This is a genomic window from Acaricomes phytoseiuli DSM 14247 (assembly GCF_000376245.1).
Lineage (GTDB): Bacteria > Actinomycetota > Actinomycetes > Actinomycetales > Micrococcaceae > Renibacterium > Renibacterium phytoseiuli.
The window spans coordinates 1-56381 of the sequence record NZ_AQXM01000061.1; the positions used below are offsets into that span (position 1 = coordinate 1).

The 56381-nt window shown below is 63.8% G+C and carries 55 protein-coding genes, 1 tRNA gene, 2 pseudogenes and 1 riboswitch (1 of these 59 running past the window's edge); of the genes and pseudogenes, 27 read left to right on the forward strand and 31 right to left on the reverse strand.

The annotated features are described in order from the left end of the window. The coding region (locus C501_RS0108645; RefSeq protein ID WP_018135229.1) for an integrase core domain-containing protein at nt 1-250 on the forward strand (250 nt) is incomplete at its 5' end. 246 nt (nt 251-496) lie between these two features. On the opposite strand, the gene C501_RS0108655 is transcribed toward C501_RS0108645, so the two are convergent. Continuing rightward, on the reverse strand, nt 497-1447 hold the full coding sequence (locus C501_RS0108655) for a phosphoribosylaminoimidazolesuccinocarboxamide synthase (protein WP_018135231.1): 951 nt from the start codon (nt 1445-1447) through the stop codon (nt 497-499). After that, complete coding sequence (purD, locus tag C501_RS0108660) at nt 1444-2748, reverse strand: phosphoribosylamine--glycine ligase (RefSeq protein WP_018135232.1); 1305 nt, start codon at nt 2746-2748, stop codon at nt 1444-1446. Before purD ends, C501_RS0108655 begins: the two co-directional genes overlap by 4 nt. 91 nt (nt 2749-2839) lie before the next feature. Between purD and C501_RS0108665 the strand changes: the two genes are divergently transcribed. Genes C501_RS0108665 through purM form a run of 5 tightly spaced genes read left to right on the forward strand, consistent with a single transcriptional unit; the run spans nt 2840 to nt 7286 of the window. After that, nucleotides 2840-3859, forward strand: a complete 1020-nt coding sequence (locus C501_RS0108665; protein WP_051064515.1) for an asparaginase — start codon at nt 2840-2842, stop codon at nt 3857-3859. Nucleotides 3860-3881: 22 nt separating this feature from the next. Further along, entirely contained in the window at nt 3882-4280 is a 399-nt protein-coding gene (locus C501_RS0108670; RefSeq protein WP_018135234.1) for a sterol carrier family protein, read from the forward strand. A 9-nt stretch (nt 4281-4289) separates the two neighbouring features. Further along, nucleotides 4290-4589 (forward strand): hypothetical protein, encoded by a 300-nt coding sequence (locus C501_RS0108675; protein WP_018135235.1) that lies wholly within the window; start codon nt 4290-4292, stop codon nt 4587-4589. A gap of 34 nt (nt 4590-4623) precedes the next feature. Beyond that, nucleotides 4624-6171 carry an amidophosphoribosyltransferase gene (gene purF, locus C501_RS0108680; protein ID WP_018135236.1) on the forward strand — a complete coding sequence of 516 codons (1548 nt, stop codon included), beginning with the start codon at nt 4624-4626 and terminating at the stop codon, nt 6169-6171. Continuing rightward, entirely contained in the window at nt 6168-7286 is a 1119-nt protein-coding gene (gene purM, locus C501_RS0108685; RefSeq protein WP_018135237.1) for a phosphoribosylformylglycinamidine cyclo-ligase, read from the forward strand. Before purF ends, purM begins: the two co-directional genes overlap by 4 nt. A 77-nt stretch (nt 7287-7363) precedes the next feature. Here the strand turns inward: purM and C501_RS0108690 are convergent, their stop codons facing one another. Then, nucleotides 7364-7591, reverse strand: coding sequence for a DUF3073 domain-containing protein (locus C501_RS0108690; RefSeq protein WP_026174766.1), 228 nt, complete (start codon nt 7589-7591; stop codon nt 7364-7366). 242 nt (nt 7592-7833) lie between these two features. Then, the gene (gene clpB / locus C501_RS0108695; RefSeq protein ID WP_018135239.1) at nt 7834-10473 is read right to left on the reverse strand and encodes an ATP-dependent chaperone ClpB; all 2640 of its coding nucleotides are present in this window, start codon (nt 10471-10473) and stop codon (nt 7834-7836) included. A gap of 303 nt (nt 10474-10776) precedes the next feature. On the opposite strand from clpB, the pseudogene C501_RS14875 reads away from it, so the two are divergent. The 7 genes and pseudogenes from C501_RS14875 to C501_RS0108735 all read left to right on the forward strand — a co-directional run. Further along, nucleotides 10777-10857 (forward strand): annotated as a pseudogene (locus C501_RS14875) (DUF4031 domain-containing protein); the annotation flags it as partial. Nucleotides 10858-11598: 741 nt separating this feature from the next. Further along, nucleotides 11599-12006: pseudogene (locus tag C501_RS12945) on the forward strand (YccF domain-containing protein). A gap of 105 nt (nt 12007-12111) precedes the next feature. Beyond that, complete coding sequence (locus tag C501_RS0108715) at nt 12112-13542, forward strand: APC family permease (RefSeq protein WP_018135241.1); 1431 nt, start codon at nt 12112-12114, stop codon at nt 13540-13542. A 30-nt stretch (nt 13543-13572) separates the two neighbouring features. Beyond that, complete coding sequence (locus tag C501_RS0108720) at nt 13573-13869, forward strand: hypothetical protein (RefSeq protein ID WP_156807706.1); 297 nt, start codon at nt 13573-13575, stop codon at nt 13867-13869. 50 nt (nt 13870-13919) lie between these two features. Further along, complete coding sequence (locus C501_RS0108725; protein ID WP_026174768.1) at nt 13920-15119, forward strand: MFS transporter; 1200 nt, start codon at nt 13920-13922, stop codon at nt 15117-15119. 7 nt (nt 15120-15126) lie between these two features. Further along, complete coding sequence (trmB, locus tag C501_RS0108730) at nt 15127-15855, forward strand: tRNA (guanosine(46)-N7)-methyltransferase TrmB (RefSeq protein ID WP_018135244.1); 729 nt, start codon at nt 15127-15129, stop codon at nt 15853-15855. Nucleotides 15856-15991: 136 nt separating this feature from the next. After that, nucleotides 15992-16777: a S1 family serine peptidase gene (locus C501_RS0108735; protein ID WP_018135245.1), complete on the forward strand. Its 786-nt coding sequence runs from the start codon at nt 15992-15994 to the stop codon at nt 16775-16777. Nucleotides 16778-16860: 83 nt separating this feature from the next. Here C501_RS0108735 and C501_RS0108740 read toward each other — a convergent pair whose 3' ends face one another. The 11 genes from C501_RS0108740 to C501_RS0108780 all read right to left on the reverse strand — a co-directional run bounded on the left by C501_RS0108740 (nt 16861) and on the right by C501_RS0108780 (nt 26894). Further along, complete coding sequence (locus C501_RS0108740; RefSeq protein ID WP_018135246.1) at nt 16861-17292, reverse strand: heat shock protein transcriptional repressor HspR; 432 nt, start codon at nt 17290-17292, stop codon at nt 16861-16863. An 18-nt stretch (nt 17293-17310) separates the two neighbouring features. Further along, a complete protein-coding gene (locus C501_RS0108745; protein WP_018135247.1) occupies nt 17311-18306 on the reverse strand; it encodes a DnaJ C-terminal domain-containing protein in 996 nt (331 codons plus the stop codon). A gap of 189 nt (nt 18307-18495) precedes the next feature. After that, nucleotides 18496-19107: a nucleotide exchange factor GrpE gene (locus C501_RS0108750; protein WP_018135248.1), complete on the reverse strand. Its 612-nt coding sequence runs from the start codon at nt 19105-19107 to the stop codon at nt 18496-18498. Nucleotides 19108-19109: 2 nt separating this feature from the next. Continuing rightward, complete coding sequence (gene dnaK, locus C501_RS0108755) at nt 19110-20972, reverse strand: molecular chaperone DnaK (protein WP_018135249.1); 1863 nt, start codon at nt 20970-20972, stop codon at nt 19110-19112. Nucleotides 20973-21106: 134 nt separating this feature from the next. Beyond that, entirely contained in the window at nt 21107-21925 is an 819-nt protein-coding gene (locus C501_RS0108760) for an SDR family NAD(P)-dependent oxidoreductase (protein ID WP_018135250.1), read from the reverse strand. Next, nucleotides 21922-22314: an alpha/beta fold hydrolase gene (locus tag C501_RS13585; protein WP_342662535.1), complete on the reverse strand. Its 393-nt coding sequence runs from the start codon at nt 22312-22314 to the stop codon at nt 21922-21924. The genes C501_RS0108760 and C501_RS13585 overlap by 4 nt, the downstream gene beginning before the upstream one ends. Next, nucleotides 22311-22844, reverse strand: coding sequence for an alpha/beta fold hydrolase (locus C501_RS13590; RefSeq protein WP_051064514.1), 534 nt, complete (start codon nt 22842-22844; stop codon nt 22311-22313). Before C501_RS13590 ends, C501_RS13585 begins: the two co-directional genes overlap by 4 nt. Beyond that, nucleotides 22841-23692 (reverse strand): SDR family NAD(P)-dependent oxidoreductase, encoded by an 852-nt coding sequence (locus C501_RS12955; RefSeq protein WP_018135251.1) that lies wholly within the window; start codon nt 23690-23692, stop codon nt 22841-22843. The genes C501_RS13590 and C501_RS12955 overlap by 4 nt, the downstream gene beginning before the upstream one ends. Continuing rightward, on the reverse strand, nt 23689-24531 hold the full coding sequence (locus C501_RS14620; protein ID WP_211206367.1) for a flavin-containing monooxygenase: 843 nt from the start codon (nt 24529-24531) through the stop codon (nt 23689-23691). The genes C501_RS12955 and C501_RS14620 overlap by 4 nt, the downstream gene beginning before the upstream one ends. After that, the gene (locus tag C501_RS14625) at nt 24528-25241 is read right to left on the reverse strand and encodes a flavin-containing monooxygenase (RefSeq protein ID WP_211206368.1); all 714 of its coding nucleotides are present in this window, start codon (nt 25239-25241) and stop codon (nt 24528-24530) included. The genes C501_RS14620 and C501_RS14625 overlap by 4 nt, the downstream gene beginning before the upstream one ends. Before the next feature lie 54 nt (nt 25242-25295). Continuing rightward, nucleotides 25296-26894 carry a DUF7927 domain-containing protein gene (locus C501_RS0108780; protein ID WP_169332130.1) on the reverse strand — a complete coding sequence of 533 codons (1599 nt, stop codon included), beginning with the start codon at nt 26892-26894 and terminating at the stop codon, nt 25296-25298. Between the two features lie 472 nt (nt 26895-27366). Between C501_RS0108780 and pabB the strand changes: the two genes are divergently transcribed. Together pabB and C501_RS0108790 are read left to right on the forward strand one after the other, a co-directional pair. Next, nucleotides 27367-29400, forward strand: a complete 2034-nt coding sequence (pabB, locus tag C501_RS0108785; protein WP_018135253.1) for an aminodeoxychorismate synthase component I — start codon at nt 27367-27369, stop codon at nt 29398-29400. A 68-nt stretch (nt 29401-29468) separates the two neighbouring features. Then, the gene (locus tag C501_RS0108790; RefSeq protein ID WP_043568705.1) at nt 29469-30515 is read left to right on the forward strand and encodes an LLM class flavin-dependent oxidoreductase; all 1047 of its coding nucleotides are present in this window, start codon (nt 29469-29471) and stop codon (nt 30513-30515) included. A 37-nt stretch (nt 30516-30552) separates the two neighbouring features. On the opposite strand, the gene C501_RS0108795 is transcribed toward C501_RS0108790, so the two are convergent. Then, the gene (locus C501_RS0108795) at nt 30553-31026 is read right to left on the reverse strand and encodes an ASCH domain-containing protein (RefSeq protein ID WP_026174770.1); all 474 of its coding nucleotides are present in this window, start codon (nt 31024-31026) and stop codon (nt 30553-30555) included. 185 nt (nt 31027-31211) lie between these two features. Between C501_RS0108795 and hchA the strand changes: the two genes are divergently transcribed. The 6 genes from hchA (at nt 31212) to C501_RS0108825 (ending at nt 36082) form a co-directional block, all read left to right on the forward strand. Further along, the gene (gene hchA / locus C501_RS0108800) at nt 31212-32084 is read left to right on the forward strand and encodes a glyoxalase III HchA (protein WP_018135256.1); all 873 of its coding nucleotides are present in this window, start codon (nt 31212-31214) and stop codon (nt 32082-32084) included. A 73-nt stretch (nt 32085-32157) separates the two neighbouring features. After that, a complete protein-coding gene (locus tag C501_RS0108805; protein WP_018135257.1) occupies nt 32158-33072 on the forward strand; it encodes an aminodeoxychorismate lyase in 915 nt (304 codons plus the stop codon). Between the two features lie 236 nt (nt 33073-33308). Further along, the gene (locus tag C501_RS14300; RefSeq protein ID WP_018135258.1) at nt 33309-33410 is read left to right on the forward strand and encodes a DUF1737 domain-containing protein; all 102 of its coding nucleotides are present in this window, start codon (nt 33309-33311) and stop codon (nt 33408-33410) included. Next, nucleotides 33407-33847 carry a rhodanese-like domain-containing protein gene (locus C501_RS12965; RefSeq protein ID WP_018135259.1) on the forward strand — a complete coding sequence of 147 codons (441 nt, stop codon included), beginning with the start codon at nt 33407-33409 and terminating at the stop codon, nt 33845-33847. Before C501_RS14300 ends, C501_RS12965 begins: the two co-directional genes overlap by 4 nt. Before the next feature lie 3 nt (nt 33848-33850). Beyond that, nucleotides 33851-35041, forward strand: a complete 1191-nt coding sequence (locus tag C501_RS0108820; protein WP_018135260.1) for an O-succinylhomoserine sulfhydrylase — start codon at nt 33851-33853, stop codon at nt 35039-35041. Between the two features lie 132 nt (nt 35042-35173). Beyond that, nucleotides 35174-36082 (forward strand): hypothetical protein, encoded by a 909-nt coding sequence (locus C501_RS0108825; RefSeq protein ID WP_018135261.1) that lies wholly within the window; start codon nt 35174-35176, stop codon nt 36080-36082. Between the two features lie 88 nt (nt 36083-36170). Here the strand turns inward: C501_RS0108825 and C501_RS0108830 are convergent, their stop codons facing one another. The 12 genes from C501_RS0108830 to C501_RS0108885 form a co-directional block, all read right to left on the reverse strand. Beyond that, a complete protein-coding gene (locus tag C501_RS0108830; protein ID WP_018135262.1) occupies nt 36171-37715 on the reverse strand; it encodes a UDP-N-acetylglucosamine 1-carboxyvinyltransferase in 1545 nt (514 codons plus the stop codon). An 88-nt stretch (nt 37716-37803) separates the two neighbouring features. Continuing rightward, nucleotides 37804-38607: an energy-coupling factor transporter transmembrane component T family protein gene (locus C501_RS0108835; RefSeq protein WP_018135263.1), complete on the reverse strand. Its 804-nt coding sequence runs from the start codon at nt 38605-38607 to the stop codon at nt 37804-37806. Then, a complete protein-coding gene (locus tag C501_RS0108840) occupies nt 38604-40148 on the reverse strand; it encodes an ABC transporter ATP-binding protein (RefSeq protein WP_018135264.1) in 1545 nt (514 codons plus the stop codon). Before C501_RS0108840 ends, C501_RS0108835 begins: the two co-directional genes overlap by 4 nt. A gap of 28 nt (nt 40149-40176) precedes the next feature. Beyond that, entirely contained in the window at nt 40177-40779 is a 603-nt protein-coding gene (locus tag C501_RS0108845) for an ECF transporter S component (RefSeq protein ID WP_018135265.1), read from the reverse strand. 42 nt (nt 40780-40821) lie between these two features. Beyond that, nucleotides 40822-40927: riboswitch (TPP riboswitch) on the reverse strand. Nucleotides 40928-40951: 24 nt separating this feature from the next. Further along, nucleotides 40952-41212, reverse strand: coding sequence for a DUF4235 domain-containing protein (locus tag C501_RS0108850; protein WP_018135266.1), 261 nt, complete (start codon nt 41210-41212; stop codon nt 40952-40954). A 55-nt stretch (nt 41213-41267) separates the two neighbouring features. Further along, nucleotides 41268-41525 carry a hypothetical protein gene (locus tag C501_RS0108855; RefSeq protein ID WP_018135267.1) on the reverse strand — a complete coding sequence of 86 codons (258 nt, stop codon included), beginning with the start codon at nt 41523-41525 and terminating at the stop codon, nt 41268-41270. A 740-nt stretch (nt 41526-42265) separates the two neighbouring features. Beyond that, complete coding sequence (gene mnhG, locus C501_RS0108860; RefSeq protein ID WP_018135268.1) at nt 42266-42649, reverse strand: monovalent cation/H(+) antiporter subunit G; 384 nt, start codon at nt 42647-42649, stop codon at nt 42266-42268. Beyond that, complete coding sequence (locus C501_RS0108865) at nt 42646-42939, reverse strand: MrpF/PhaF family protein (protein ID WP_018135269.1); 294 nt, start codon at nt 42937-42939, stop codon at nt 42646-42648. Before C501_RS0108865 ends, mnhG begins: the two co-directional genes overlap by 4 nt. After that, nucleotides 42936-43505 (reverse strand): Na+/H+ antiporter subunit E, encoded by a 570-nt coding sequence (locus C501_RS0108870; protein ID WP_018135270.1) that lies wholly within the window; start codon nt 43503-43505, stop codon nt 42936-42938. The genes C501_RS0108865 and C501_RS0108870 overlap by 4 nt, the downstream gene beginning before the upstream one ends. Further along, nucleotides 43505-45202, reverse strand: coding sequence for a Na+/H+ antiporter subunit D (locus C501_RS0108875; protein ID WP_018135271.1), 1698 nt, complete (start codon nt 45200-45202; stop codon nt 43505-43507). The genes C501_RS0108870 and C501_RS0108875 overlap by 1 nt, the downstream gene beginning before the upstream one ends. Continuing rightward, nucleotides 45199-45657 carry a Na(+)/H(+) antiporter subunit C gene (locus tag C501_RS12970; RefSeq protein ID WP_018135272.1) on the reverse strand — a complete coding sequence of 153 codons (459 nt, stop codon included), beginning with the start codon at nt 45655-45657 and terminating at the stop codon, nt 45199-45201. Before C501_RS12970 ends, C501_RS0108875 begins: the two co-directional genes overlap by 4 nt. Continuing rightward, a complete protein-coding gene (locus C501_RS0108885; RefSeq protein ID WP_018135273.1) occupies nt 45654-48623 on the reverse strand; it encodes a Na+/H+ antiporter subunit A in 2970 nt (989 codons plus the stop codon). Before C501_RS0108885 ends, C501_RS12970 begins: the two co-directional genes overlap by 4 nt. Before the next feature lie 84 nt (nt 48624-48707). Here C501_RS0108885 and C501_RS0108890 point away from each other — a divergent pair, with 84 nt between their 5' ends. Then, nucleotides 48708-50015, forward strand: a complete 1308-nt coding sequence (locus C501_RS0108890) for an MFS transporter (RefSeq protein ID WP_018135274.1) — start codon at nt 48708-48710, stop codon at nt 50013-50015. A 51-nt stretch (nt 50016-50066) separates the two neighbouring features. On the opposite strand, the gene C501_RS0108895 is transcribed toward C501_RS0108890, so the two are convergent. The 3 genes from C501_RS0108895 to C501_RS0108905 form a co-directional block, all read right to left on the reverse strand. After that, nucleotides 50067-51017 carry a hypothetical protein gene (locus C501_RS0108895; protein WP_026174772.1) on the reverse strand — a complete coding sequence of 317 codons (951 nt, stop codon included), beginning with the start codon at nt 51015-51017 and terminating at the stop codon, nt 50067-50069. A 142-nt stretch (nt 51018-51159) separates the two neighbouring features. Continuing rightward, complete coding sequence (gene dcd, locus C501_RS0108900) at nt 51160-51735, reverse strand: dCTP deaminase (protein ID WP_026174773.1); 576 nt, start codon at nt 51733-51735, stop codon at nt 51160-51162. 14 nt (nt 51736-51749) lie between these two features. After that, the gene (locus C501_RS0108905; protein ID WP_018135277.1) at nt 51750-52616 is read right to left on the reverse strand and encodes a tryptophan 2,3-dioxygenase; all 867 of its coding nucleotides are present in this window, start codon (nt 52614-52616) and stop codon (nt 51750-51752) included. Between the two features lie 92 nt (nt 52617-52708). On the opposite strand from C501_RS0108905, the gene C501_RS0108910 reads away from it, so the two are divergent. The 5 genes from C501_RS0108910 to C501_RS0108925 form a co-directional block, all read left to right on the forward strand. Next, entirely contained in the window at nt 52709-53671 is a 963-nt protein-coding gene (locus C501_RS0108910) for an alpha/beta fold hydrolase (RefSeq protein WP_018135278.1), read from the forward strand. Between the two features lie 110 nt (nt 53672-53781). Continuing rightward, nucleotides 53782-53855 (forward strand) — tRNA-Gly (locus C501_RS0108915). A 92-nt stretch (nt 53856-53947) separates the two neighbouring features. Next, nucleotides 53948-54457 (forward strand): alkaline phosphatase family protein, encoded by a 510-nt coding sequence (locus tag C501_RS13595; RefSeq protein WP_018135279.1) that lies wholly within the window; start codon nt 53948-53950, stop codon nt 54455-54457. Nucleotides 54458-54490: 33 nt separating this feature from the next. Further along, nucleotides 54491-55579, forward strand: a complete 1089-nt coding sequence (locus C501_RS12975) for a hypothetical protein (RefSeq protein ID WP_018135280.1) — start codon at nt 54491-54493, stop codon at nt 55577-55579. 102 nt (nt 55580-55681) lie between these two features. Beyond that, a protein-coding gene (locus C501_RS0108925) for an S-(hydroxymethyl)mycothiol dehydrogenase (RefSeq protein ID WP_018135281.1) crosses the window boundary here: on the forward strand, nt 55682-56381 show its 5' portion. The gene runs 386 nt beyond the window's last position; only the first 700 of its 1086 coding nucleotides appear in the window; its start codon is at nt 55682-55684; its stop codon lies off the right edge, out of view.

Below are 56381 nucleotides of genomic sequence, written 5' to 3' on the forward strand. Positions count from 1 at the left end.
GAACAACGGCCTTATCGGCTCCATGGGCCGGTCCTACGGAGCTGGCGATAACGCGAGCATGGAGAGTTTCTTCAGCCTGCTTCAGAAGAACGTGCTCAACACGAGATGCTGGAACACTCGCGCTGACCTCCGCCTCCCGATCGTTTCCTGGATCGAAACGAAGTACAACCGAAGACGCCGGCAACGCGGCCTCGGCAAACTCACTCCCGTAGAGTTTGAGACGATCTACACGGACGCGAAAGCGGCCTGATCACCCCAAACCCCAACTGTCAACCAAACCCGGGGCAGACCCATCCCACTGGCCAGCAATCGCACCTAGTTTCGAGGCAAGGCTCCGGTCCGGGTCAGACAAAAACGGAGTCAGCTGAATCGTGACCGCGAACAAACCTGCAACGATCACCAAAAAAATGAATGGAGGCTTAGAGCCGAAACGTTGTACGCGCTCAAACAAAACATCCCAGAATCGCCTACCGTCCTGATGATCCTGGTTCATCACTCAGCAATTCACTCTTTGGAATACCTCACCGGCCAGGCGTTCATAAGCATCGATATAACGTTGCCGGGTGCGCTCCACGATGTGCTCGGGCAGGGCAGGGGGCTCCTGCCCGCCAGCACGGTCCCAGGCTGCTTCATCGGAGACCAGCCAGTCCCGCACATACTGTTTATCGAAGCTTGGCTGTGCCTGGCCCGGAGCCCAGGCCTCGGCATCCCAGAAGCGCGAAGAATCCGGGGTGAGCACTTCATCGCCCAGGGTCAGCAGCCCGCTCGCGGAGAGGCCGAACTCGAGCTTGGTGTCCGCCAGAATAATGCCTCGCTCCCGCGCAACAACCTCGGCGGCCCGGTAGATCGCCAGGCTCGCTTCGCGCAGTTCTTCCGCCCGCCCCTGCCCCACGGTGGCGGCCATCGTGGCGAAGTCGATGTTCTCATCGTGCTCGCCGACTTCGGCTTTGGCCGATGGCGTGAAGATCGCCTCCGGCAGACGTGAGCCGTCAACATAACCCGGGTCGAGCGGTATCCCGCTGACCGTCCCGGCGGCCTGGTACTCCACTAGCCCGGAACCGGTCAGATAACCCCGGATGATGCATTCCACCGGGAACATCTCCAGCCGCTGGCACACCATGGCCCGGCCGGCGACCTCGGCCGGCACTCCCTGCCCCGGGTTGGTACCGAGAACGTGGCTGGGAATCCCGGTCAGTTCGGCCAGCTGCTCGAACCACCAAAGGCTCAGCTGGGTTAGCACCGCGCCTTTATCCGGAATCTCGGTGCGCAGAATATGGTCATAGGCGCTAATCCGGTCACTGGCCAGGACCAGGACTCGCTCGGCAGTTCCCTCAGACCCCTCCGGGCCATCAGCCGGCTCGGGCACGTAGAGCTCACGGACTTTGCCGGAGTAGACATGCCGCCAGCCCTCAAGGGCCGGGGGCGCGCCGGGAAGGGACTGGTTCATCCGCGGTTCTCCGGCCGCGCTGAAGCAGCCGGGACGTCGATGGTCCCCCACGCTGCTTTCGCCGCGATATCCCGCCGGTACTGCGAGCCGTCCAATTCGATCAGTTCGATTCCGGCGTAAGCGCGCTCCCTGGCGTCCACCAGATCCGTCCCCAGCCCGACCACGCTGAGTACCCGGCCACCGGAACTCACGAGCTTGCCCTGTTCGTCCAGGGACGTACCGGCTTGTAGGACTTTGACGCCCTCGAGCTGCTCTGCTTTGCGCACACCACGCAGCCGGTCCCCCGTACGCGGACGTTCCGGGTAGCCTTCGGCTGCCAGCACCACGGCCACCGCGGTCTCCGGAGCCCAGCGCACCGGCCCCACTTCAGCCAGCTGGCCCTTTGCCGAGGCCATCAGCAGGGCGCCCAAAGGTGTACGCAAACGCGCCAGCACTGCCTGGGTTTCCGGATCCCCGAACCGGGCGTTGAACTCGATGACCCGGATGCCCCTCGAGGTCAGTGCCAAACCGCAGTAGAGCACCCCGATGAAAGGCGTCCCGTGATGCGCCATCTGATCGACCACCGGCTGCGCCACCCGGTCGATCACTTCTTGAACCAGGCCCTCAGGAATCCATTCCAGCGGCGAATAAGCACCCATGCCGCCGGTGTTGGGGCCTTCATCCCCGTCGAAGATCCGTTTGAAATCCTGCGCCGGAGCCAGCGGCACCACGGTGCTGCCGTCACAGATCACGAAGAGCGAGACTTCGGGGCCGTCCAGGAACTCTTCGATGAGCACCTGACCGCCGCCGTCGAAGCAGGCCTGGGCGTGTGCGAGCGCGTAGTCCCGATCCCGGGTGACAACAACGCCCTTGCCCGCTGCGAGCCCGTCGTCTTTCACCACGTATGGTGCCCCCAGGGCATCCAGCGCCTCACCGGCCTCCATAATGTCCGAGGCCACTTTAGCCATGGCCGTGGGCACCGAGGCTTCAGCCATGATCCCTTTGGCGAAAGCTTTAGAACCCTCTAAAGCAGCGGCTTCCCTGGAGGGACCGAAAACGGGGAACCCGGCCTCGCGGAGCGCATCGGAAACACCGCTGATGAGCGGTGCCTCCGGGCCGATCACCACGAGATCCGAATCCAGCCTGCGAGCCAGCTCCGTGACCTCTGCCGGATCCTGCGGATCGATCTGATGCGTCGGGATGAGGCCGTCGATCCCGGCGTTCCCCGGGGCGGCATGGAGCTCATGGACGGAGGAATCCGAAAGCAGGGCCCTGACAATGGCGTGCTCCCGGCCTCCGGAGCCGATAACAAGAACCTTCACGCGCTTAGCCTATCTAGTCCGAAGAACAGATGTAGCGCAAATAACTGACGGCAGGCCGCGGCCTAAACGGAAATATCGCCGCGAATCAGCGATACTGAAGAATGTGCTCAACACTTTTCTGGCCCAGGACGCTGTAGAACTCGCTGCTGTCGAACGCAGCGGATTCGTTGAATCCCGGCATATCGGCTCCGCGGTGCTGACTGCCAATGACGGCTCGGTGGTGATTTCCCTCGGCGATCCGGACGCACCGGTTTTCGCCCGCTCCACCTTGAAGCCGTTCCAGGCGCTCGGATCGATGCAGGCGGGGGTACCGCTGCGCGGTGCAGAGGCAGCCATCGCGGCTGGCAGCCATACAGGATCCCTGGCACATACGGATCTGATCAGCACGATGCTGGAGAAGGCCGGCCTGGACGAGCGATATCTGCTCTGCCCGCCGGCTTGGCCGCAGGACACCGAGGCTTACCGGTGGATGCTGCGCACCGAACGGGATAAGACTCCGCTGGCGATGAACTGCTCCGGGAAGCACGCCGCCTTCCTCTGGGCCTGCACCGAGAATTCTTGGGATACCGGAACCTACCTGAACCCAGAGCACCCGGTGCAGAAACTGGCTCAGGCAGCTATCGAGGAGTACACCGGGGAGCGGCCAGTGCAGATGGGCACTGATGGCTGCGGAGCCCCGGTTTCCGCACTCTCGCTCATCGGCCTGGCTCGCGCCTATGGCCGCCTGGGGCGCTCGGCCACCGACAAGAACGCCAATGCCAGGGCCGCGACCATCGCCACCGCAATGCTCGATTACCCCTGGGCCGTCGAGGGAGTCAGCAAGCCCAATACCGTGGTGATGGAAGAACTCGGCGTGATCGCGAAGCTGGGGGCCGAAGGAGTGCTCTGCCTGGCCACCCCCAGCGGCGTGGGTGTGGCAATCAAGATCCTCGACGGGTCCGCCCGGGCGGCGAGCCTGGTCGGCCTCACGATGCTCGCCGCCGCGGAGGCCGTCTCGGCCGATGCTGTGGCCGCGACCCTGCCCAAGATCGTCGATCCGATCATCGGCGGCGATATGACGGTCGGCCAGCTGCGCCTCGCCCCCGCGGTCTCCGCACTGCTGGACCGCTAGAGAATCAGCAGAGAAACTTCTGATGCCCGCCCGGCGGAGAATCGACCCGCAGCAAGGAGCGGAGGCTCTGCAGGCCTGGCAGGGTGGCGCTCGGGATCGGCAGACCCTGGCAACGGCCGTGCGCTACGCCCTGACGGAACTGGCGGAACGCACACCGGGCAATTCGGTGGAAGTCCGCGTGCCACCCTACGGTGTTGCCCAATGCATTCCCGGCCCCCGGCACACCCGGGGCACACCGCCGAATATCGTGGAGACGGATGCCGAAACCTGGCTGGCGATGGTGATCGGGCTGCGATCCTGGAGGCAGAGCCTGGACCAGGGCCGGATCACGGCCTCCGGCACTCGCGCCGATCTGAGCGAATGGCTTCCTTTATGGTCGCCGGACTCAATGGGCAGCCGGCGGGAAGCAAACGAGACGTAAACTAGAGAGATGACCGAACCCGCCCAAGATATTTCAGAGGTCCGTGTGCGCACCGCACCACGGTACGTGCCCTTCCTGATCGCAGGATTAGCACTGGGGGTTATCGCCGCTCTGGTCGCGACCTTCGTGCCACCGGACTCTGAATATGACAGAAGCACACTGTTTGGCTTCTTCGCCGTCGTCTTCATGGTGTTCGGGCTGACCCTCGGCGGCGCGGCGGCTCTGCTCGTGGACTGGCTCGGACGGCGGCGGAGCCGCCTGGCCAGAGTGGAGCCGGCGGAGGACGTAGCAGGAGCAGATACCGACTAGCAGGCATCCGGCCGGTATGACGTAGAATGGGGTAGTGGCACGCGGCGACGGCACTCTCTCCCACGATCTGCTCCCCGGCGAAAAGGACCCCCAGGATGCATGCGGGGTCTTCGGGGTATGGGCCCCTGGCGAAGAAGTCGCCAAGCTCACCTATTACGGGCTGTATGCTCTGCAGCACCGGGGCCAGGAATCGGCTGGTATAGCGACCAGCGATGGTCAGCGAATCAACGTATACAAGGATATGGGCCTGGTCTCCCAGGTCTTCGACGAATCCACACTCAACACTCTCGGCGGCCATATCGCGGTGGGGCACTGCCGCTACTCCACCACCGGGTCGTCGACCTGGGCGAACGCCCAGCCGACCCTGGGTGCCACCCGCACCGGCACTGTGGCCTTGGCGCATAACGGGAATCTGACCAATACCGCAGAGCTGCGGGATCTGGTGCTGGAGCGTTACGGCCGCCCCCGTAGTGGAGAGATGGCGCAGGGCAACACCTCGGATACCGCGCTGGTGACCACCCTACTGCAAGGCAGCGAAGGTGAAAGCCTTGAAGCCACCGCCATGAATCTCCTGCCACGGATCAAAGGGGCCTTCTGCTTCGTCTTCATGAACGAAGGAACCCTCTACGCTGCCCGAGACTCGCACGGCGTCCGTCCCCTGGTGCTGGGCAGGCTGGAGCGAGGCTGGGTCGTCGCCTCGGAGAGCGCCGCCCTGGCCACCGTCGGTGCCAGCTATATCCGGGAGATCGAGCCCGGTGAGTTCATCGCGATCGATGAAGCCGGTGTGCGCAGTCAGCGCTTCGCCCAGGCGACGCCCACCGGCTGCGTTTTCGAATACGTCTACCTCGCCCGGCCCGATGCCACGATCTCCGGCCGATCCGTCTACGAATCCCGAGTGGAGATGGGCCGGCAGCTCGCTCGGGAGAACACGATCAGCGCCGATATCGTGATCCCCGTGCCCGAATCCGGAACCCCGGCCGCGGTCGGTTACGCGGAGGAATCCGGGATCCCCTTCGCGCACGGCTTCGTGAAGAACGCCTATGTGGGCCGAACGTTCATCCAGCCGTCGGAGACGCTGCGCCAGCTGGGCATCAGGCTCAAGCTCAATGCGCTAGAGTCGGTGATCCGCGGGAAGCGACTGGTGGTGATCGATGACTCCATCGTCCGCGGCAACACGCAACGGGCCGTAGTGCGAATGCTCCGCGAGGCCGGGGCGAAAGAAGTGCACGTCAAGATCTCCTCGCCGCCGGTGCGCTGGCCTTGTTTTTACGGAATCGACTTCGCCTCCCGCGCGGAATTGATCGCCAATGGCGCAGCCGTCGATGAGATCGCGGCGTCCATCGGCGCTGATTCGCTCAGCTACATCTCCGAACAGGGCATGATCGATGCCACGGAGCAGCCGCGGGAGCGGCTCTGCACCGCGTGCTTCACCGGCCAGTATCCGATCGAGCTGCCCGCCGCGGACCGGTTGGGGAAGAATCTGCTGGAGCGCCCGGGCGCTTCGGGCTGCGATCCGGGCCCCGGGGCAGAGCTGGAGAGCTTAATGGAAGAGTCCACTTCGCATCGGAGAGAAAAAGTATGAGTGAAGCGATCACGTACGCCAGTGCGGGAGTGGACGTCGAAGCCGGTGACCGCGCCGTCGAGCTGATGAAAGAAGCTGTCCGCGCCACTCATGGCCCTCAGGTCATGGGCGGGGTAGGCGGTTTCGCGGGGCTTTACGATGCCTCCGCGCTGCTGCGGTATGAGCGGCCACTGCTGGCGACCTCGACCGACGGCGTGGGCACGAAAGTAGCCATCGCGCAGGCGATGGACATCCACGATACGATCGGTTTCGACCTGGTCGGCATGGTCGTCGATGACATCGTGGTCGTCGGCGCTGAGCCGCTTTTCATGACCGATTACATCGCCTGCGGGAAGGTCGTCCCGGAGCGGATCGCCGATATCGTCCGGGGCACAGCTGCGGCCTGCGCACAGGCCGGCACCGCACTGGTCGGCGGTGAGACCGCAGAGCACCCCGGATTGCTGACGCCCTCCGAATACGATGTCGCCGGTGCCGCCACCGGCGTCGTCGAGGCCGATCGGCTGCTCGGCCCGGAGCGCGTCAAAGCCGGCGATATCGTGATCGCCATGGCTTCCTCCGGCCTGCACTCCAACGGCTACTCCCTGGTCCGTCAGGTGATCCATCATGCGGGCTGGGCGCTGGACCGTCAGGTCAGTGAACTGGGGCGCACCCTGGGCGAGGAACTGCTCGAACCGACCCGGGTTTATGCTGCTGACTGCCTGGACCTCACCCGGGCCTTCCCCGTCGATTCAGAACGCGCGGTGCGGGGTTTCAGCCACGTCACCGGTGGTGGCCTGGCCGCTAATCTGGCCCGGGTTCTGCCGCGCGGGCTAACCGCCACGGTGGATCGCAGCACCTGGGAGCTGCCGGCGATCTTCCAGCTGGTCGCTGAGCTGGGGAACGTCCCCCTAGCGGATCTGGAGCGCACGCTCAATCTGGGGGTCGGCATGATCGCCATCGTCAGCCCGGAAGCCGCAGACGCCGTGGTCGCACGGTTGGCCGAACGCCGAGTACCGGCCTGGGTCATCGGCGAGGTCAGCCATGCAGCGGAGCCGAGCGCGCCGAGCGCCGATTATGTCCAGGGCGCTAAAGGCGTCGACGGCGGCGCGGTACAGCTCATGGGGCGTTACGCCTAAGTCTCTGGCATAGTGGTTAGGCGCGAGCGCGGATCACCGGAAGGGCGACAGAACCAGCGAAGGGTTAGCCGACCGGATCAGCCGATCCGGCGGTTCTCAACCTCGTCATCGCTTTCGAGCTCGTCGTATTTATCGACGTAGTCCGAATAATCGGCGTAATCCGGATCAGTCGGATCGCTCGTGGAGGCAGGGCTGGATGGACCTTGCAGCTCGCGCTCCAACGCCGAATAGTCAGTGCTCGGGGAGTAGTACTTCATATCCCGAGCCTGCTTAGTAGCTTTTGCCTTTTGACGGCCGCGCCCCATGGCGTGACCCCCTTTGTATGCTCATACCGGAGGTGGTTGCCCGGACGACGGGCAAGGCCCCGGAGTTATCGGTCAAATCTGTCGTATACCTAGGGTACATGCTTTGCTGAGTTTTCGCGTGCTCACCCGGCCCAGATCACACTGGTGATCAGAGCCCGCACCCCGGCCGGGCCGCCCACCGGCACGATGGGCGGCCCGGACGCATCGGGGTTGTGTTCTTAGCGGGCGCGGCCCAGCGCTTATCAGCGTTTCCGGACGGTAAGGCCAGAGCTTTCTTTGCCCTTGCCACTGCCATCCAGCTCGTCGACATCGGCAGCCGTATCGACGAGCACAGTATCGCCATCGCCGATATCGCCGGCGAGCAGCTCCTTGGCCAGCCGGTCCCCGATCTCCCGCTGCACCAGACGACGCAGCGGCCTGGCTCCGTAGGCGGGATCATAACCGGTCATCGCCAGCCAGGCCCGGGCACCATCGCTGACCTCCAGGTCGAGCCTGCGGTCGGCCAACCGCGCCGCGAGACTGTGCACCTGGAGGTCCACGATCTTCGACAACTGGTCCACGGAGAGCGGCTCAAACATCACGATGTCATCGAGTCGGTTGAGGAATTCCGGTTTGAACGAGGCATTGACCACGGCCATGACCGAGTCTTTCTTCTGCTCCTGATCCAAGGTCGGATCCACCAGGAACTGCGAGCCCATATTCGAGGTCAGGATCAGGATCGTATTCCGGAAGTCGACCGTGCGGCCCTGCCCATCGGTCAGCCGGCCGTCGTCGAGCACCTGCAGCAGGATGTCGAAGACCTCGGGATTGGCCTTCTCCACCTCATCCAGCAGAATCACCGAATAGGGGCGGCGGCGCACCGCCTCGGTCAGCTGACCGCCTTCTTCATACCCGACATAACCTGGAGGCGCACCCACCAACCGGGCCACGGAATGCTTCTCCGAGTATTCGCTCATATCGATGCGAATGATGGCGCGCTCATCGTCGAAGAGGAATTCGGCGAGGGATTTCGCCAGCTCCGTCTTGCCGACGCCGGTCGGCCCTAAAAACAGGAACGAACCGGTCGGCCGATTCGGGTCGGCGACTCCGGCGCGGGCCCGGCGCACCGCATCGGCGACGGTCTGCACGGCCAGCTCCTGGCCGATGAGGCGGGCCCCCAGGACCTCTTCCATATGCAGCAGCTTCTGGCTCTCGCCCTGGAGCAGCCTGCCTGCGGGGATGCCGGTCCAGGCGGAGATGACCTCGGCGATATCGTCCGCGGTGACTTCTTCGGCGACCATCAGATCCGGCTTGGCGGCGCCGTCCTCTTCGATCATGGACTCCTCGGCCTGCTGGGCGGCGACGAGCTGCTCCTCCAGATCGGGGATCTCCCCGTAGAGGGTCCGCGAGGCCTTCTCCAGGTCGCCTTCGCGCTGAGCCTTCTCCGCGATGGAACGCAGCTCGTCGATCCTGGCCTTGAGATCGCCCACCCGGTTGAGCCCGGCCTTCTCGGCCTCCCAACGGGCATTGAGCGCGTCCAGTTCTTCTTTTTTATCCGCCATATCAGCGCGCAGAGCTTCCAGGCGCTCCTGAGAAGCGGCATCGGATTCACCGCTGAGCGCGAGCTCTTCCATGGTCAGCCGGTCCACGGCGCGGCGCAGCTGATCGATTTCCTCCGGAGCGGAATCGATTTCCATCCGCAGCCGGGATGCGGCTTCATCCACCAGGTCGATGGCCTTATCCGGCAGCTGGCGACCGGTGATGTAGCGGTTGGACAGGGTCGCGGCTGCCACTAGGGCGGAATCCGCGATGGAGACTTTGTGATGCGCTTCGTAGCGCTCTTTCAACCCGCGCAGGATCGCGATGGTATCGATGACGCTCGGCTCGCCGACATACACCTGCTGGAATCGGCGTTCCAGGGCTGGGTCTTTCTCGATGTGTTCGCGGTACTCATCCAGGGTGGTCGCACCGATCAGCCGGAGCTCGCCCCTGGCCAGCATCGGCTTGAGCATATTGCCGGCGTCCATCGCGCCCTCGGAGGCTCCGGCGCCCACCACGGTGTGGATCTCATCGATGAACGTGACGATCTGCCCATCGGAATTCTTGATCTCTTCCAGCACCGCTTTGAGCCGTTCCTCGAACTCGCCGCGGTATTTGGCCCCGGCGACCATCGAGCCCAGATCCAGCGAGATGAGTGTCTTGCCGCGCAGACTCTCCGGCACATCCCCGTCCACCATCCGCTGCGCGAGGCCTTCGACCACGGCGGTCTTGCCGACACCGGGTTCGCCGATGAGCACCGGGTTGTTCTTGGTCCGCCGGGAGAGCACCTGGATCACGCGACGGATCTCCCCGTCCCGGCCGATCACCGGATCCAGCTTGCCGGACCGTGCTATTTCGGTGAGGTCCGTGCCGTACTTCTCCAGGGCCTGGAAGGTGCCCTCCGGGTCCTGGGAGTCGACTTTCCGATCACCCCGGATGCCCGGGATCGCAGCGCGCATGGCCTCCAAGGTGGCCCCGGCATCCTTGAGGATCTGCGCCGAGGGATCATTGCCGGCGGCGATTCCCATGAGCAGGTGCTCGGTGGAGACGTAGCTGTCCCCCATAGATTCCGCCTCGTGCTGAGCGGCCTGGATCACCTGGAGCGCCGCACGGGAGAACTGAGCCTGGGCCACTGAGCTGCCAGAACTCGAAGGCAGCGATTTGATGGCGGAGGAGGCCGCAACACTCACCGCGTCCGGATCGACGCCGATAGATTTCAGCAGCGCAACGGCCACGCTTTCGCGCTGATCCATGAGCGCTTTGAGCAGATGCGCCGGTTCAACCTGCGGATTGCCCGCGGTTGAGGCGTTCATCGCAGCAGCAGAAAGCGCTTCCTGGCTTTTAGTAGTGAATTTCGCGTCCATCTGGTCCCCTTCCCCTACATTCCCCTATATGTCCATGTCCCCGCACCCGGGGCCCTTCTCAGGACGCCCGGCAGACTCATGCTTGACTTCCACCCCAAATAGTTAACTTGAGTCTATTAGACTCAAGTTAACTATTCAAGGTTTGCCGCGCCGGAAACCCCCGCCTGAGCGACCGGAAGAGAGCCGGAAGAGAAAGAGAACCGGAATAGAATTCGAGATATGCCGGTATACCTTGACCCGCCGTTATAGCCCGCCCATGGCACGCTGTTCTCGCACCTCATATCGGATCATTCACTTGACGAATTGCACAGCTTCGCGGCCAAAGCGGGGCTTTCCGACCGCGCCTTCGACCGGGACCATTACGATGTGCCGCAGCAGCGCTATCAGCAGCTGATCGACCTTGGGGCGCAGGAGGTCAGCGCTGCCGAGCTGACCCGGCGGCTGATCGGCAGCGGGCTGCGGGTTCCGGCACGGCAACGCCCGGAATCACTGCACACCGCCCTGCTTCTCCGCTGGGAGAAACTGCTTCCGCAGGAACCAGAGGTCGGCGCAGAGCTTCTGAGCCGATGGACCCAACCGCACCGGCATTACCATTCCGCGACCCATCTGCTCGGAATCCTCGAAGCCCTCGACTCGCTCTGCGCCGAACCCGCCGCCGATCCGCCCCGGGAAGTCCTGCTCGCCGCCTGGTTCCACGATGTGGTCTACCGAGGGCAGCCGGGTGAGGATGAAGCAGAATCCGCCCGACTCGCCGAAGACCTCCTCGCCGGGATCGTCCCGGACGCCGAACTCGAAGAGATCCACCGGCTGATCCTGCTCACCAAAACTCATGACCCACTGCCCGGCGATACCTCCGGAGCACTGCTCTGCGATGCGGATCTATCCGTGCTGGGTGCCAACGAGCCGGGCTACGCCCGGTACGCCATAGCCATCCGCCGGGATTACGCCCAGGTGCCGGAGCGGGACTTCCGGGCCGGCCGCAGCGCAGTGCTGAAGCACCTGCTGAGCTTGACCCCCCTTGTACCGGACCCAGCGCGGCCAGCACCTCTGGGAAAACACCGCCCGGCGCAACCTGCACGCCGAGCTGCGCCGAATAGATTCAGAGAACCCGGTACATTCAGAGAGATGAAGACTCTTCTGAACATCATCTGGCTCGTCTTCGGCGGGCTCTTGCTGGCCCTGAGCTACGCACTCGCCGGGTTGATCTGCTTCGTCCTGATCGTAACGATCCCCTGGGGCATCGCGTCTTTCCGCATCGCCGGTTACGCGCTCTGGCCCTTCGGCCGGGTCGTCGTCGACAAACCCGGCGGCACCGGGCTGTTCGCGACCCTGGGGAACGTCATCTGACTCCTGGTCGCCGGGATCTGGATCGCCATCGGGCACGTCGTGACCGCTATCGCCATGGCGATCACGATCATCGGCATTCCGCTGGCCATAGCCAATATCAAGCTGATCCCGGTGTCGCTTATGCCCCTGGGCAAGCAGATCATCCCCAACAGCCAGGGCACCCTCCCCCAGTACCGGCGCTCATGAACCAGTACCCGCGCTGACTGAAGCCGGATTAATAAGCATGGCAGTAACCGGCAGTACCGGTTACTGTTACCTGGCAGGACATCAATGACGAGTCAGGAGGAACACATGCGGCCGGCTAACCCCTATTCGATCTGGCGGCGCAAGCCGGTTGAGCAGATGCGCGACGATGCTCAGCACAGTGGCCTCACCAAGAGCCTCGGGCTCTGGCAGCTCACCGCCATCGGCGTCGGCGGCATCGTCGGCGTGGGGATCTTCTCCCTCGCCGGGCTAGTGGCCAGCGGGGACAGCGATAACCCCGCGGTGGGCCCCGCGGTGCTGTTCTCCTTCCTCATCGCAGGCCTGGCCTCTGCCGCGGCAGCGCTCTCCTACGCCGAATTCGCCGGGATGATCCCGCGCGCCGGCTCGGCCTACAGCTACGGGTACGTCGCTCTGGGCGAACTCATCGGATGGTTCATCGGATGGGATCTGCTGCTGGAGTACATCGCCATCGTGGCGGTGGTGGCTATCGGGATCTCCGGGTATCTCAATGCCCTGCTCGCCGGGCTCGGCATGCAGCTGCCACCGCAGCTCACCGACACCTTCGACAACGGCGGGATCATCAATTTGCCCGCCATCGTGATCTGCCTCGTGGTCGCTTTCATCCTCAGCCGGGGCACCAAGACCCTGGGCCGCTTCGAGCTCATCGTGGTGGGTATCAAAATCCTGCTGATCCTGTTCATCATCGGCATGGGGGTCTTCTTCATCAATCCGGAGAACTACAACCCCTTCATGCCCAACGGCTTCGGCCCGGTTCTCGCCGGAGCCGCCGTGGTCTTCTTCGCGGTCTTTGGCTACGACGCCATGAGTACCGCCGCGGAGGAGGCGAAGGACGGCACCAAGCACATGCCTAAAGCCATTCTGCTCTCCCTGGCGATCGCCATGATCCTCTACGTCGCGGCCACACTCGTGCTGACCGGCATGCAGAACTACCAGGACATCGACCCCACGGCAGGCTTCGCCTCGGCCTTCGCCAGCGTCGGCCTGCCGGTCGTGGCAACCGTCATCTCCGGCTTCGCGATCATCTCCATCCTCACCGTGATGGTGACCTTCCTGCTCGGCGTCACCCGGGTGTGGTTCTCGATGAGCCGCGATGGCCTGCTGCCGCGCTGGTTCTCACACGTGGACCGCCGCGGAGTGCCGCAGCGGGTCACCTGGATAGCCGGTATCGGCTCAGCCGTGCTCGCCGGGGTGCTGCCGATCCGCCTCGTCGCGGAACTGACGAATATCGGCATCCTCTCCGCCTTCGTCGTCGTGTGCATCGCGGTGATCGTCTTCCGCTACACCAAACCGCAAGCACCGCGCACCTTCCGGTTGCCGCTCATGCCGGTTATACCCATCATCGGCATGATCTTCTCCCTCTTCCTGATCCTGCAGCTTCCTGCGGATACCTGGCTGCGCTTCGGCATCTGGCTGCTCATCGGTCTAGCGATATACTTCGGCTACGGTCGGAAGCATTCGCTGATGAACCCGGACAGCCCGTTGAGGCATACCACTTGAGAACCGGATGGGGGGCCAGAAACTACAGCCATGGCAGCGTACAGCAGGAATTCTCCGAACAGCCGTCGGGGTGTGGACTGGGCCGATCTCGGCCTGCAATTCGCCGGTTTCATCGCGGTCTTCGTGCTGCTCACCTTCGTGAACTGGCCTTTGCTGCCCAAGCTGCTGCTGGCGTTCGCTCTCGCCATGGTGATGGGCGTGGTGATTCACCGGCTACGCTGGATCCGGCGACGGCAGCAGCGGCAGCAGCAGCCGCAGCAGATCAAGGTCATCAAAGTGGAGACCGTGGCGGATCCTGAAGACCCCTCGGAGCCGCCGCGCTGGTGAATCGAGCACCGACGCACTGATCCCTCCGTGTTGGTCCCTATGATAGGGCCATGCCCTCTTCCCAGCCGCCCAGTTCCTGGGTGGGCCACCCCCGAGGCAGCAGTGCTTACCGCAGGATGCTCATCGCCTTGGCCTGCGCGGGGATAGCAACTTTCGCCCAGCTCTATTCAGTCCAAGGCGTCCTGCCGCTTATCGCCGCGGACCTGGGCGTCAGTGCCGCAGACGCAGCACTGACCGTCTCCGCCGCGACTCTCGGCATAGCGGCCTCGGTGATCCCCTGGTCCGTTGCCGGGGACCGGTTCGGCCGCCGCCGGACGATGTTCTGTGTGGTGATCGCCGCCACTTCACTCGCACTGATCGCCCCGCTCATGCCCACGCTGCCGGCGCTGCTCGCCCTGCGGTTCCTGAAAGGGGCTGCCCTCGGCGGGATCCCAGCACTGGCCCTGACCTATCTGGGCGAGCAAGTGGACCGCAGACACGCTGGAGCCGCAGCCGGCACATACGTTGCCGGCACCACTATCGGCGGGCTGCTGGGCCGCGTGGTCGCCGGGCCGGTGGGAGACGCGCTGGGCTGGCGCGCGGGCGTTTTCCTGGTAGGTCTGCTGGCGGTCACTGCCGCACTGAGCTTCGTTCTGCTCGCCCCGCGCGAACAGGGCTTCCAGCCCGGCCGCTCCGGGCCAGGGCTGGGCCGCAAGCTACTGCACAATCTGCAGAACCCCGGGCTGCTGGCGCTTTACGCCCAAGGGTTCTTGCTGATGGGCGGGTTCGTCGCGGTCTACAACTTCCTCGGTTTCCGGCTGGAGGAGGCACCCTTTTTCCTCCCAGCAACGATCACGAGCCTGCTGTTCCTGACCTACCTCTCCGGGACCTTCTCGGCCAGGATCGCCGGAGGGCTCAGCGGACGGTTCCGGCGCGGGGCCGTTATGGCCGCCAGCACCCTGGTGATGATCGCGGGAACGGCGCTGACCATGCTGGAATGGCTCCCGGCGATCCTGCTAGGGCTGGTGATTCTGACCGCTGGTTTTTTCGCCGCGCACGCCATCGCCTCCGGCTGGGTGCCCTTACGCGCCACCACCGGGCCGGCTCAGGCCTCGGCGCTGTACAACCTCGGGTACTACGCGGGTTCCAGTGTGATCGGCTGGGTCTGCGGGCTGGTCTTCCAGAGCGCGGGCTGGAACGGCCTGGCCCTCGCGGTCACCGGGCTGGCGAGCATCGCACTGGTTCTGGGATGGCTGACCCGGCAACGGTAAAATCTTTATGATGACAGAGCAAGAGCACAGCTACCGCCCACAGCCGGTCTCCTTCGTCCGGCGCGGCAACCGGCTTCAGGGCACCCGGCAGCAAGCGTGGACGGACCACTCCGCCGATTACCTCATCGACGTACCCCGGCTCGCAGCGGATACCTCCGTGGATCCGGACTACCGTTTCGACGCGGTAACAGCCTTCGGGCGCAGCGCTGAGCTGGTGGTGGAGATCGGCTCAGGCCTCGGTGATGCGATTGTTCACGCCGCCCAGACGCATCCAGAACGCGACTATCTGGCGGTGGAGGTTTACCTGCCCGGCCTGGCGCAGACCATCAAACGGGCCGCGGCGCAGAATGTGCGCAATCTCAGAGTCGTCCAGGCCAATGCCCCCGAGGTGCTCAGCACCATGCTCCCTGCGGGCTCGGTCTCCGAGCTATGGACGTTCTTCCCGGACCCCTGGCCGAAAGCACGCCATGAGAAGCGGCGGCTGCTCACCGCAGACTTCGCGGAGCTGGCCGCACGCGTGCTGGCGCCCGGAGGCCTCTGGCGGCTCGCCACCGATTGGGAGCATTACGCCGCGCAGATCCTCAATATCGGAACGGCGTCTTCCTTGCAGAACGCCTTCCCCGATTGGGCCCCAAGATTCAACGGCCGGATTCTGACGAACTTCGAACGCAAAGCACTGGCTGCCGGCAGGCAGGTGCGGGATCTGACGTTCAGCAAAGGCTCCGCCGGCACCTGACAAACTATGCGTTTTAGGAGCTGATTTCCAGAGAAACCCCAGTGAGGCTCCAGGTTCTGCACGGATTCTTTTGAGGACAAGCACCATACAGCTCGTTCCCGTAGCCCACCACGTTGCCCTCACGGAAGGATCACTCATGCAAAGAAGCATCACCAGAGCCCTACTCGGACTGGCGGCGATCAGCCTGCTCTTCGCCGGCCCCGCGGCCACCGCCGCGAACGCTGCCGGCTCAGCCTCGCCACCGAGCCCGGAGATCGTCGGCGGGACGACCGCCAGCATCAATGATTACCCTTCCATCGTCGCGGTGAACCAGGCCAATGGCGGCAACTGGTGCGGCGGCACCCTGGTCGCACCGAATAAGGTGCTCACCGCCGCGCACTGCGTAGACGGTAGAAGCACGAGCTTCTTCAGTGTCAATGGCGGCAGCGCCAACCGTACAGGCGGGCCGGATACCGCGCGGGTCACGAATATCTGGATGAATCCCGGGTACAAAAGCAGCACCTACCAGGGTGATTTCGCCATTCTGACGCTCAGCAAGAACTTCTCCGGGCCAGTGGCGACCATGGAAACGAACCCCTCCGTCTACGCGGCCGGCACCCAGGCCATGGTCCTGGGCTGGGGCGACACCCGCAGCGGCGCCGGCAACTACCAGAATCAACTCCGCAAAGTCACCGTACCGATCGTCAGCAACTCCGACTGCTCCTCGGCCTACGGCGGTGGGTACTATCAAGACTCCATGGTGTGCGCAGGGTACCCGCAAGGCGGCAAGGACTCCTGCCAGGCGGATTCCGGCGGCCCGCTGGTAATCAATGGCCGTCTGGTCGGCATCGTCTCCTGGGGCAGCGGTTGCGCCCAGCCCAACGCCTACGGCGTTTACACCCGGGTGACGACCTATGTGAATCAGATCAAGGCTCGGCTCTGACTAAAACCTCATAGATAACGTAGGGCGGGGAGGGCCATCGATGGCCCTCCCCGCCCTAACTGATATACGGAATGGATACCCACTCAAGCACCGGGTTTGCGATGCGGCCGCCAGATCACTACTGCCTGGCTTCGCGTGCGGGCCTGCGGGCGGCGTCCGCGGCTCAGACTCACCACATCCCCGCTTGCACCTGCCGCGAAGACCCTGCCATCACCGCGGAGCTTGAGTTCAGCGCTGAGCTCGCGGACCTTGGACTGCAAAGCCAGTACCTGGTTCTCCAGTGCCAGTATCCGCTTGATCCCGGCCAACGATACGCCCTCATGTGAGAGCCGCTGGACTTCACGGAGCATTTCGACATCATGATGCGAATAGCGCCGGGAACGGCCCGGGGCTCGGCTGGGTGATACTAAGCCCAGGCGGTCGTACTGCCGTAACGTCTGCGGGTGGAGCTCGGCGAGCTCCGCCGCAGCAGAGATCACGAGAACCGGGGCATAGAGATCTTCCGACACCGCCATCACTTCCTTATCCTGGCTCTAGAGCCTGGCCTTGACCGCCAGATCAGTTCGGGGGCTCTCACCGGCAGTGGCCTCGGCGAACGCCTCAACCGCCGCCTTGGCCTGCTGGTCCAGTTTCTGCGGCACCACGATATCGATGGCCACCAGCAGATCCCCCGTCGCTTTCGAGGTCTTCACGCCTCTGCCCTTGACCCGCAGGATCCGGCCCGAAGGAGTACCTGCGGGCACCCGGACCTTCACCTCGCCGCCGTCCAACGTGGGCACGGAGATATCTGCGCCCAATGCCGCCTCGGGGAAAGTCACCGGCACGTGGATCCGGATATTGTTGCCGTCCCGGATGAAGAACTCATGCGGGGTCACCTGGACGGCGACCATGAGGTCACCGGCCCCCGCGGCACCGGGCTGGCCCTTCCCGCGGACCCGCACCTTCTGCCCGTCTTTGATGCCTGCCGGAATCCGGACTTCGACAACCTCACCGTCAGGCTCCCGCAAGCCGATCGTGGTTCCCTTGATCGAACCGGCGAAAGAGATGGTCGTCTTAGCAGTGCGGTCCGCACCTTTAGCCGGTGTCGGCTGATAGCCCTGGTAAGCACCGCCGAACAGATCAGCGAACTCCGGCGGAAGCCCCGAATCGTCGTACGGGCTGTACCCGCCTGAACCGTAGCCGCCCCGGCGAGAACCGCCACTGCTCGCACGCCCATTGTTGAACAGGCCGCCGAAGAGATCCTCGAACCCCGCGTTACCGCCACCGGCACCGCCCGCACTGAACCGGGCACCGGAGCCCATCGCTCGGATCGCATCGTACTGCTCGCGATCCTCCGAGCTGGAGAGCACGGAATAGGCTTCGCTGATGTCCTTGAATTTCTTCTCGGCCGCGTCATCGCCCTGGTTCTTATCCGGGTGATACTTCCGAGCTAGTTTTCGATACGCCTTCTTGATGTCCTCAGCCGAGGCATCCTTGGCGATACCAAGAGTCGCATAAAAGTCTTTGTCTACCCAATCCTGACTAGCCACGACACCTCCTTTCTGTTGCTCATCGTGGAGTTGGTATTGGCTACCCTGCTGAGTGCGGAGCCGGAGGGGTGGGCATCGCGGCGAGCCCATGGACGCGAGGACCCCGAAGCAAGCTTGCTTGTTTCGGGAGCGGCCAGGGACGGGCACACCCACCCCTCCGGCGTAGTACTCAGCAGGGTAAGCCGCTGCTTACTCTGGGACGGCAACAATCACCTGTGCCGCGCGGAGCACCCGGTCGCCTTTGCGGTAACCGGCGCGCAGCACCTGGCTGACCGTATCGGCTTCCACCTCGGCGCTCGGCTGCTGGATCAGGGCCTCGTGGACCATCGGATCGAAGCCGACATCGGTCTGATCGATGCGCTCGAGGCCGTAGGTGCCCAGCACGTTCTCGAACTTCGCCGCGATCGCGGCGAAGGGGCCCTCACTGAGGTCCCCGTGCGTACGGGCCGCATCGAGATCGTCCAACACTGGCAGCAGCGAGTTCAGCACACCGACAACGGCGCTCTCCCCGGCCACGGCGCGGTCCCGTTCGACCCGCTTGCGGTAGTTGACGTACTCAGCCTGAAGCCTGAGCAGATCATTGCGCAGCTCATCGGCATTCTGCTGGTTGCTCCCCTGGGCGACGGAACCCTCAGCCGGCACCTCGGTACCGTTCAGGATCTCCTCGGCCTGGGAGAGCGCATCGCCTTCTGCACCCTCGGCGAACTCCTGCGCCTGATCCGGAGACCGCTCTTCTGCGGTCTCCGGATCCCGCGGGGAATCCTGGTCGTAGGGGTCTGGCTCCTGAGCGTGTCCGGACATGGTTACTTCTTCTCGTCTTCGTCGACGATCTCCGCGTCGACGATGTCCTCGTCCTGCCCGGAAGCGCTCTGCTCGCCCGCATCAGAAGCACCCTCGGAAGCGCCGGCAGCATCAGCCTGAGCGGAAGCGTAAATCGCCTCGCCGAGCTTGGTCTGGGAAGCCTGTAGCTTCTCGTAGGCGCTCTTCACGGCGTCTTCATCAGTGCCCTCGAGGGCTTTCTTCAGGTCATCGACATCGGACTTGACCTCCGTCTTGACCTCCTCCGGCAATTTGGCCTCGTTATCCGTCAGGAGCTTCTCCACGGAATAGGCCATCTGCTCGGCGCTGTTGCGGGTCTCCGCCTGCTCGCGCCGCTTCTTGTCCTCTTCGGCGTGGGTCTCCGCGTCGGCGACCATGCGCTCGATGTCCTCCTTGGACAGCGCCGAACCACCCGTGATGGTCATCGACTGTTCGGTGCCCGTGCCCTTGTCCTTCGCGGAGACGTGCACGATGCCGTTGGCGTCGATGTCGAAGGTGACCTCGATCTGCGGCACGCCCCGCGGAGCCGGTGCGATACCGGTGAGCTCGAAGGTGCCCAGCGGCTGGTTGTCCCGGGTGAACTCGCGCTCGCCCTGGAAGACCTGGATGGCCACCGAGGGCTGGTTCTCCTCAGCCGTGGTGAAGGTCTCGCTGCGCTTGGTCGGGATCGCCGTGTTGCGCTCGATGAGCTTGGTCATCACGCCGCCCTTGGTCTCGATGCCAAGAGATAGCGGGGTGACGTCGATGAGCAGAACGTCTTTGCGCTCGCCCTTCAGCACACCGGCCTGCAGCGCCGCACCGATGGCGACGACCTCATCCGGGTTAACGCCCTTATTGGGCTCCTTGCCCGTGAGCTGCTTGACCAGCTCGGAGACCGCCGGCATACGGGTGGATCCGCCGACCAGGATCACGTGATCGATATCCGAGACCTTGATCCCGGCATCCTTGATGACCTCGTTGAACGGCTTCTTGGTGCGCTCCAGCAGATCAGAGGTCAGCTCCTGGAACTTGGCGCGGCTCAGGTGCTCGTCGAGGTGCACCGGGCCTTCCGGGGTGACCGAGAGGTACTGCAGCGAGATATTGGTGCTCGTGGCGCTGGAGAGCTCTTTCTTGGCCTGCTCAGCGGCTTCGCGCAGACGCTGCAGCGCGATCTTGTCCTTGGAGAGGTCGATGCCCTTGGCCTTGAGCTGGCCTAGCAGCCAATCCACGATGCGCTGGTCCCAATCGTCGCCGCCGAGGACGTTATCGCCGGAGGTCGCCCGGACCTGAATGGTGGAGAATCCGTCTTCGTCCTTGCCGACTTCGAGCAGCGAGACATCGAACGTGCCGCCGCCGAGGTCGAAGACCAAGATGAGCTCGTCTTCTTTGCCCTTTTCCAGGCCGTAGGCGAGCGCTGCCGCCGTGGGCTCGTTGACGATGCGCAGGACGTTCATGCCGGCGATCTCGCCGGCTTCTTTGGTGGCCTGGCGCTGGGCGTCGTTGAAGTAGGCCGGAACGGTGATGACCGCGTCGCCGACCTTCTCGCCGAGATAGGCTTCGGCGTCGCTCTTGAGTTTCATCAGGATGCGCGCGGAGATCTCCTGCGCGTTGTACTTCTTGCCGTCGATGTCGACGGTCCAGTCAGTGCCCATATGGCGCTTGACGGAGAAGATCGTGTTGTCGATGTTGTTGACGGCCTGGCGCTTAGCGATCTCGCCGACCAGGACTTCACCACCTTTGGTGAAAGCGACGACAGAGGGGGTGGTGCGGCTGCCCTCTGCGTTGGCGATGACGGTGGGCTCGCCACCTTCTAGCACGGACACCACGGAATTGGTAGTGCCGAGATCAATACCTACTGCACGTGACATGTTCTTCCTTCCATAGTTGAGTTTTCTTCACTCAAGTCTACACTTGAGCGGGTTGCTGTCAAGGGTAGATTGAGCGACTAAGACTCAACTTTAGAATCGCTATGAACATGCACGATCGGCATGACGGGAAATCCTCAGTGCACGGCTATGCGGCGCATCCGCATCACAGCGCGCACGATATGGGTATTCGCCGTCGGCAGCAGCCGCGTCAGCACATCATGGAATCGCCCATCGCTGATGAAAATGCGGCCGGTATTGCGCTTCACCCCATCGAGGATGATCCGGGCCGCTTGAGCCGCAGAAGTGCCGCGCTGCAATCGCTCGTGAAACTTCTGGCTGGCGCTGTCCTGATAATCGGCGTGCAAAGTGATGTCGGTCGCCACCGCCCCGGGATGAACGGTGTGCACCGTGACATTGCGGATGCCCCGGATGCGATGCTCGGCCCGCAGACTGTCGGTAAAACCTCGCACCGCGAATTTGGTGGTGCAATACGGCACCAAGTACGGCAGACCCAGGATCCCCTGAGCGCTGGAAATATTGACGATGGCCGCCTCCGGGCGCGCCAGCAGATGCTGGTAGCAGTGCTGCGTAGTGTTCACAACGCCCCAGTAGTTCACTCCGGTGATGCGGTCGAAATCCTCCAGGGTGAGATCCGCGAAGGTGCGGTCTCCCAGGGCGATACCGGCATTGTTGATGAGCAGGTCGATATGGCCGAAACGAGCTACGACCGATGCTACGAAACGGCCCATGGCTTGGCGGTCGGAGACATCGACGGTCTCCGTGAGGAAATCAGCACCCCTGGCCGCCAGCTGTTCTTCAGTCTGCTCCAGACCAGCGATATCGCAACAGGCGACGCTGGCTCCGCGAGCCGCAAGCTCCTGGGCCAGCGCATTACCGATGCCGGTTCCACCGGCACAGGTGACGATGGCGACTTTCCCCTCGAAGCTTTTCACGCAGAACCGCCGCCCCGCTGATGCCGTTGCAAGAACTCGAAATAATCCGATGCAGCTCTGCCCGGAACCTCCAGCATCGGCATATGACCGATGTCCTGGTAGACCGTCAGCTCCGCACCGGGCACCATCCGGTGCAGGATGCGCGCCGCGCTGAGATCGACCAGCTGGTCCAGCTCACCCCAGATGATCAGCACGGGTACTGAGATCCTGGAGAGCTCCTGCTCTCCCAGAAGATCCGCGAGATAGAAGTCGGAGAAGATCTCGGCATAGGATTCGCGCCGTTCGATGTAATCCCGGGCCAGGCCCGCGCGCGCCGGGGCCGGGTTGAACGGAGGCCGGTTCATGGTCAGCGGGTAGAGCCGGTCGAAAACGGCTGGTGAATCTATCAGAAACGGGTTGTCACCGGAGGCGACCGCGAGGTCGAGTTCGCTGGGGCCCGCCCGGTTACCCCTGCCGCGTCACTGAGACCGGCGGTGGCGATGCGCCCAGGATGATTCAGGGCCAGGTGAGCGGTGATGAACCCGCCCATGGAATTTCCATAGACATGGGCCTTGCGGGCCCCGAGCATATCCATCAGCGCGATGACCCGGCGGGCTTGCGCAGGGCCCGAATAGCCCAGGCCAGAGCGGAACGGGGTTTCTCCGTGCCCTGGGAGGTCCGGAATGATCACCCGGTAGGTACCGAGCAGATGCCCGGCGAAACGGATCCAGATCCGCCGATCCGCGGTGAACCCGTGGAGCAGGATGATCGTCCCTTCGGCGTCCTGGGGGCCGCCCTCCAGGTAGTTCAGCGGCATGCCTTCGATCATGATCTGATGGGACCTCAACCCGCGCAGCCGCGCCTCCACGAACCAGTTCGCAGCATAGGCGAACTGGCCAAAGCGCTCATAGCCGCGCCGCAGCCAGCCGGAGGTGGTCATGACCGGCCCCGGCGGCTCTCCGCCCGACGCTTCATCAGCCAGTCCTGGACCGGGTACGCCGAACGGTCCAGAATGGGCCCGAGGTCTCGCGAGGTCAGCCGATTCATCAGCCGCTGGGGCAGGAGTCTAGCGCCCAGCCAGGTAGTCTGCGCGCGATTGCCGCAGACGATACGAGTCCGCGGGCTGCCCAACCGGTCGAAAACGCAGCGGGCGATGGCCGCGGGCTCGGTTCTGAGGTATTTCTGATGAAAGGCCTGGGTGGCCTGCCTCCGGGTGATCCTGGTGGCCACCCCGCCGGGATGAACGGTGTAGACCATCACCGAGGTGCCCAGCAGCTCTGCTGCGAGCGATTCGCTGAACCCCCGGACGGCGAACTTCGCCGCGCTGTAGTCGGTGTGATGCGGCGGGCCGACGAGCCCGAAAAGGCTGGAGACATTGACCAGGTACCCCCGCTCGCGCTCCAGCAGCTGCGGCAGAAAGGCCCGGGCGCCGTAGACCACGGCCCAAAAATCGACACCCATCACCCGATCGAACGATTCCTGAGACGTCGCCCAGAACGGCTGCCCCTCACCTTCGATGCCCGCGTTGTTGATGACCACATCCGCCGAGCCGAGCTGTTCCTCGACTTCCCGGGCGAAGGCATCCACCTGGGCCTCATCCGAGACATCGACCGCACGGGCCAGTATCGTAGCGGTGCCGCAGCGCCGGGCGGTCTCCACTAGATCTGCGGCATCGATATCGTTGAAAGCCACTTTCGCACCCCGTCGCACAGCTTCCAGAACATAGGCCCGGCCCATACCGGAGCCCGCTCCGGTAACCACAACGGTTTTCCCGTGGAGGGACTTCATGACCTCGCCTCCTGCTGCTCCGCTGCTTCTTCCTGCGCCGGCCCGGGGACGCCAGTGACGATATGGTCATCTCCTCGCCAGCGCTTCGCCCAGTGACGGTAAGTGAAGGTGAATCCGGGAAACATCGCGGTGACGTGCCCGTCTTTCGACTGGTACCAGGAATGGCAGCCGCCGCTCTTCCAGACCGTCCGCTCCATGTCCCGGTGGACCCAGCTGGTATAGCGCTCCTCAGCGGCCTCACTGACCTGGATCGCAGCCGCTCCCTGCTCCTGGACTTCTTCGATGGCCCTCATGATGTACTCCATCTGAGCCTCAATGACGAAAACCGCGCTGGTGTGCCCGATCCCCGTATTCGGCCCGGTGACCAGGAAAAGATTGGGGAAACCCGGAACCGTGGTGCCCAGATATGCCCTCGGGTACGCATGCCACTGCTGGGCCAGGGTGCGGCCGTTCCGGCCGGTCACCGAATAGGAGATCAGGCCGTCGGTGGCGTCGTATCCGGTAGACCAGACGATGGCATCCAAGGCGATATGCCGGCCCGAGTCGGTCCAGACCCCCTGCTCGTCGATCCGTTCGATGCGCTCTGAGGCGTCATGCAGAGTGGTGTTCTCCGCAGCGAGCGCCGGGTAATAAGAGTTGGAGAGAATGATCCGCTTGCAGCCGATGGTGAATTCCGGGGTCACCTTGCGCCGCAGCTCCGGATCCGGAACACCGGTGCGGATATGCTGGAGCGCCCGGCGCCGGGCGACCAGATTGAGCATTCGCTCGGAATACTTGAAGCCCACGATCCTGGTCTCCAACGCACCATAGATCGCCGCCCGGACCAGCTGGCGGATCACGGGTGCATTGAGCGCCTGCGCTGGACGCGGCCGAACTCTCGATCCGGCCGCGGCAGCACCCAATGCGGACTGCGCTGGAAGACGTGCAGTTCACTCACCTGATGCTGGATGGCCGGAATGACCTGAGCTGCGCTGGCACCCGAACCCACGACGGCGATCCGGGCACCGCGCAGCGACACTGAGTGATCCCAGTCATTGGTGTGGAAGGCCGCTCCGCCGAAGCTGTCCTTACCGGGGAAGTCCGGGACCACCGGAGTGCTGAGCGGGCCGCTGGCATTGATCACGAACTGCGCCCGGAATTCCCCTCGCTGCCGTGTTGTAATCCGCCATTCGCACGTCGTCTCGTCCCAGGTCAAGGCCGTCACCTCGGCACCCAGCACGGTGCGTTCCCTCAGGCCTAGCCGATCGATGACATGCTCCGAATAGGCGGCGAGCTCCGGCTGCTTGGCGAACATCCTGGACCAGGGGTAGGGTTCGAAGGAGAGCGAGTACAAGGGCGACTGCACATCCACCGCTGCGCCCGGGTATGTGTTCTGCAACCAGGTGCCGCCCATGAAGTCGCGCCGCTCCAGCAGCAGAAAGTCGTCAATACCGCGGCGGCGCAGCTGTGCTGCAGCGGCCATCGCACCGAAGCCGGTGCCGATGATGATCACGGTGGATCGCCGGACCGCCCCCGGTTCAGCCGCGCCGGGCCTCGCTGTTCCGGACATCAAGCCTCCCACTGCAAGCAGACCTGACCAGACTAGCAGGCGGTGTGCTTCAGCTCATTCCCCGCCGGGGGCCTGGTTCAGCCGACGCCTGCCGAGGCGCAGCAGAGCCAGACCGGAAATCCCAGCCATAGCAGCGAAAGCCATAGCAGCAGACATCCAACCGCCCGCACCCGTCACGGCCAAGGCTCCGCTGCCGGAGGTGCTTGAGCCGCCGATGGCCACCGGACCCGTAGCTTTATTCGGCAGCAGCGGATCCATAGAGAGCTGAAGGGGTTGAGCGCCTGGGCCCGTAACAGCGCCGGTAATAACCGTAGTACCGGGCTTCGTCGTTTCCGGTGCTACGACTTCAGGTACAACCACAGGAGAGACATCCTGGTTCACCGTCACCGAATAGACCAACTGAACTCGTTGGCCGGGCTGCAGAACACCGGACCATAACAGCATCGTGCCGTCCAGTACCGCGGCCTCCTGGATGCGGCTCAAGACAACTTCGTTCTGCGCGTCGAGCACTCGTACTGTCGCGTCGTTGTTATACGAGGCATTAGCCAATGCCGGGGCGAGGTCGTCTTCGACACGCGCCCGATCGAGAACAGTATTACCGGTATTCCGGCCCTCAACCGTGTAGGTGATCTTCGACCCCGGTTGAACCGTCGCGCCCAGATTCAAATCCGAGGATTTCGACTGCTCATATTTTGACGCAGGCGGCTCGACGCTATCTGAAGCTGTGCTGTGCTCGACAACCACCGGAGCAAGCTCATTAATAGGTTTCGCCGCGACCCGGGACGTGAGCTTACTCCGCAGCATCGATCCCTCGGCGACGCCTTCGTTCACCGTCACGGAGTACACCATCTGCAACCGCTGCCCCTGCAGCAGCTCGAAACTCCATGTACTGAGCGTTGCCTCCTCCAGCCAGGGAGGCGAAGGCGGCTGGACTTCACGCACAACAACGTTGCCTTGATCGTCCAGGATCCGCATGACAGCGTCATTGTTATAGGAGGCTTTATTCAGCACCTGCGACATATCGACGTCGAACGATACGCTATTAGTGCTACCGAGATTCCTGCCGCTTGCCGTGTACGTGACCTTCGAGCCTTCAGGCACGACGACACCAGGAGCCGGGTTAGAAGTCATCGAGTGCTCATACCTCGGACCGTCCGCCACCGGCTCACCCGGCGACGCCCAGAGGTCGACCACGACCGGCTCGGGCTTAAGCGTCGAACCGCTGGGAGGGGTGGCTTCAGATGCCAGACGATTGCGTAGCATCGTATAAGGAAAAACATTCGGGCTCACTACTACGCCATACACGATCTGCACACGCTGCCCCGGTTGCAGAGCACCAGACCATGACAATGTTGATTCCGATGACAAATCAAGGCTCAAAGTACTTTTGTTGACTACGCTTCCTTGGGCATCCAGAATCCTTACCGTCGCATCGGAGTTAGGCCAAACGGAAGATAGCACCTGCGACATATCGGTCTGAATCACCACGGGATCGAGAACAGTATTACCGGTATTCCGGCCCTCAACCGTATAGATGATCTGTGCGCCAGGAGAGACCTGCGACCCCGGAGCGGGATCCGAAGTCTTCGAATGCTCATAGCCCGGAGACGGCGTGGGTTCGGAAAGCATCTGCGCCTGAGGCGTGCCCGCCACCGCGGCGGTACCGATGCTGAAAGCTGTCAGAAATAAAAAGAATGTTGCGAAAATAGCAGTCAATGCGGAGATCAAAGGAAACCTTTTGCCACATCGAGTCATAGCTACCCCCCGTAGTTATGCTTGATTTTTGATGTTGATCGATCATGAATTGAAGATCTGGGCATCCTGTCCCTGCGACGGTGCAGAAACAATAAGACCGAATAAGTGAGTGACGAGAAGAGAATCTCCCTGCAGATTCACAGGAGCCCCTTCGTGGAGAACCGTGCTCAGGATAATCGAAAACCTGAGATACCACTATGTATTTTTTTCATCTTACATAAAACCAGGGCAATCTCCTCTCTATGACTTCTCGCCCCACCGACAGCCCGATGAGTAAGCTGGCTGCTGTGCCTTCTATCCGCCGGTTCACCGCAGCTTGCTCTGGCCTGATCGCTCGATCTCGGCTCAGCAACACGGAGCGAGGAGCGCCATGACTCCCCCCGGGGAGCGCCGGCCGCTGCTGATCGCCATCGATGGCCGCTCCGGCGCCGGTAAGACCACGCTGGCCATCGAGCTCACCGCGCTGCTCGGCGAGCACCGCAAGGTCTCGCTCTTCCATCTCGAAGACATCTACCCAGGCTGGAACGGGCTGCGCGCCGGGATCGAGCGCTATGTCACGACCGTGCTCGCTCCGCTGCGGGAGGGCCGGGATGCCCAGTGGACTGCCTGGGATTGGGAAGCCCGCCACGACGGCGAATCCCGAACCACTCCTGCCGCCGAGGTCGTGATCCTCGAAGGCGTGGGCGCCGCTCACGGCCCAGCGCGGGATCTCCTCGATGCGGTGATCTGGGTGGAGGCTCCCGCAGAGCTGCGCAAGCACCGGGCCCTGACGCGCGACGGCGATCAGTACGCGCCCTACTGGGAGCTCTGGGCCGACCAGGAATCAGCGCTGCTGGCTGAAGACTCACCGAGCGAGCATGCAGATATCGAAGTCCGGGGAGTCGAGGAAGGCCATCAGCAGCGGCAGCAGCTGGATCTGGCCTGCGACGTGGCCCAGGCCCTGGGCTCTGTGCGACTACTGGCAGCAGCTCTGGCCCCTGAGCAGCAGCGCTGGCTGGAAACCCCGGTGCGCGCCGAGGAGCTGGACTTTCGCGGGGATCCGGAAGCGCTCTTCCAAGCGCTCTTCGGCGATTCTGAGCATTCGGTGTGGCTCGATAGCTCCGCAGCGGATGAGAACCGCGGTAGACGCTCGATCATGGCCGATGCCGGCGGCTCTGCGGGGCGGCTGGCGGTTCATCAGCTCGGGGTGACGACGCAGACCTTCCGGGGCATCACGGTGCGCTCCCCCGGCACGTTCTTCTCTTGGCTCGACGCGCACTGGCCGATCACACGAATCACCGGCGAGGCCGGGTTCGCCCTGGGCTGGCTAGGCTACCTGGGCTATGAGATCGCTGGTGGAAATCACAGCGCGCCCGACGACGACGCCGCACCCGACGCCGCTCTGCTCTTCGCCGGACGGGCTATCGTGCTCGACCATGCCGCAGGGCGGCTCTGGGCACTGAGCCTGGAGGGCTCCGGGCACCAGGATCCTGAGCGCAGCTGGGCGCAGACCGTGCGCCATGCCGTCGACGGCCTCCAGGTTCTGGAGCCGCCCGGCGCGGAACCGCTCCTCACGCGTCACGGCGTGCAGCTCCGGGACAGCGCCTCGCAGTACAAGGCCAAGATCGCCCGGGCCCAGGCCGAGATCGTCGAAGGCAATAGCTACGAAGTCTGCCTCACCACGCAGCTGCGCTTCGAACTGGCTCCGGGTGCGCAGCCCTGGCAGCTCTACCGCAGATTGCGCCGCGCCAGCCCGGCGCCTTTCGCCGCGTACCTGCGCTTCGGCGAACTCAGCGTGCTCAGCACCTCGCCGGAGCGGCTGCTGCGGGTCGAGGCGGGCGGCGAGCTGCTCGCCGAGCCGATCAAGGGCACCCGGCGCCGCGATGCGGACCCGGCCCGGGACGCCGCCTTGCGGGAGGGTCTGCGGGAATCGGCCAAGGACCGCGCGGAGAACATCATGATCGTGGATCTCATGCGCAATGACCTCTCCCGGTTCGCTCAGCCGGGGTCACTGCGGGTCAGCCGTCTCTGCGCGATCGAGAGCTACACCACCGTGCATCAGATGGTCAGCAGCATCGAAGCCGTTCTGGAACCCGGCACTTCCCGGGCCGAGGTGGTTGCTGCTGCTTTCCCCGCGGGATCGATGACAGGAGCCCCCAAGATCAGCACGATGCGGATCCTTGAGGGGCTCGAAGGCGAACCGAGGGGTGTGTATTCGGGGGCGATCGGCTACTTCTGGCGGGACGGCTCCGCGGATCTCTCCGTGGCCATCCGAACCCTGGTGCTGCACGGCGAGCAGGCCAGCCTGGGCCTAGGCGGGGCGATCACCGCGGATTCGGCTCCGGAAGAGGAGTGGCAGGAAGTCCGGGCTAAAGCGGCAGGCGTGCTGGGCGGGCTGGGGCTCGACTTTCCGGAGAACCGGTAGGCTCAACCCAGGCTTCCAGATGAGGCATCGCATGGAATATTCCATGCAAACGCATGGTTCAGGTGATTATGAAAAGCTTCGGTTTCCTCTCCTTCGGCCACTACGGCGCAGGTCACGGCTCACAGGCGGTCACCGCCCGGGATGCTCTGCACCAAGCCATCGACCTCTCCGTTGCTGCGGATGAGATCGGAGTCAACGGAGCCTATTTCCGGGTCCATCACTTCGCCAAGCAGCAAGCCGCGCCCTTTCCGCTGCTGAGCGCCATCGCGGCCAAGACTCAGCGCATCGAGGCAGGCACCGGGGTGATCGACCTGCGCTACGAGAACCCGCTCTACCTCGCCGAGGAGGCCGCTGCGCTGGATCTGATCAGCGGCGGCCGGATGGCCCTGGGCATGAGCCGCGGTTCACCGGAGACCGCATTGCGGGGCTATGAGAACTTCGGCTACCGCGGATCAGACCCGCGGGGCGGGGACATCGCCCGGGAGAAGTTCTCGCTCTTCCTCCGCGGCATCGACGGCGAGCGCCTGGCTAACACGGACCCGCAGCTGGCGCCGGCGGGCAGCAAGCTGCGTGTGGAGCCGCATTCACCGGGAGTGAGGAAGCGCATCTGGTGGGGTTCCGGGACCAGGGAGACCGCCGAGTGGGCCGGCAAGATGGGTGTGAACCTGATGTCCTCGACCCTGCTGACCGAAGACGCCGGGGTTCCCTTCCACGAGCTGCAGGCCGAGCAGATCGAGCGCTTCCGGAACGCCTGGCGCGAAGCGGGACACGAGGGCACACCCCGAGTCTCCGTGAGCCGCAGCGTCTTCCCGCTCATGAACGACACGGATCGGCTGTACTTCGACCGCTCGAGTCGGGACCAGGTGGGCATGATCGACGGCTACCGTTCCACCTTCGGCAAGACCTACGCCGCCGAGCCGGGCCGCCTGATCGATGAGCTACTCAAGGACAGTGCCGTGCAGAGCGCCGACACCCTGATGCTCACGATCCCCACCCAGCTGGGCGTCGACTTCAATATGCACATCCTGGAGTCCTTCGCCCAGCACGTCGCCCCGGCGCTGGGATGGAAGCCGAATACCGAGGGGCCGGCTGAGGGGTACACACTACCCGCCTGAGCACTCAGCTGAAAGCCTGGGTACGAGCCAAGTCAGCCTAAGCATCGTGCGGCACTGGAAAGACGCAACGCAAGCCTTCGCAGACGACCGTCATGCCCGGCTCGAAGCCGATCGGGTTCTGCGAATGCTCGCGCCAGAAACGCTCATGAGCTATGCGCCAATACGAAAGGCTCCGGTCCCCTTCTCCTTCATCGAAGGCGTGCTGCTCGGATACCTCGCCGAAAGGCACCAGCTGAACCGAAACAATTTCAACGAGCGCTCTTGGAACTCCACGGCCATCCAGGATGATGCTGTATTCGCCCGCTACGGGCAGCGGGTCGCCGGCCTCCTCATAATCCATGAACGATGATGAGGTCGCCGTCTTCGTACCCTCGAGTACGAGCGCAAGGAGCCGATCGGCTTGTTCTGGATCTGCACCGAACGCCCACGCTTCCGGCGCAGCTTCAGGGAGGCCCGGGACAGCGTTCCCGCACTGTACCCAAAAATCGGCAACTGCGAGTGATTGACTCATGAATCGATACCACCTGACCTCTCCACAACGAAGCTAACTAGTTGCCGGATAAACCAAGCCCATCATATGTTCTATATATGGCTGGCCTTGCGGATCAGAGCACAACGTGCGGAGCTCACAAGGCCCTGCCCGGCCGCAATCAGCACCTCCGCACAACTCGCAACAAGTAGTCGAAGGGAAAGCTCATGGCCGAAAACACCACCGAATCCACCCAGGACCGCAACCCAACCCCGGACCCGGCCGAGGACAACGCATTCTTCCCCTCCCCCTACTCGCTGTCTCAGTACACCGCCGCCACCACGGACTACGACGGCCTGGCCAGCGAGGAGAAGTACACCGGAGGCCGCTGGAAGGTACTGGTCATCGCTGCTGACGAGCGGTACATGCTCATGCAGAACGAGACCTTCTTCTCCACCGGAAACCATCCCGTCGAAACGCTCCTGCCCATCCACCACATGGCTCAGGCGGGCTACGGCATCGAGATCGCCACCCTCAGCGGCGAGCCGGGCAAATTCGAATGGTGGGCTTACCCCCAGGACGATGAGGCGGCGAAGACCACCTGGGAAGCGACGAAAGAAGACTTCAAAGCACCGAAGAAGCTCTCCGAAGTCATCGCGGAAGGTCTCGACGACTACGCCGCGATCTTTATCCCCGGCGGCCACGGCGCGATGAACGGCATTCCCTTCAGTTCTGATCTGCGCGACGCCCTGGATTTCTTCCAGGACAACGACCGCCTCGTCATCACGCTGTGCCACGGCCCAGCAGCCCTCTTGGCCGCCGGCGTCGATCGCCCCGCCAACCCCTTCGCCGGGTACAAGATCGTCGCGTTCCCGGATTCTCTGGACTTCGGGGCGAACCTCGAGATCGGCTACATCCCCGGGAAGATGCCCTGGAAACTCGGCGAGCGTCTCCAAGAGGCCGGCATCGAGATCATCAACAGCGATATGACCGGCGCGACCACCCGGGACCGGAATCTGCTCACCGGGGACAGCCCGCTCGCGGCCAACCAGCTCGGCAAGGACTCCGCCTTGGCCCTGCTCTCGGAATTCAACGACTAACAGACAGCAGGCCCGGGCCTATTGCGCCTACTGCCCCGGAGACGGATGTTCCCCGGGGCAGTAGGCTGGCTGCATGAGCGCAGCTGAACCAGCCAGAACCGCCCTGGTCTTCCTTGATGACGATCACCCCGGCGGGCGGCTGGCCGATGCCGCCGAGCCTCAGCTCTCAGTGCTGGACCTCGGTGTGACCCGCGGTGACGGAATTTTCGAATCCCTCCTGGCCCGGGATGGAAACCCGCGGAAGCTGCAAGCCCATCTGGACCGCTTGCAGTCCTCAGCCCAGATACTGGAACTTGCGGTTCCGGCACCGGAGCGCTGGCGGGCAGCCATCGATACCGCCCTGGCGGCTTTCGGCGAACCCGAAGCCGTGGTCAAGCTTCTAGCGACCCGCGGCCTCGAGGCGGCTCCCGGTGCAGAACGCCCCACGTGTTGGGTCCAGGTCTCGCCGGCACCTCACGGTGGGCAGCGGCAGCACACCGAAGGCATCGACGTTCTGCTGCTGGAGCGCGGTTACGATTCCGGTATCGCCGAGCGAGCACCCTGGCTCCTGCTGGGCGCGAAGACGCTCTCCTACTCCGTCAATATGGCCGCATTGCGCTATGCCCGGCAGCATGGTGCCGGGGACGTGATCTTCTACAGCGCCGACGGGCGCGTCCTGGAAGGCCCTACCTCATCGGTGCTGATCGCCCGGCGACATCAAGGGCATCAGGACGCAGACCAGCCCGTCAAGCAGCTGGTCACCCCGCTACTGGATTCCGGAATCCTGCCGGGTACCACCCAGCGCGCGCTCTTCGATGCGGCGCAGCAGCAGGGCTGGCAGCTGGGCTATGGTCCCTTAGTTCCCCAAGACCTGCTGGAGGCGAGCGGAGTGTGGTTAGCCTCCAGCATCCGGGGGCTGGTACCCGTACGGCGCATCGACGGCCAGGACATCCCCGTCGATAAGGCGCTCACCGAGGAGCTGAACCAGCTGTTCGACGAAATCCCCTGAACACCGGCTGCGTGGCAGCGCCCGGGGATATGACGGCTTTATGACCTGCCGCTGATGCGCCTCGAACCCTTGTGGTAGCTTGGCAGCGAGTAATGAGCGCCAGCACGCCGCAGCTGATTCCCTCGTGAGTCACCCATGGCCACTGCCCTGACCTGCTGGCCGGCAACCCTCTATTCCGGCGGGGTGCCTCAGGTGACTACTCGGCGGCTCCCTGGCCGCCAGCGGAAGGAGAGATCATGAGCGAACAGCTCGCTTACCGGCTACTCACCGGCCCCAATGACAATGGATTCTGCGAACGCGTCAGCGCGGCTCCCGCCGAAGAAAGCTCCGCGCGATGAGCTACGCCGGGGATCTGAGCCTGGACGAGGCCTGGCATCGGATCAGCGCGGGAGCCGTCCTGGTGGATGTCCGCACCGAGGCGGAATGGCGGATCATCGGCGTTCCGGATATCTCCCAGCTGGCCGCCGAGCCGCGATTCATCCAGTGGAACCTCCCCGGCGGCCTCATCAATCCGGGGTTCCTCGAGGAGTTGCGCGACGCGGTACCGGAGCAGGCGGAGATCGTTTTCCTGTGCCGCTCGGGGGTTCGCTCAGCATCCGCAGCAGCCGCCGCGACCGCAGCGGGATACACCGGCTACAACATCCTGGAAGGCTTCGAGGGCGTTCCGGACCACTACGGCGAGCGCAGCATCAACGGCTGGAAGAACCACGGGCTGCCCTGGGCCCGGCTCGGCCCTGCCCCTGAACACTCTGCCCCTGATCATCCCGGAAACTGAGCGATGGCTTTCAACCCGTTCGCCCCGGACTGGGCGCCGGATACCCGGGCGGTCCGCGGCGGCCTGGACCGGACCGGCTTCCAGGAGACCGCGGAAGCACTCTTCGCCACCTCCGGTTTCGTCTACGAATCCGCGGAAGCGGCAGAGCGCGCTTTCACCGGGGAGGATGAGCGCTTCGTCTATTCCCGGTACGGGAACCCGACCGTGGCGACCTTCCAGGAGCGGCTCAGACTGCTCGAAGGCGCAGAGGCCTGTTTCGCCACCGGCTCCGGGATGGCGGCTGTTTTCGTCGCACTCGGCGCATTGCTGGGAGCCGGAGACCGGGTGGTCGCTTCCCGATCACTCTTCGGCTCCTGCTTCGTGATCCTCAACGAGATCCTGCCGCGCTGGGGTGTCGAGACCGTCTTCGTCGACGGAGTTGATCTAACCCAGTGGGAGCAAGCACTGAGCGAACCGGCGCAGGCCGTCTTCTTCGAATCCCCGTCGAATCCGATGCAGGAGATCGTCGATATCCGTGCCATCTGCCAGCTGGCTCACGCGGCGGGGGCGACCGTCGTCGCCGACAATGTTTTCGCCACCCCGCTTTTGCAGCGCTGCCTGGAGCTGAGCGCCGATGTTGTCGTGTACTCGGGGACCAAGCACATCGACGGTCAAGGACGGGTTCTTGGCGGAGCGATTCTGGGCAGCAGCGAATTCATCGACGGGCCAGTCAAGCAGCTGATGCGCCATACCGGGCCGTCGCTGTCGCCCTTCAATGCCTGGACGCTGAGCAAGGGGCTGGAGACGCTGAGTCTCCGGGTAGCGCGCTCCTGCGATAGTGCGCTCAGCCTGGCAGCCTTCTTGGCGGAGCAGCCCGAGGTGTCCTGGGTGCGCTATCCGTTGCTGCCATCGCACCCGCAGTACGAGCTGGCTGCCCGGCAGATGTCCGCCGGAGGCACCGTGCTGACTTTCGAGCTGAAAGGCGGCAAGCCGGCGGCATTCTCGTTCCTCAACGCGCTGCGCATCGTCGATATCTCCAACAATCTGGGCGATGCGAAAACGCTCATCACGCATCCTGCGACCACGACGCACCGGGCGATGGGCGCGGAAGGGCGTGCGGCCATCGGGCTCAGCGACGGCGTAGTACGGCTCTCCGTCGGCCTGGAGGACCTTGATGATCTCCGCGCAGACCTCCAACAAGCTCTCCACAATTGATGCCGTCCGCGACTTCTGATGCCGTTCGGAGACCATCAGAAGTCACGGACGGCATCAATTTCCGCGGGGTGATACTCACAAGGAGCCGCTGACCCCTGGCAGCTCTGGCCGCGGCCCAGCAGGCTCGAGCGCATGACTCAGCTACAGCACCCCGACGATAACCGCTTCGACCAGAATCTCCGTTTCACCTTGGCCCGGGCGGAACACCGCGGTGAACTCAGGCGCATCAAACGGGGCTACTATCTTCCGCCCGCAGAATGGCAGAGTCTTACCCCGGCCGAAAGACATCTGCTCATGATGAGAGCCGTTCACCGTGCAGCACGGCGGCCGCCGCTGTTCTGCCGGGGCTCGGCTGCTCTGGCCTGGAACTTACCGTTGCCGAAGCCGCCACGCCGGGTGTCGGTCTGGGTTCCGTACGACAGCGGTCTGAGCAGCACTCATGAGATCCAGCGACAACGGGATCACGCTCTCGATACCGAAGGCGTGCTGCTGGACGAGCTCCGCTGCACCGGGCTGGCCGCCACCGTCCTGGAAATCGCAGCACACGGCACCGAGCTCGGCTGGGCGCTGGCAGCTGCAGATAATGCGCTGGCGCGTGGTACTCGCTGCGCGGAGCTCAACACACTCGCCCAAGAACTCAGCAGCGGAGCGAAACGACGCAAAGCGGCCGCGGTGCTGAAGCTGGCGGATGCCCGCTCCGGTTCAGTGGGCAAATCACTGAGCCGGGCATCGATCATCCTGGCCGGCTTTCCTCCGCCGGAATTGCAGGCCCGCTTCGATGATGCACGCGGCCTGATCGGTTACACCGATTTCTTCTGGCCGGGTGTCGGTGTGGTCGGCGAATTCGATGGCAAGATCAAGTACGCCGATGCCCGGTTCCGCAACGGCCGCTCCAGTGATGAAGTGGTCGTCGCGGAAAAGCTCCGTGAGGATCGCCTCCGCGCCCTGGGCCTCGGCGTGGTGCGCTGGACCTGGGCCGAAGCGCAGCATCCAGGGCGACTAGCGCAGCTCCTGCTCCGCGCCGGACTCCGCAAAAAATGATGCCTTCCGTGACTTTTGATGGTCTACGGACGGCATCAAAAGTCACGGAAGGCATCAAAAGTGCGGGGTCAACCGGAGTCAACCGGGGTCAGTCCTGGAAGTACTCGATTTCCGCACCGAGCGCGTTGAACCGCTCCGCGAGATCTTCGTAACCGCGTTCGATGACGTAGATATTGCGCAGCTCCGAAGTGCCGCGAGCAGCGAGCATGGCGAGCAGGATGCAAGCGGCCGGGCGCAGCGCCGGCGGGCAGCCGACCTCGGCAGCGCGCCAGCGCGTCGGGCCCTCGACGTCGATGCGGTGCGGATCCAGCAGACGCACCCGTGCACCCAGCCGGTTCAGCTCGGTCAGGTAGATCGCCCGGTTCTCGTAGACCCAGTCGTGGATCAGCGTGGTGCCCTCCGCGCAGGAGGCGATCACCGCGAAGAACGGCAGATTGTCGATGTTCAAGCCCGGGAAGGGCATCGGGTGGATCTTATCCGGCGCGGCCTGCAGCTGCGAAGGCAGCGTGGTGATATCGACGAGCCGGGTATGCCCGTTGCGCGAAGTGTATTCGGACGTCCGGTGATAGCGCAGGCCCATCTGCTCCAGCATGGCCAGCTCGATCTCCATGAACTCGATCGGCACTCGGCGGATCGTGACTTCGGAGCCGGTCACGATTCCCGCGGTGATGAGGCTCATCGCCTCGATCGGGTCCTCGCTGGGGGCGTATTCGATATCCGTGTCGATCTGTGATTTACCCCGGATGGTCAGGGTCGTCGAGCCGATCCCGTCGACCTCCACGCCCAGGCCCTGCAGGTAGAAGCACAGATCCTGAACCATGTAGTTGGGGCTAGCATTGCGGATGACCGTGGTGCCCTCGCGATGGGCGGCAGCCATGATCGCGTTCTCAGTGACGGTATCGCCGCGCTCGGTCAGTACGAAAGTCCGGTCCCCGGAATCCGCCTCCGGGGTCCGCACCTGGTAGAAACCCTGATGCGCGTTCACCGAGAGCCCGAATTGGCGGAGCGCCTGCATATGCGGCTCCACGGTGCGGGTGCCTAGATCGCAGCCGCCTGCGTAGGGCAAGTGGTACAGCTCCGGCTCATCGAGCAGCGGGCCGAGTAGCATGATGACGCTGCGGGTGCGGCGGGCGGCCTCGATGTCCATGGAGTCGAGATCGAGCTTGGCGGAACGTTTGATGCGAAGGTCATTGGCATTGAGCCAAGTGCACTCCACGCCGATGCTGGTAAGCACCTCGACGATGCGGTTGACTTCTTCGATTCTGGCCAGGCGGCGCAGGATCGTGGTGCCGCGGTTGATCAGCGAGGCGCAGAGCAGGGCGACCCCGGCGTTCTTGGAGGAGTTGACCTCCACCGCGCCGGAGAGCTTGCGGCCGCCGGTGACACGCAGGTGGGTCATACGACGCTTTCCACCGCCGACGTTGACGATGCTCTGGCCGAAGATCGATTCCAGGCGCTGGATCATCTTGAGGCTGAGATTCTGCTTGCCCTGTTCCATCCGCGCTACCGCGCTCTGGCTCGTGCCCAGTTCGGCAGCGAGCTGGCCCTGGGTCCAGCTTTTTCCGAGCCGTGCATTACGCACGATCTGGGCCACGGTCTCTGACGTTTCCTGTGCTTCTACAGTCACGAACAAAAAATATCACAGTCTGCATATTCAAGAAAATTTCAGAAACAAAATCGTTGCTTAAGTGTAACCATAGTCATTACATGAAATAAATTCGTTACCAAAAGACCGGATTCCAGGTTCCCCAGAGGAGCGCAGCAGCCACTGAAACCACCGCGATAGCGATACCTCCGCAGATCACTAAGAAATCGAGCCGGGAAAAATGGGAAGGCCGAGCCCAGGTGCGGCGCCCGGCGCCGAAACCTTTCGCCTCCATCGCTGCCGCAAGTCGGCCGGCACGGCGCAGCGCCTGAACCAGCAGCGCCGTGCTCTGTGCCGCGGTAGCACGCACCGCCGATAGACCCCTGGTTCCTCCGCTCGCGCCACGCGCCCGGCGCGCTTGCCCCAAGATCTGCCACTCCTGCACCAGCAAGCCCACCAGGCGCATCGCCGCAAGCCCGCCCAGAACGAAGCGTTCGGGCAATCTGGCACGCTGCGCCAGGGCATCGGCTAGATCGGTGGGGTCTGTGCTCGCCAGCAAAAGGAGCCCCGGCACGGCGATAGCCAGGCTTCTGAGCAGCACAGCGGCCGCAGCGGCGATCGACCCCGTCGTCAAGAGCAATGGCCCGGCGTCGAAGACCGCCTCTCCGGTCTTCTCGGCAAGCAGCGCGGTCCCATACGCTCCACCAAGGGCTGCAAGCAGAATCGGCCAGCCGCGGCGCAGCAGCACCCCCAGTCGGAGACCGGCCAGTGGCAGGAGCAGGAGTTCGAACAGCAGTGCCACACCGGCCGAAACGAGATCCAGGCTCAGCAGCAGCGCGAAGAGCACAATCATCGCAGCGATGATCTTACTCAGCGGATTCGCCCGGTTCAGCAGCGGCGGCGCAAGAGCCGCTTCCGGCGGCCGGGCGCAGACGCTCATCGCACTTGCCTCGCAGTCAAGGCTAGCTCTGCTCCGCCGATGGCCTCCCGGAATGCCTCGTCATGGCTGACGGAGACGATCGCGACGCCCTCATCGAGCAGTTCGATGAGCAGATCAGCAAGCTCCGCCCAGGTTTTCGCGTCCTGGCCGAAAGTGGGCTCGTCCAGGATCAGCACCTGCGGGCTTGCGGCGAGAACCGTGGCAACGGACAACCTGCGCTTCTCTCCGCCAGAGAGCGTGAAGGGGTGCGCTGCCAGCAAGGGCCCGAGGCGCAATCGTTCGATGAGCTGCCCCACCCGGTCCATCCCGCGGCCCAGCAGCCGCGGCCCGAAATCCAATTCCGCAGCCACTGTGGCGGCGATGAACTGATGCTCGGGTTCCTGGAAGACCGAACCGAGTCTTTCGATGAGCTGAGGGCCGGTCCAGGAGGTCGGCTCGGCTTCCAGGCCACGGGCGAGGCGAGGCTCTGCCCGGATGAATCCCGCCTGCGCCGGCAGGAGACCACCGAGCGTGAGCGCCAGGGCGGTCTTCCCGGCCCCGTTGGGGCCGGTGATGGTCAACGCGTTTCCCGGAGCGATGCTCAGGTCTATCCCGGACGCCGCGGCCTGCTGCAGAAGCCCTGCAGATCTACGTTTGCGTGGTTTACGCTCCCTGGACACAGAGAGGTTCTGGGCAGTCATGAGAACGTCCCGGGGGTCAACGCGCTGCGCGGATGAAGCCTTGCGCCGCTGGGTTACCGGCCGCTCCCCAGGGACCCAGATGCCAGCCTCCCGCAGCCCTGCGAGCAGTGTGGTCCGTTGCTCAATGCCTGGCCGGAGTGCCTCCGGGGCCCCGTCGAAGAGCACCGCGGACTCGCCCCGGGTTTCATGGCCTAGCACGATGACGCGGTGCACGAGGCCGAGCCAGACCTCGGCCCGATGTTCGACCACCACCAGGGTAGCGCCGCTGGCATCCAGGGATCGCGCCACCGCATCCCGGACGTCCACGACCCCGGCAGGGTCCAGATTAGCCGTGGGCTCATCAAGCAGCCAGAGCCCCGGCCGCATGGCGAGCAGTCCGGCCAGCCCGAGCCGCTGTTTCTGACCGCCGGAAAGCTGCGCCGTAGGATGCTCCAAGGGCAGCCGGAGGCCTACCGCATCCAGGGCGGCGCGCACCCGTGGCCAAATCTCGGCTCGGGGCACTGCGAGGTTCTCCGGCCCGAAGGCCACATCGTCGCCTATCCGGGAGAGCACCACCTGCGCCTCTGGATCCTGATGCATCAGACCGGAGCGTCCGCGCTGCTCTGCCGCAGGCCGGCCGTCGACCAGCAGCCGGCCTTGTTCTTCCGCGTCCAGCTCCCCGCTGAGCAGGCCGGCCGCAGCTTGCAAGAAGGTTGATTTACCAGATCCGGAGGCGCCCAGCAGCAGCACCCGTTCGCCCGGCTCGATGGTCAGGTCCAAACCCTGGATGGCCGGGCGCTCTCGGCCTGCGTGCTGCCAACCCCAGCCCTCGGCGTGCAGCCGGGCAGGACGAATCGGCTCGCTTAAGGGCTGCCCGCTCACGGGACAGCGCGCCCGGCATCAGCGCCCATCAGAAAACCCGTTCGCTGGCTGCCTTGCGGGAGGCCAGATTAGCCAGCGCTCCGGTGCGCGCCAGGCCTCGTGCCGCCAGCCAGGAGAGCAGGCCCGCGATGATGACGCCGGAGAGCACTGCAAGCCAGAAATAGACGACCTTCCAACCGAACTGCCAAGCCACGTTCGAGACAATGTTGTCGGTCAGCCCCATTCCGGCACCCGCGAGGGCGCCGGAGAGCAGGGCCACCGGCAGCGTGAAACGCCGGTACGCGAAGAGCGCGAAGCCCAGTTCCGCGCCGAGGCCCTGGACCAGGCCGGAGAGCAGAACCGTCAGGCCGAAGTGCGTGCCCAGGGCGCCCTCGGTAGCTGCTGCGATGAGCTCGCAGAAGAGAGCGGCACCGGGTTTGCGGATGATCAAACCGCCGAGCACTCCGGCGATCAGCCAGCCGCCGCCGTACAGCGCGGATAGCGGCGGGAACGCGGCGGTCACCCCGGAGACTATTCCGTACCCGGCGGACCAGGCCCAGAAGACCACACCCACGGCGACGCCGAGCACCGCGGTGACGACGATGTCCACGACGCGCCACTGATAGCTTGCGGTGCCACTGGCCTGTTTCATGAATCCTCCTCGGTAGGAGGGGCGGCGCTTCCCTATGGAGGCACCGAAGATCGCTCGACTCCCTTCGCCGGTACTAACCGGATCAGGTTCGAGGGTCTGCGGGAATCCGCACTCTCAGCGCCTTCGCGGCGCTCCCCTGTCGTTATCTCAACTTGCTGCTACTGCACCGGGATTAGGTGAGATCCCTGGTTTTATCAAAGCGGGAGATCGCCCGCTGCGCACCCCTGCCGGTCAGCGTCTGGATGATCGCGGCGACAGTCGAGGAAACCACCGCGAAGGTCAGAGCGGATCGCAGGCTGTGCTCCAGGTTGTCGCCGTCCTTGGGCGGTTCATTCCCCGTCGCCTTAGTCCAGAGCGTATCCACGAGCTTATTCGCTGCGAATCCTGCACCGAAACTGATACCGGCGGCAAGCAGCTTGAAGACCACGTTCATAGCACCAGCCTAACCGACCCGACAATATTCCGGTTCACCGCCTGTTGGACGTGCTTCACACTGCCGCTTTCCCTGCTCGAACGGTGAGCACGCAGTTGACTTGAATAGTCCACCTGGACGGAAACATCTCAAGACTTGCCCCCGGCGGTACTTGGCACAGCAGTGAGTAGGCACGAGCCAAGACATCTGATTCCGGAGTAATCCAATCCACGGTCACCACGATATCGGCGGGCTCCTGACCGGGGTTGGTGACCTGCCCGGAGGCTGCCACCGGCCCCGAGCCGATATTGGTCACCTCGAAGCGGTAGTCCACGGCGTCGCCTGCCGCGATCCGGCAGTTGTCATCCAGTAAGGGGCAAGATTCTGGTTGAAGTACCCGAACTGCCCGGGGGACAGGAGTCTCGAAACCGCCATTGATGAGCCTTGCGGGTGCCGGGCAGCCGGTCTGCTGCGGTGCCCTGAGCAGGTAATCCTCTACTTCACTTCACCGTGGCAACCGTGCCCGCGGGCTGCGCCACATCCCCAGCGGCTGAAGCGATCCGGAACCAGGCGAAGAGCGCCCCCGACGGCTCCGCCTGGGGGAGAAGACTACTCAGTTTAGGGTGACAGTACCGTTTTAGCAGGTTTCGGAGACGGCCTCCTGAGAGTCGAACACCCCATTTTCATTGCCATCGATCCAGCCGCGCATATGGCATCACTACCGGAGCAGACTAGTTTCAGCGCATAATTTCGCTGCCCGAGTAGTAACGGAGGGAAGCTGGAGGCACCGTTGGTCAGTAGCTGAGAGACACCTTCGTCCACAACTGCGATGGTGTCGTCGGTGGTGATGGAAACGCCTGGTCCCGTTTCGGAATCCGGAGCGGTGCGGCCTAGGTAGACCGTAGCGGCTTCATCGAGCCGGGTCGGGTTCGTAGCGCTCCTGAGCTGATAAGGATCTGCCGGCGGTAGCATAATCGGCTTGCGCTAACGGAGGATCAGCGATGAGGCCGACCACAGAACCCGGAAAGGCTAAAGCAAAACCACGATGGCGTTGATCAGCGCTCGGCCGGAAGGCTAGCGTCCATCCTCGTGAGCGCGCTCCTCCTCGAGCGTGGCCGCTTCCACCACATCATCGAGATCGTCCTGGCTGAGGTTCTTCCGGCGCGAATGCTTGGTACGGTAGCCGGAACGCCCCACCATATGAGCTGTCACCGGCGCGGTCAGCAGCTGGAAGATCAAGGCGATCAGCAGTACCGGAAGCACTTCCCACTGCCGCAGCTGCAAAGCCATGCCGAGCAGCAGCAGGAACAAGCCCAGCACCTGCGGTTTGGCGGCAGCGTGGATCCGGCTCAGCAGATCCGGGAAGCGCAATAAGCCGATAGCCGTGGAAAGCGACATCATCGCACCGAAGATCAGAGCGAGCGCAGAGATCGTATCGACAACGGCTTCCCAGCTCATGGCGCCTCCTGCCGCTGCTCCGCCACATACCGGGCCACGGTCACCGCTGCAATGAAGCCGACCACCGTCAGACCCACTAGCAGCGGCAGATTATCCAAGTGCCGATTGAGCGCCATCTCCGTGGCCAGAGCGGCGGAGAACGTCGCCAGCAGAACATCCGAGGCGATCACCCGGTCCAGCAGCGAAGGCCCTCTGGCGATCCGGTAGATCGCGGCAAGCGCCGCCAAACCCAGGATCACCCCCACCACAATCCCAACGACCACCTGCCAGGGCGTATCGAAGAAGGTCATGCCTGCTCCTTCCCAGCGTCGGCCCCGGCCTCGGCAGCCTTCAATTCGGCCAGTTCAGCAGAAGTCCCCATGATCCGGATCAGCCAGGCCTCGGTGCCGCGCACCTGCTCCCGCACCTGCTCCGCGCTCTCTACGGAGTCGACATCGAGGGTGTGTAGATAAAGCGTTGATGTTGAGCGATCCACCTCAACCACGAAGGACCCCGGGATCAGCGAGATCACATGACCGGTCGCCGTCATCATGAGATCCGAATGGCTGCGCAGCTGAACCGCGATTACGGCATTGCGCGTCCTCGGCCCTCGGAACAAGGCGACGATCGTGACCTCGACACTCGCCGCCGCCACTCGCCACAGAAAGATGAACGCGAAGCCCAGCGCATAGAAAATATTGAACCGGCCACTCAGCTGCACCGGCGGCAGGTAGAAGATCCGGGTCACCAGCAAGGAGAGGATCAAACCGAAGACGAGGTTACCGGGGCTGAAATCCCGCCACAGCGCACCCCAGACCACAACCAACCAGATCAGCAGGGGCAGCTCCTGACGCAAGGAGATTTTCTGACGTGCCATCACTGCCCCGTTCCCGCTGCAGCATCTTGCTGACCCTGTTGGTCTGCCTGGCTTTGCTGATCGGACTGACCCTGATCGTTCGCGGCGGCTACCTCATCCAACTCATCCAACACGGTCAATCCGGATTCGCCCAGAACCGCCCCGATATACGGCCGGCGTTCGAGCATATCCTCCGCCGCCAGATCAGCGAATCGCATCAGGGGGCCGGCGAAAACCGTCAGGGACAACCCAAGCGCCACCAGGCCGATGGCGGAACCGAACATCAGTTTCGCGGGCCGCTGGCCGGTTTTGGTCCGCGATCCGGGCTGGCTCTTGCCTGCCCGGCAGCTCTCATCCAGGCCCTCGAGCAGCACAGGGTCCGGGTTCTCGGCCTCCTGCGGGCTACGCCAGAACACTCGGTTCCAGACCCGTGCAATCGCCAGCAGGGTCATCAGGCTCACTGCAACCGAAGCTCCCACGAGGACCCAGGCCAACGGAGTTCCCATGGCACTGCCCGCCTGCAGTAGGCCGAGCTTGCCCAGGAACCCGGAGAACGGCGGAATGCCGGCCAGGTTCATCGCCGGGATGAAGAAGACTATGCCCAGCAGCGGGGCCAGTTTAGCCAGACCGCCGAGTCTGTCGATAGCGGTGCTTCCGCCACGGCGCTCGATCAGCCCGGCGACCAGGAACAAGCTGGTCTGCACGATGATGTGGTGGACCACGTAATACACCGCAGCGGCAAGACCGAGCACCGAGGACATCGCCAGCCCGAAGACCATGTAGCCGATATGACTGACCAGGGTGAAGGACAGAAGTCGCTTGATATCCGTTTGCGCGATCGCACCCAGAATCCCGACCACCATCGTCAGCAGAGCCACGATCATCAAGAAGCTGTTGAGCGTATCCCCCGGGAAGAGCAGAGTCTCCGTGCGCACCATAGCGTACACGCCGACCTTAGTCAGCAGGCCAGCGAAAACCGCGGTCACCGGAGCCGGTGCAGTTGGGTAGGAGTCCGGGAGCCAGAAGCTCAGCGGGAAGACCGCCGCCTTGATGCCGAAGGCGATGAGCAGCATCAGATGCAGCACGGTCTGCGTGCCTTGATCGAGCTGGCCGAGCTTAAGCGCCAGGTCCGCCAGATTGATGGTTCCGGTGGCTCCGTAGACCATGCCGATGGCGATCAGGAAGAGAATCGAGGACACCACGCTGACCACGACGTACGTCACCCCGGCCCGAATCCTCGGCCCGGTACCGCCCAGGGTCATCAGCACATAGGAAGCCGTCAGCAGGATTTCGAAGCCCACGTAGAGGTTGAACAAATCGCCCGAGAGGAAGGCGTTGGAAACGCCCGCCATCAGGATCAGATACGTCGGGTGGAAGATCGAGACCGGGCCTTCGACATCGCCGTCGGCAGCGCCCTGGCCGGTTGCGTAGAGCAGCACCGCGAGACCGACCGCCGTCGAGACGACGAGCATCAGAGCGGAGAACTGGTCGACGACGAGCACGAGACCCCACGGCGGCGTCCAGCCGCCCAGCTGGACCGCTAGCGTGCCGCCGTTCCAAACCTCGGCGAGAAGCAGAATTTCCAGGATCAGCGTCGCTGTGAGCACCGAGATCGAAACGGTCTGCTGGGCCCGACGGTGTCGGATCAGCAGGAATGCCACGGCAGCCCCCAGGAAGGGCAGCATAATCGCCAGCGGAGTCAAAGAGGCGAGAGTCATCGTTGCTCCTCCTCTCCTGGCAGCCTGGTGGGTGGTACTTCATCTTCGAATTCGCTGGTCTCCTGAGGGATCTCAGCGTCTTCTTCGACATCGTAGAGGGGCTGATTAGCCACCCTGCGGTCCTCGATATCGTCCTGGATATCGTCCTGGCGGGCGAGCACCCAGCTGCGGTAGACGAGCCCCAGCATAAAGGCCGTCATCGCGAAAGAGATCACGATAGCGGTCAGGATGAGCACCTGCGGCAACGGATCGTTGTACTCCTCCCCGGGCACATCATTGCCGAAGAGTGGGGCGATACCGGCGTAGCCGCCGGTGGCCAGGATCAAGACGTTCGTGCCATTGGCGAGCATCATCAGGCCCATCAGCACCCGAGTCAGGCTGCGCTCCAGCAGAAGATAAACTCCCACCGAATAGAGCACTCCCATGATGAGCAGGAGAGTCAGGTTGACGGTCATCGATCCGCCTCCTGGGATCCTGGAGAGGCTGAGGAGGGCTGGGCGACGTACTCGTCTCGGCGCTCTTCTTCGCGCTCATCGATCTCCGCGCCCAGGGTGCGCAGAACATCCAGTACCAGACCCACCACGATCATGTAGACGCCGATATCGAAGATCGTCGAGTTCACGAATTTCACATCGCCGAAGACGGGAAGCCAGAACTCGAAGATTCCGGTCTGGAAGACCTGCCCGCCGAAGAACAGCGGCAGTAGACCGGAGATCGTCGCCGTGCCCAGGCCGATGCCGAGCATGGCTCCGGCACTGACCGGGGTCGCTTCGGAGAGCTCGACCCGGCCGCCGGCCAGATACCGCAGCGTCAGGGCAAGCCCGGCCAGCAGGCCGCCGGCGAAGCCTCCGCCCGGGAAATTATGGCCCGCCAAAAGCAAGTAGAGCGAGAAGATCAGCATGGAGTGGAACATCAGCCGGACGATCACTTCTACGATGATCGAACGCCGCTGCGGCGCCAGCGTGCGTCCGGCTACCAGCCACGCATCCCGGGAAGAGACCGCGAAGCGCTGTGCGAGCTTCAGCACAGCGGCGTCTCTGCCGCTGCCAATGTGTCTGCGTCCAACGCTGCCCGACTCGGTATCCACCGCTCGCGGCAGAGCACTGCCCCTGCTGCGCACGAAGATCAGGCTCGCCAAGCCGGTGGCCGCGATGACGAGCACGGAGATCTCCCCGTACGTGTCCCAGGCGCGGATGTCCACGAGCGTGACATTGACGATGTTGTAGCCGCCGCCCTCCTCGTAGGCGAGCCTCGGGAATTCAAGCGAAACCGGGGCCGAAACGCGCGAGCCCAGGGCGATCAGCGCGACCATGACCATCGTGGCGCCGAAGCCCAGGCTGATAATCACCCGAGCCAGGCGCTGCTTACCGGTAGTGCGGTCCCGCAGCTTCGCGGGCAGTGAGCGCATCGCCAAGATCATGGCCACCAGGATGATCGACTCTACGAACATCTGCGTCAGCGCGAGATCCGGGGCCCCCTGGAAGGCGAAGATCAGGGCGATCCCGTAACCGCTCACGGAGACCATGAGTAGAGCGAAGAAGCGCTTATTCGCCCTTACCGCAGCCACCGCGCCGAGCGTGATGATGACCGCGGAGATGATCTGGACCGGGTTACCCGGATCTATCAAATAGACCTCGGGGAAGGGCTTGCCGCTGATCCAGACCGCTACCAGATTCACCAGGACCGTAGTAGAAAGGATCACCGCGAGATAGAAGTACAGGGAACCGCGCTGCGTGCGCCCGGTCACCCAGATGGCAACGGCGTCCAGGGCCACGATAGTCTTGCGGTAACCGCGCTCGGCATCGAACAGCGGGTAAACCCTGGCCTGCAGCCGACTCACCGGATTCCGTGCCAGGAAGAGCAGCCAGCCGCTCAACAGGGTCAGGGCGCTCAGGCCGAGCGCCAAGTTGAACCCGGAGAACAGGGTCAGATACGGCTCTTTATCTCCGGCCGCGAGGAACTGGTTGCTATAAGGCTCGATCCAGCTCTGCACCGGGGCGTAGAGAACGCCGGTGACCACTGTGAGCAGTGCCAGGATCGCCGGGGGCGCCACGAAAGCATAGGAAATCCTGCGGACTTCGGTGGCCGGTGCAGGAGCACCGTCCGCCAGTTTCTTGGTGGCGAACCCGCCCCAGAAGAAACGGAGGCTGTAGGCCACGGTCATGATGGAGCCGACCACCGCGCCGATCAGCAGCCAGACATTGCCGCCATAGATCAGCGCCTCGTACACGGCTTCTTTGGCGACGAAACCGAATAATGGCGGCACCGCGGCCATTGAAGCAGTGCCGATGGCCGCCACTACCCCCAAAACCGGTGCACTGCGGAAAACCCCGGAAAGCTTGCGGATATCCCTGGTTCCCGTCTGGCGGTCGATGATGCCGACCACCAGAAACAGGATCGCTTTGAACATTCCGTGCGCCAGCACCAAGGCGATTCCGGCCAGTGCCGCGCCGGCTCCGGGCAGGCCGATGACCATGGCCATGAAACCCAGTTGACTCACCGTGCCATAGGCCAGGATCAGCTTGATGTCGTATTGCCGCAGCGCCCGCCAGCCACCGACGAGCATCGTGGCCAGGCCGAAACTGGCGATCACGGGAACCCAATAAGCCGTCTCGGTAAATCCCGGGGCGAACCGGGCAATGAGGTAGATACCTGCTTTGACCATCGCGGCGGCGTGCAGATACGCACTCACCGGCGTCGGCGCCGCCATCGCTCCGGGCAACCAGAAGTGCAGCGGTATCAGCGCGGACTTGCTGAGCGCCCCGACGAGCACCAGGATGATGGCGATGTCGATCGCAATGCCCTGCGGCGGGTCGGCGAGGATCACCGAAAGCTGGTACGTCCCTGCTCCCTGACCGATCATGATGAATCCGACCAGCATGGTCAGGCCGCCGAAAGTGGTGACGATGAGCGCCTGCAGCGCTGAGCGCCGCGCTGCAATCTTGGTCCGGGAGTAGCCGATGAGCAGATAGGACAGGATCGTGGTGAGTTCCCAGAAGATAAACAGCAGGATCAAGTCGTCCGAGATGACCAGGCCGAACATGACTCCGGCGAAGGCCAGCAACTGGGCACCGAAACCCGCCCCGTTCATCTGGAAGACCGGGTCATCTGCATGGAAATACCTGGCACAGTAGGCTAGTACGAGAGCGCCTATGCAGAGCACCAGCAAGGAAATCAGCCAGCTGAGGTCATCGAGGCGAAAATCCAGGCCCAGCCCAAGGGCAGGAACCCATTCAAAGCGCTGCTCGAGCGGTGAACCGCCCATCACCGCGGGGTACTGAGCCAGCAGCCAGATGAAGGATATCCCGGGAACCGCGGCGAGCGCGTAGAAGGCATTTCTGCCCCAGGCGCGGAAGAAGAATGGTGCCATCAACGCCAGCACGAAGTGCAGGACGAGGATCAGCAACACGATCGGCTCCATCTCATAACTTTCGAAGGACCCGGTCGGGTCGGTTACTTACTCTATCAATACGAGAATGACCGGACGTCCAGATAGCATTCAGCTATGACACAGACTGCTGCCGATCCGAGCGCTCGGGCGCGAGCCTGGCCCGTTATCGCCTGGGCTTCATGGGATTGGGGGTCGGCGGCTTTCAACGCGGTGATGACGACTTTCGTCTTCACCGCCTTCTATCTGGTTTCCGATACTTTCGGTGGCGTGGACTATGCTTCCACGGTCTTGGGCTGGTCGCTTTCCGGAGCCGGCGTGTTGATCGCCCTGCTGGCCCCGGTGATCGGCCAACGTTCTGATCGCGGCGGCCGGCGGCGGCTCTGGCTCGGGATCAACACCGCAGCCGTGGTGGTGCTGACCGCATCCTGCTTCTTCGTCCTACCGAATCCGGCCTTCTTGCTGCTGGGCTGCCTGCTGCTGGCGGGCGGAAATATCTTCCTGGAACTGGCGACGGTTAATTACAATGCGATGCTGCTGCAGATCTCCACGCCGCAGACCATCGGGAAGGTCTCCGGCATCGGCTGGGCCAGCGGATACCTCGGCGGCATCGTGCTCCTGGTGGCCTTGTATTTCGGGATGCTCGCGCCCGGGGTGGAGTTCTTCGGCTTGGATGAGAACACCCGCTACCGGGTAGTGGCGCTCGTGAGCGCCGCCTGGATCGCGGTGTTCTCGCTGCCGGTGCTGTTTGCGATTCCAGAGAAGCCTGCTGATCCGGTAAAGCCCGTCACCGGCGTTCTGGCCTCCTACCGGGAACTCTTCCAAACCATCGGCCGACTCTGGCGGGAAAGCCGGCAGACACTCTACTTTCTGGTCTCCAGCGCTGTTTTCCGGGACGGTCTAGCCGCGATCTTCACTTTCGGAGCGGTAATCGCGGTGGGAACTTTCGGCTTCGCCCGGGGCGATGTGCTGATCTTCGCGATCGCCGGGAACGTCGTGGCGGCAGCGGGAGCATTCGCTGCGGGGTACTTCGATGACCGACTGGGGCCGAAAACCGTTATCGTGACATCGCTCATCGGCTTGATCGTCTCCGGTGTGGTGCTCTTCTTCGCGCCGGTGCTGATACCGGAGTCCGCTAAGAGCCTGTTCTGGGTTTTCGGCTTGGCCTTGTGCCTGTTCGTCGGCCCGGCGCAATCTTCGGCCCGGACCTTCCTGGGCCGTTTGGCTCCGGAGGGCAAGGCCGGGGAGCTCTACGGGCTGTACGCCACAACCGGCCGGGGGGCATCATTCATCGCACCGCTTCTGTTCGCCAGCTTCATCGCCTGGTTCGGCGGGCAGCGCTGGGGGATCCTGGGCATCATCATCGTCCTAGTCGCCGGGATCGCCTTGCTGCTTCCGGTCCGGGCCCCATCCCACTCCCGCTGAGCGGTCAGTTATGGCGATATAGCGCCGCTTTATATCGCCAGACGTGACCGCTCAGCGGTGCCAACCTCGGCGGATCAGCGCTTCGCGGATGCGCGCCACGGCGGGGGCGAACCCCTCGCTGCCCGGGAAATAATCGCCCAGCAGATGCTTCGTGACCAGAATGCTCTCCCAGCCCGCCCGTGCCGTGGCGTAATCCCGTTCTGCATCACTGGCCTGCTGCGCTGCGGTCCGATGATGAGCTCCGTCGTATTGAACAGATATCCGATAGCGCGAATAGGCCAGGTCCGGCCAGGCGCATTCCGCTCCCCGAGCATCGCGGATCACCGCATTCAGCTCCGGTTCGGGGAGCCCGGCACGGATCAGCGCTAACCGGAGATGCGTTTCCGGAGGCGAATCGGCACCCACCCGGATCAACTCCAAGGCAGCCCTGGCTCGGAGGACGCCCCGGTTCCCCGGATGCGCACCCACAACCGCCTTCAGTCGATCCGCAGAGGCCAGCGCCTGCCGAACCGGGCCGAAACTCCGACGATGCTCGCACACCAGCTCGTCGCCGAGCGCGATCAACTCGTCTTCCGTCAGCTTCGGCGCGAGATCCAGCCAGGTTCTCTCCGGCGCGGTGACGGGAAGGCCGTCACGCCACCGGACCTCTTCGGGCGTCAGCTTCAACCGATGCCCGCAGACCCCGAATCGGCGCACCGGATTATTGGTGCCGACGGTAGCGAGATGGAGCCGAGGGTCATCGAGCAGCCTAGCGGGCAGGGCAAGGCCCCATAGACGGGCTGCCGTGACCCCGCAGATCACTGCACCCGGTGAGACCGCCAGCAGCGGGCGCAGCGACTCGGCTAGCTCCTGAGGAACTCCCCAGGGCACACGTAAGCCTCGGCTGACGGTCAGCAGATCCCGCGCTCTAGTACGAGATCGGCTGAGCCCAGCGGCGCGCGCTTCCTGGATGGTGAACGAACGATGAGCCAGAGACGGCGGGAGCGGTGCTGGTTTTCGCATTCGTACAGCATCGGCAGATCGGGAACCCGGGGACCGGGAAACTCACGCCTTTGTGGATATCCCCCTCGCTGAGTGGTCGGATATGGCGGCCTAGAAGCGTTTTATCGCGCCATATCCGACCACTCAGCGGGGAGGGAAACGCTCAGACGCCGCTGCGATGAAAGTTGAGGTGGCTTCGAGACGCCGTGGGCCCGCGCTGACCCTGGTAGCGGTTGCCGTACTCGCCCGAACCGTAAGGATGCTCCGCCGGGGATGAGAGCTGGAAGAAGCACAGCTGGCCGATCTTCGACCCCGGCCAAAGCTTGATCGGCAGGGTCGCCATATTGGACAGCTCCAGGGTGACGTGGCCGGAGAACCCAGGGTCGATGAAACCGGCCGTGGAATGCGTCAGCAGGCCGAGGCGCCCCAGTGAGGACTTGCCCTCCAGACGCGCCGCAATGTCCTCCGGAAGCGTCACCGCTTCGTAGGTCGAACCGAGAACGAACTCACCGGGGTGCAGCACGAACGCTTCATCCGGCTCGACTTCGACGAGCCGGGTCAGTTCGGGCTGTTCCAGCGCCGGATCGATATGAGCGTACTTGTGGTTATCGAAGAGCCGGAACAGCTTATCGATGCGCACATCGACGCTCGACGGCTGGATCATCGAGGGTTCGTAAGGGTCGAGAACAATACGACCATCATCAACCTGGGCCCGGATATCGCGATCTGAGAGCAACACCCTAATAAAATAGCCTACGTAGCTGGTGGTTGTTCTATTTCGGTGCGCACCGCGAAAAGCTCCGGGAAGAACGTCAGCTCCAGCGCCCGCTGCAGGAAATCGACCCCCGAAGACCCGCCGGTGCCTTTTTTCATACCGATAGTGCGCAACACCGTCTTCAGATGCCGAAACCTCCAGAACTGGAAGTTCTCCTCCAAATCCACCAGTTCTTCACAGGCCTCATAAAGATCCCAGAACTGCTCAGGATCCTCGTAGATCTCCCGGTAGATTCGGACGAGATCCGGGGTGAAGGTGTGCGCCTCGTGGAGATCCCGTTCCAACAGCTCCGCCGGAACATCGAACCCGCGCCGTGCGAGCAGACGGATGAATTCGTCGTAGACGCTGGTCTGCTCGAGCAGTTCGGCGAGCATCTGCTGCGCCGCCGGATCGTCCTGGAAAACCTGGAGCATCACCTGATTCTTATTGCCCAGCAAGAACTCGACCGCCCGATACTGGTAGGACTGGAACCCGGAAGACCGGCCCAACGCGCCCCGGAACTGCGCGTACTCGGTGGGGGTGAGCGTCGCCAACACACTCCACTGCTCAGTCAGCGAGCGCTGAATGTGCTTGACCCGGGCGACGCCCTTGAGTGCGGCTCGCAGATCATCCGCGGCCAGCTGCTGCCGGACCGCCCGTAGCTCATGCAGGACCAGCTTGAGCCAGAGCTCGGAGGTCTGGTGCTGGATGATGAACAGCAGCTCATCGTGGTGCTCCGGCTCGCTCACCGGGTGCTGCGCGGAGAGCAGCTGATTCAAGCCCAGGTATCCGCCGTAGGTCATCGTGCCGCGCAGGTCGGTGGCGATGCCGTCTTCCAGGGCTCGGGTGTTCTTGCGCACGTTCACAGCTCCAGGCTACCTGCTGAACCCGTCTTTGAAACTCGGCTCAAGGCCGTGATCTATGATCTTGAGAATATCTGCCGAGAGGTGGCAAGGTCATGACAATCACGCCGGTCTCCTCACTGCCGTCTCTGCAAGGGGAACGCATACATATCGTGGAGCAGCTGGTAGGACAGATCCCGGCTGCATCGGGTATTCCCGACGTGTCAGGTATGCCGACAGTGCTCTGCATCGGCGGGCTGGGTTCCTGCTGGTGCGAATGGCTGCCACTCTTCCTGGCGATGCAGTCACCGAAGCTGACAGAAACTACCGGGGCAGCGGCTCATAGTCGGCCCCTGCGGTTGGTCTGCTTCGATCGCCCGGGCTCGGGCCTAAGCCCGATGCCGGCCCAGGGCACCCCAGAGTATGCGACGGCATACACCGTGGTGTCCGAAGCCGAGCGGATCCGAGATGTCCTGGATCAGCTGGGGGCGGCTTCACCAGTGCTCGTGCTCGCTCACTCCATGGGTGCTTTCTACGCGGAAGGGTTCGCCCGGGCTTTTCCCGAGCGCTGCGCAGGCGTGCTCTTCCTGGACCCGAGCGTGCCGGAGCCCGGCGACGATGACGGCTACCTGCCGTTTCCCGACACGATGCTTCCGGTGGCTTCGCGGCTCATTCCGGGCCCTTTATTCGGGGTACTGCGCAGGCTGAGCACGCCGAGGCTGTCACGAGTAGCCGGTCGGGTGGCAAACAAGACGGCAGCCCGGCACCGGCATTCCACTCCGGAGCAACTGGCTGCCTTGCGCCTGGAGCTCTCGCGCTACCCGGAGTGCAGCAGGTTCATCAGCGCGCAGCGAATTTCAGAGGTAGATCCGCCGCCCTGGCGCTCTGTCTTCCTGGCGGCTGAGCCCCGGCTGCCGCTGCCCTGGGTGATCAAACGGCGGACCTCCCTGGCACTCAGCGCCCGGCAACTGGACGCCCGGATGGAAACAGTCCGGCCGGCCCCGCACCATCTGATGATGAGCCACCCCGAGTCGGTCGCCGAAACGGTCCGGGAACTGGTCCAGGAGCTTGTGCCCTGAGCCGATTGCTGGATTCTCGGTGGTTTCCCTGTGCTTCTTCATTGCCGATGCCTGGCGCCCTCCGAATATCGGCTAAGCTGGAGGTCGTCGCCCCGGGCTCCGGGGCTGCTGCGGGCGTAGCTCAATGGTAGAGCGCCAGCTTCCCAAGCTGGATACGCGGGTTCGATTCCCGTCGCCCGCTCCAGAATCTCTCGTCACCATGCTTTGCGCACCCGTTCATCTGACGTTCACGCCGGCTCCAGCTGTGCTCCAGGTAGGGCTGTTAATTCTGAAGGCATGAAACGATCCCGATCTTATCTCCGGCTCAATTCCCTGCTAGCCGGCTCCGCACTCCTGGGCTCGCTGGGCCTGGCCGGAGTCACCGCAACCGCACCCGCCTACGCGCAGAACGCCGAATTCGACTCCGGTCTCGGCGTGAGCAACCCGCTTCCGGTTCCCGATCTCGACCCCGGTGCCTCCGCACAGAAAACCCTGGTGATCGGCATCGATGGAGTCCGCTGGGACCGGGTGCAGGCCTCGAATACGCCGAATCTGAAGAAGATCCTCAACGAGGGCACTTCGTCCATGAGCTACACCTTCGCCCCCGCTAAAGGCTCCGGGACCGTGAACCTGGCACCGACGGTCTCCGGGCCCAGCTGGAGCAGCATCCTCACCGGGGTCTGGCCGGATAAGCACGGGGTGACCAGCAATTCCTTCGCCGGTAAGCGCTTCGACCAGTACCCGGATCTGCTCACCCGGGCCGAACAGGCGAAACCGGAGCTGAGCACTTTCGCCGTGGCGGATTAGCAGCCGCTGGCCACGGAATCCGCGGGTGGCCCGGTGATCTCCAAGAACATCGATTACCGCTACGGCAGCGGTGTCTCCGGTACGGGCTACCTTACCGAGGACGCCCGGGAAGCCGATCTCACCGCCCGTACCATTTACGCCAAGCGCACTGATATCAGCTTCATCTACATGGGCGCTCCCGATGAGAACGTCTCCGGCGGGGTCTACGGGACCGCCTACCGGAATGCGCTGGAGAAGACGGATCAGAACGTCGGCGCGATGCTGCGGGCGATCGAATCCGGCCCGGGCTTCGCGAATGAGGACTGGCAGGTGATTCTCACCAACGATCACGGCCTGAGCGATGGCGGCAGCCACGGCAACGGGACATCGCTCGCGGAGCGGAACGTGATGACGGCGGTTTACACTCCGGGGCAGAACCGCAAGGAAGTCCGCTACAACCTCAAGCCCGTCGATATTGCGCCGACCGTGTTCAAACGCGCGGGTATCCCGATCGATCCGGCATGGAATCTGGACGGCGCCCCGATGGACGAACTGCGCTCGGATGCTTTCGACGCGCTCCGGCCCTTGCTGCAAACGAAGAAGACCGAACCGGAGATCCCGGCTGATCTCAAGGGGTACACGCAGACGCCGCCGCCGGGCTGGAGTATCGACAATTCGAAGATGCCCACCGGCGGTGTACCGGAATGGCGCGGCTGGACTTTCACCACCAACGAATTCTGGAGCTCGCCGGCTGATGACAAGAATCAGGGCCGGGAGAATTTCGTGCGCGGGCGCGATGTCATCGCCGTGGCGGATTCCGATGCCTGGGATGATCTGAACCTGCCCAAGAGCAGCCGGAATTTCGATTCCACGCTGATCACACCGGCCTACCCGGTGGGCGATGGCGCGGTAACCCTGGAGTACCAGACTCAGTACCAGCAGGAATCCGGGCAGGTCGCCGAGCTGACCGCGATCTGGGATAACGGTGCGGTCACCCCGGTCAAGAGCTACCAAAGCACCTACGCCGGCCCGGAGAGCTTCCAGGTGAAAGCGCCGGCCGGAGCCACGAGTGTGAAGTTCGCCTTCCGCTACGCAGGCGTGAACAACTGGTTCTGGGCCCTGGATCAGGTGAAGGTTAGCTAAGGGGGCTATCCCATCTGCGAAGGCTTCCGTACACTCGTGACCTAATACCGGTATCACGAGTGCACGGAAGCCTTCAGCGCTACTCCGAGAAGGGATGGTTCCATGACGGTTCATCGGGCCAGAGCTGTTGTCGCCCTCGGCGAGGGCGAACTCGGCCTGGAGACCATCCTGGTGCCGGAGCCTGGGCCTGGCGAAGTGCTCGTAGACATCATCAGCTGCGGAGTGTGCCATACCGATCTGCACTATCTGCAGGGCGGCATCGGCCAGGACTACCCCTATCTACTGGGCCATGAAGCCACCGGTACGGTGGCGCAGACCGGGCCCGGCGTCACCGAGGTCTCCGTAGGGGACCGAGTGATCCTCAACTGGCGGGCGGTCTGCGGGCAGTGCCGGGCCTGTCGCCGGGGCGAGCCGCAGTACTGCTTCGACACCGGCAACGCCCGGCAGAAGATGACTCTGGAAGACGGCACCGAGCTGAGCCCGGCCCTGGGTATCGGCGCCTTCGCCGAGCGCACCCTGGTCGCCGCAGGGCAGTGCACCCCGGTGCGCGACGATGTGGATCCTGCAGCGGTCGGCCTGCTCGGCTGCGGCGTGATGGCGGGAATCGGGGCGGCGGTCAATACCGGGCAGGTGCGCCGCGGCCAATCGGTGGCCGTGATCGGCTGCGGCGGCGTGGGCTGCGCCGCTATCGCGGGAGCCGGGCTGGCAGGTGCGGGGCGGATCATCGCCGTCGATCTGGATGCTGGCAAGCTCGAGGCCGCCGAGAAGCTCGGCGCGACGGATCTCGTGGATGCCTCCCGGG

Excerpts from the sequence above, each read along its gene's own strand:
- C501_RS0108655 (WP_018135231.1), bottom strand. The coding sequence starts at position 1,447 with ATGAACCAGTCCCTTCCCGGCGCGCCCCCGGCCCTTGAGGGCTGGCGG.
- C501_RS0108670 (WP_018135234.1), top strand. The coding sequence starts at position 3,882 with ATGCCCGCCCGGCGGAGAATCGACCCGCAGCAAGGAGCGGAGGCTCTG.
- C501_RS0108675 (WP_018135235.1), top strand. The coding sequence starts at position 4,290 with ATGACCGAACCCGCCCAAGATATTTCAGAGGTCCGTGTGCGCACCGCA.
- purM (WP_018135237.1), top strand. The coding sequence starts at position 6,168 with ATGAGTGAAGCGATCACGTACGCCAGTGCGGGAGTGGACGTCGAAGCC.
- C501_RS0108690 (WP_026174766.1), bottom strand. The coding sequence starts at position 7,591 with ATGGGGCGCGGCCGTCAAAAGGCAAAAGCTACTAAGCAGGCTCGGGAT.
- clpB (WP_018135239.1), bottom strand. The coding sequence starts at position 10,473 with ATGGACGCGAAATTCACTACTAAAAGCCAGGAAGCGCTTTCTGCTGCT.
- C501_RS0108715 (WP_018135241.1), top strand. The coding sequence starts at position 12,112 with ATGCGGCCGGCTAACCCCTATTCGATCTGGCGGCGCAAGCCGGTTGAG.
- C501_RS0108720 (WP_156807706.1), top strand. The coding sequence starts at position 13,573 with ATGGCAGCGTACAGCAGGAATTCTCCGAACAGCCGTCGGGGTGTGGAC.
- C501_RS0108725 (WP_026174768.1), top strand. The coding sequence starts at position 13,920 with ATGCCCTCTTCCCAGCCGCCCAGTTCCTGGGTGGGCCACCCCCGAGGC.
- trmB (WP_018135244.1), top strand. The coding sequence starts at position 15,127 with ATGATGACAGAGCAAGAGCACAGCTACCGCCCACAGCCGGTCTCCTTC.
- C501_RS0108735 (WP_018135245.1), top strand. The coding sequence starts at position 15,992 with ATGCAAAGAAGCATCACCAGAGCCCTACTCGGACTGGCGGCGATCAGC.
- C501_RS0108740 (WP_018135246.1), bottom strand. The coding sequence starts at position 17,292 with ATGGCGGTGTCGGAAGATCTCTATGCCCCGGTTCTCGTGATCTCTGCT.
- C501_RS0108750 (WP_018135248.1), bottom strand. The coding sequence starts at position 19,107 with ATGTCCGGACACGCTCAGGAGCCAGACCCCTACGACCAGGATTCCCCG.
- dnaK (WP_018135249.1), bottom strand. The coding sequence starts at position 20,972 with ATGTCACGTGCAGTAGGTATTGATCTCGGCACTACCAATTCCGTGGTG.
- C501_RS13590 (WP_051064514.1), bottom strand. The coding sequence starts at position 22,844 with ATGACCACCTCCGGCTGGCTGCGGCGCGGCTATGAGCGCTTTGGCCAG.
- C501_RS12955 (WP_018135251.1), bottom strand. The coding sequence starts at position 23,692 with ATGAAGTCCCTCCACGGGAAAACCGTTGTGGTTACCGGAGCGGGCTCC.
- C501_RS14625 (WP_211206368.1), bottom strand. The coding sequence starts at position 25,241 with ATGTCCGGAACAGCGAGGCCCGGCGCGGCTGAACCGGGGGCGGTCCGG.
- pabB (WP_018135253.1), top strand. The coding sequence starts at position 27,367 with ATGACTCCCCCCGGGGAGCGCCGGCCGCTGCTGATCGCCATCGATGGC.
- C501_RS0108790 (WP_043568705.1), top strand. The coding sequence starts at position 29,469 with ATGAAAAGCTTCGGTTTCCTCTCCTTCGGCCACTACGGCGCAGGTCAC.
- C501_RS0108795 (WP_026174770.1), bottom strand. The coding sequence starts at position 31,026 with ATGAGTCAATCACTCGCAGTTGCCGATTTTTGGGTACAGTGCGGGAAC.
- hchA (WP_018135256.1), top strand. The coding sequence starts at position 31,212 with ATGGCCGAAAACACCACCGAATCCACCCAGGACCGCAACCCAACCCCG.
- C501_RS0108805 (WP_018135257.1), top strand. The coding sequence starts at position 32,158 with ATGAGCGCAGCTGAACCAGCCAGAACCGCCCTGGTCTTCCTTGATGAC.
- C501_RS14300 (WP_018135258.1), top strand. The coding sequence starts at position 33,309 with ATGAGCGAACAGCTCGCTTACCGGCTACTCACCGGCCCCAATGACAAT.
- C501_RS12965 (WP_018135259.1), top strand. The coding sequence starts at position 33,407 with ATGAGCTACGCCGGGGATCTGAGCCTGGACGAGGCCTGGCATCGGATC.
- C501_RS0108820 (WP_018135260.1), top strand. The coding sequence starts at position 33,851 with ATGGCTTTCAACCCGTTCGCCCCGGACTGGGCGCCGGATACCCGGGCG.
- C501_RS0108825 (WP_018135261.1), top strand. The coding sequence starts at position 35,174 with ATGACTCAGCTACAGCACCCCGACGATAACCGCTTCGACCAGAATCTC.
- C501_RS0108835 (WP_018135263.1), bottom strand. The coding sequence starts at position 38,607 with ATGAGCGTCTGCGCCCGGCCGCCGGAAGCGGCTCTTGCGCCGCCGCTG.
- C501_RS0108845 (WP_018135265.1), bottom strand. The coding sequence starts at position 40,779 with ATGAAACAGGCCAGTGGCACCGCAAGCTATCAGTGGCGCGTCGTGGAC.
- C501_RS0108850 (WP_018135266.1), bottom strand. The coding sequence starts at position 41,212 with ATGAACGTGGTCTTCAAGCTGCTTGCCGCCGGTATCAGTTTCGGTGCA.
- mnhG (WP_018135268.1), bottom strand. The coding sequence starts at position 42,649 with ATGAGCTGGGAAGCCGTTGTCGATACGATCTCTGCGCTCGCTCTGATC.
- C501_RS0108865 (WP_018135269.1), bottom strand. The coding sequence starts at position 42,939 with ATGACCTTCTTCGATACGCCCTGGCAGGTGGTCGTTGGGATTGTGGTG.
- C501_RS0108870 (WP_018135270.1), bottom strand. The coding sequence starts at position 43,505 with ATGGCACGTCAGAAAATCTCCTTGCGTCAGGAGCTGCCCCTGCTGATC.
- C501_RS0108875 (WP_018135271.1), bottom strand. The coding sequence starts at position 45,202 with ATGACTCTCGCCTCTTTGACTCCGCTGGCGATTATGCTGCCCTTCCTG.
- C501_RS12970 (WP_018135272.1), bottom strand. The coding sequence starts at position 45,657 with ATGACCGTCAACCTGACTCTCCTGCTCATCATGGGAGTGCTCTATTCG.
- C501_RS0108885 (WP_018135273.1), bottom strand. The coding sequence starts at position 48,623 with ATGGAGCCGATCGTGTTGCTGATCCTCGTCCTGCACTTCGTGCTGGCG.
- C501_RS0108890 (WP_018135274.1), top strand. The coding sequence starts at position 48,708 with ATGACACAGACTGCTGCCGATCCGAGCGCTCGGGCGCGAGCCTGGCCC.
- C501_RS0108895 (WP_026174772.1), bottom strand. The coding sequence starts at position 51,017 with ATGCGAAAACCAGCACCGCTCCCGCCGTCTCTGGCTCATCGTTCGTTC.
- C501_RS0108910 (WP_018135278.1), top strand. The coding sequence starts at position 52,709 with ATGACAATCACGCCGGTCTCCTCACTGCCGTCTCTGCAAGGGGAACGC.
- C501_RS13595 (WP_018135279.1), top strand. The coding sequence starts at position 53,948 with ATGAAACGATCCCGATCTTATCTCCGGCTCAATTCCCTGCTAGCCGGC.